Source organism: Streptomyces xingningensis (genome assembly GCF_054957865.1).
Genome location: NZ_JBDJPF010000014.1, coordinates 56,260 through 110,631 on the forward strand (window position 1 = coordinate 56,260; position 54,372 = coordinate 110,631).

The 54,372-nt window shown below is 71.2% G+C and carries 52 protein-coding genes, 1 pseudogene and 1 riboswitch; of the genes and pseudogenes, 26 read left to right on the forward strand and 27 right to left on the reverse strand.

Translation table 11 applies throughout. The features are described from left to right. Positions 1–88 precede the first annotated feature (88 nt). The 16 genes from ABCR83_RS10295 to ABCR83_RS10370 form a co-directional block, all read right to left on the reverse strand. Positions 89–556: a single-stranded DNA-binding protein gene (locus ABCR83_RS10295; protein ID WP_462694576.1), complete on the reverse strand. Its 468-nt coding sequence runs from the start codon at positions 554–556 to the stop codon at positions 89–91. Between the two features lie 3 nt (positions 557–559). Further along, positions 560–763: a hypothetical protein gene (locus tag ABCR83_RS10300; protein WP_462694577.1), complete on the reverse strand. Its 204-nt coding sequence runs from the start codon at positions 761–763 to the stop codon at positions 560–562. A 5-nt stretch (positions 764–768) separates the two neighbouring features. Further along, the gene (locus ABCR83_RS10305; RefSeq protein WP_462694578.1) at positions 769–1,293 is read right to left on the reverse strand and encodes a hypothetical protein; all 525 of its coding nucleotides are present in this window, start codon (positions 1,291–1,293) and stop codon (positions 769–771) included. Positions 1,294–1,421: 128 nt separating this feature from the next. Further along, on the reverse strand, positions 1,422–1,694 hold the full coding sequence (locus tag ABCR83_RS10310; RefSeq protein ID WP_462694579.1) for a hypothetical protein: 273 nt from the start codon (positions 1,692–1,694) through the stop codon (positions 1,422–1,424). Then, positions 1,691–2,311 carry a hypothetical protein gene (locus ABCR83_RS10315; protein WP_462694580.1) on the reverse strand — a complete coding sequence of 207 codons (621 nt, stop codon included), beginning with the start codon at positions 2,309–2,311 and terminating at the stop codon, positions 1,691–1,693. Before ABCR83_RS10315 ends, ABCR83_RS10310 begins: the two co-directional genes overlap by 4 nt. Before the next feature lie 14 nt (positions 2,312–2,325). Further along, positions 2,326–2,520: a hypothetical protein gene (locus ABCR83_RS10320; protein ID WP_462694581.1), complete on the reverse strand. Its 195-nt coding sequence runs from the start codon at positions 2,518–2,520 to the stop codon at positions 2,326–2,328. Then, positions 2,517–2,642: a hypothetical protein gene (locus ABCR83_RS10325; RefSeq protein WP_462694582.1), complete on the reverse strand. Its 126-nt coding sequence runs from the start codon at positions 2,640–2,642 to the stop codon at positions 2,517–2,519. The genes ABCR83_RS10320 and ABCR83_RS10325 overlap by 4 nt, the downstream gene beginning before the upstream one ends. Next, positions 2,642–2,884 (reverse strand): hypothetical protein, encoded by a 243-nt coding sequence (locus tag ABCR83_RS10330; RefSeq protein ID WP_462694583.1) that lies wholly within the window; start codon positions 2,882–2,884, stop codon positions 2,642–2,644. The genes ABCR83_RS10325 and ABCR83_RS10330 overlap by 1 nt, the downstream gene beginning before the upstream one ends. Before the next feature lie 149 nt (positions 2,885–3,033). Further along, positions 3,034–5,235 (reverse strand): P-loop NTPase family protein, encoded by a 2,202-nt coding sequence (locus ABCR83_RS10335; protein WP_462694584.1) that lies wholly within the window; start codon positions 5,233–5,235, stop codon positions 3,034–3,036. Between the two features lie 279 nt (positions 5,236–5,514). Further along, on the reverse strand, positions 5,515–5,805 hold the full coding sequence (locus tag ABCR83_RS10340; protein WP_462694585.1) for a hypothetical protein: 291 nt from the start codon (positions 5,803–5,805) through the stop codon (positions 5,515–5,517). 81 nt (positions 5,806–5,886) lie between these two features. Then, complete coding sequence (locus tag ABCR83_RS10345) at positions 5,887–6,123, reverse strand: hypothetical protein (RefSeq protein ID WP_462694586.1); 237 nt, start codon at positions 6,121–6,123, stop codon at positions 5,887–5,889. A 93-nt stretch (positions 6,124–6,216) separates the two neighbouring features. Further along, positions 6,217–7,137 carry a DUF2637 domain-containing protein gene (locus ABCR83_RS10350; protein ID WP_462694587.1) on the reverse strand — a complete coding sequence of 307 codons (921 nt, stop codon included), beginning with the start codon at positions 7,135–7,137 and terminating at the stop codon, positions 6,217–6,219. Continuing rightward, positions 7,134–7,769: a hypothetical protein gene (locus ABCR83_RS10355; protein WP_462694588.1), complete on the reverse strand. Its 636-nt coding sequence runs from the start codon at positions 7,767–7,769 to the stop codon at positions 7,134–7,136. The genes ABCR83_RS10350 and ABCR83_RS10355 overlap by 4 nt, the downstream gene beginning before the upstream one ends. Then, the gene (locus tag ABCR83_RS10360) at positions 7,766–8,404 is read right to left on the reverse strand and encodes a GGDEF domain-containing protein (protein WP_462694589.1); all 639 of its coding nucleotides are present in this window, start codon (positions 8,402–8,404) and stop codon (positions 7,766–7,768) included. The genes ABCR83_RS10355 and ABCR83_RS10360 overlap by 4 nt, the downstream gene beginning before the upstream one ends. Then, positions 8,404–8,868: a hypothetical protein gene (locus ABCR83_RS10365; RefSeq protein ID WP_462694590.1), complete on the reverse strand. Its 465-nt coding sequence runs from the start codon at positions 8,866–8,868 to the stop codon at positions 8,404–8,406. The genes ABCR83_RS10360 and ABCR83_RS10365 overlap by 1 nt, the downstream gene beginning before the upstream one ends. After that, the gene (locus ABCR83_RS10370; RefSeq protein WP_462694591.1) at positions 8,865–9,293 is read right to left on the reverse strand and encodes a WhiB family transcriptional regulator; all 429 of its coding nucleotides are present in this window, start codon (positions 9,291–9,293) and stop codon (positions 8,865–8,867) included. The genes ABCR83_RS10365 and ABCR83_RS10370 overlap by 4 nt, the downstream gene beginning before the upstream one ends. A gap of 873 nt (positions 9,294–10,166) precedes the next feature. On the opposite strand from ABCR83_RS10370, the gene ABCR83_RS10375 reads away from it, so the two are divergent. The 8 genes from ABCR83_RS10375 (at position 10,167) to ABCR83_RS10410 (ending at position 18,937) form a co-directional block, all read left to right on the forward strand. After that, positions 10,167–10,517: a winged helix-turn-helix domain-containing protein gene (locus ABCR83_RS10375; protein ID WP_462694592.1), complete on the forward strand. Its 351-nt coding sequence runs from the start codon at positions 10,167–10,169 to the stop codon at positions 10,515–10,517. 221 nt (positions 10,518–10,738) lie between these two features. Next, positions 10,739–12,163 carry a helix-turn-helix domain-containing protein gene (locus tag ABCR83_RS10380; RefSeq protein WP_462694593.1) on the forward strand — a complete coding sequence of 475 codons (1,425 nt, stop codon included), beginning with the start codon at positions 10,739–10,741 and terminating at the stop codon, positions 12,161–12,163. A gap of 43 nt (positions 12,164–12,206) precedes the next feature. Continuing rightward, positions 12,207–12,890 carry a RibD family protein gene (locus ABCR83_RS10385; protein WP_462694594.1) on the forward strand — a complete coding sequence of 228 codons (684 nt, stop codon included), beginning with the start codon at positions 12,207–12,209 and terminating at the stop codon, positions 12,888–12,890. Then, entirely contained in the window at positions 12,887–13,336 is a 450-nt protein-coding gene (locus ABCR83_RS10390) for a deaminase (protein ID WP_462694595.1), read from the forward strand. The genes ABCR83_RS10385 and ABCR83_RS10390 overlap by 4 nt, the downstream gene beginning before the upstream one ends. 605 nt (positions 13,337–13,941) lie before the next feature. Continuing rightward, a complete protein-coding gene (rlmN, locus tag ABCR83_RS10395; RefSeq protein WP_462694596.1) occupies positions 13,942–15,048 on the forward strand; it encodes a dual-specificity RNA methyltransferase RlmN in 1,107 nt (368 codons plus the stop codon). A gap of 31 nt (positions 15,049–15,079) precedes the next feature. After that, positions 15,080–15,185, forward strand: a riboswitch (TPP riboswitch). Further along, a complete protein-coding gene (locus tag ABCR83_RS10400; protein WP_462694597.1) occupies positions 15,181–16,260 on the forward strand; it encodes a thiamine ABC transporter substrate-binding protein in 1,080 nt (359 codons plus the stop codon). (Overlaps the previous riboswitch by 5 nt.) A 38-nt stretch (positions 16,261–16,298) precedes the next feature. Further along, a complete protein-coding gene (locus tag ABCR83_RS10405; protein WP_462694631.1) occupies positions 16,299–17,912 on the forward strand; it encodes an ABC transporter permease in 1,614 nt (537 codons plus the stop codon). Next, complete coding sequence (locus ABCR83_RS10410) at positions 17,912–18,937, forward strand: ABC transporter ATP-binding protein (protein ID WP_462694598.1); 1,026 nt, start codon at positions 17,912–17,914, stop codon at positions 18,935–18,937. Before ABCR83_RS10405 ends, ABCR83_RS10410 begins: the two co-directional genes overlap by 1 nt. A gap of 38 nt (positions 18,938–18,975) precedes the next feature. Here ABCR83_RS10410 and ABCR83_RS10415 read toward each other — a convergent pair whose 3' ends face one another. The 5 genes from ABCR83_RS10415 to ABCR83_RS10435 form a co-directional block, all read right to left on the reverse strand. Next, a complete protein-coding gene (locus ABCR83_RS10415; protein ID WP_462694599.1) occupies positions 18,976–19,902 on the reverse strand; it encodes a hypothetical protein in 927 nt (308 codons plus the stop codon). A 161-nt stretch (positions 19,903–20,063) separates the two neighbouring features. Further along, positions 20,064–21,284, reverse strand: coding sequence for a hypothetical protein (locus tag ABCR83_RS10420; protein WP_462694600.1), 1,221 nt, complete (start codon positions 21,282–21,284; stop codon positions 20,064–20,066). Beyond that, positions 21,266–22,003: an ABC transporter ATP-binding protein gene (locus tag ABCR83_RS10425; RefSeq protein ID WP_462694601.1), complete on the reverse strand. Its 738-nt coding sequence runs from the start codon at positions 22,001–22,003 to the stop codon at positions 21,266–21,268. Before ABCR83_RS10425 ends, ABCR83_RS10420 begins: the two co-directional genes overlap by 19 nt. Before the next feature lie 164 nt (positions 22,004–22,167). Next, positions 22,168–23,802 carry a thiamine pyrophosphate-binding protein gene (locus tag ABCR83_RS10430; RefSeq protein ID WP_462694602.1) on the reverse strand — a complete coding sequence of 545 codons (1,635 nt, stop codon included), beginning with the start codon at positions 23,800–23,802 and terminating at the stop codon, positions 22,168–22,170. Positions 23,803–23,961: 159 nt separating this feature from the next. Further along, positions 23,962–25,407 carry a sodium:solute symporter family protein gene (locus ABCR83_RS10435; RefSeq protein ID WP_462694603.1) on the reverse strand — a complete coding sequence of 482 codons (1,446 nt, stop codon included), beginning with the start codon at positions 25,405–25,407 and terminating at the stop codon, positions 23,962–23,964. 135 nt (positions 25,408–25,542) lie between these two features. On the opposite strand from ABCR83_RS10435, the gene ABCR83_RS10440 reads away from it, so the two are divergent. Then, complete coding sequence (locus tag ABCR83_RS10440) at positions 25,543–27,000, forward strand: PucR family transcriptional regulator (RefSeq protein ID WP_462694604.1); 1,458 nt, start codon at positions 25,543–25,545, stop codon at positions 26,998–27,000. A gap of 60 nt (positions 27,001–27,060) precedes the next feature. On the opposite strand, the gene ABCR83_RS10445 is transcribed toward ABCR83_RS10440, so the two are convergent. Next, positions 27,061–28,440 (reverse strand): aspartate aminotransferase family protein, encoded by a 1,380-nt coding sequence (locus ABCR83_RS10445; protein WP_462694605.1) that lies wholly within the window; start codon positions 28,438–28,440, stop codon positions 27,061–27,063. Next, a complete protein-coding gene (locus tag ABCR83_RS10450) occupies positions 28,425–28,928 on the reverse strand; it encodes an Lrp/AsnC family transcriptional regulator (RefSeq protein WP_462694606.1) in 504 nt (167 codons plus the stop codon). Before ABCR83_RS10450 ends, ABCR83_RS10445 begins: the two co-directional genes overlap by 16 nt. A 166-nt stretch (positions 28,929–29,094) precedes the next feature. Here ABCR83_RS10450 and ABCR83_RS10455 point away from each other — a divergent pair, with 166 nt between their 5' ends. The 3 genes from ABCR83_RS10455 (at position 29,095) to ABCR83_RS10465 (ending at position 32,545) form a co-directional block, all read left to right on the forward strand. Beyond that, the gene (locus tag ABCR83_RS10455; RefSeq protein WP_462694607.1) at positions 29,095–30,549 is read left to right on the forward strand and encodes a gamma-aminobutyraldehyde dehydrogenase; all 1,455 of its coding nucleotides are present in this window, start codon (positions 29,095–29,097) and stop codon (positions 30,547–30,549) included. A 104-nt stretch (positions 30,550–30,653) separates the two neighbouring features. Continuing rightward, positions 30,654–31,250 (forward strand): Uma2 family endonuclease, encoded by a 597-nt coding sequence (locus ABCR83_RS10460; protein WP_462694608.1) that lies wholly within the window; start codon positions 30,654–30,656, stop codon positions 31,248–31,250. 107 nt (positions 31,251–31,357) lie between these two features. Then, positions 31,358–32,545, forward strand: coding sequence for a polyamine ABC transporter substrate-binding protein (locus tag ABCR83_RS10465; RefSeq protein WP_462694609.1), 1,188 nt, complete (start codon positions 31,358–31,360; stop codon positions 32,543–32,545). A gap of 9 nt (positions 32,546–32,554) precedes the next feature. On the opposite strand, the gene ABCR83_RS10470 is transcribed toward ABCR83_RS10465, so the two are convergent. Beyond that, on the reverse strand, positions 32,555–33,277 hold the full coding sequence (locus tag ABCR83_RS10470) for a glycerophosphodiester phosphodiesterase (RefSeq protein WP_462694610.1): 723 nt from the start codon (positions 33,275–33,277) through the stop codon (positions 32,555–32,557). Positions 33,278–33,300: 23 nt separating this feature from the next. Further along, a complete protein-coding gene (locus tag ABCR83_RS10475; RefSeq protein WP_462694611.1) occupies positions 33,301–34,329 on the reverse strand; it encodes an adenosine deaminase in 1,029 nt (342 codons plus the stop codon). 128 nt (positions 34,330–34,457) lie between these two features. On the opposite strand from ABCR83_RS10475, the gene ABCR83_RS10480 reads away from it, so the two are divergent. The 7 genes from ABCR83_RS10480 to ABCR83_RS10510 all read left to right on the forward strand — a co-directional run bounded on the left by ABCR83_RS10480 (position 34,458) and on the right by ABCR83_RS10510 (position 40,830). After that, entirely contained in the window at positions 34,458–35,171 is a 714-nt protein-coding gene (locus ABCR83_RS10480) for a DUF4190 domain-containing protein (RefSeq protein WP_462694612.1), read from the forward strand. Positions 35,172–35,264: 93 nt separating this feature from the next. Continuing rightward, positions 35,265–35,690 carry a DUF4190 domain-containing protein gene (locus tag ABCR83_RS10485; protein ID WP_462694613.1) on the forward strand — a complete coding sequence of 142 codons (426 nt, stop codon included), beginning with the start codon at positions 35,265–35,267 and terminating at the stop codon, positions 35,688–35,690. 266 nt (positions 35,691–35,956) lie between these two features. Further along, a complete protein-coding gene (locus tag ABCR83_RS10490) occupies positions 35,957–37,132 on the forward strand; it encodes an ABC transporter ATP-binding protein (protein WP_462694614.1) in 1,176 nt (391 codons plus the stop codon). Beyond that, positions 37,129–38,043, forward strand: a complete 915-nt coding sequence (locus ABCR83_RS10495) for an ABC transporter permease (protein ID WP_462694615.1) — start codon at positions 37,129–37,131, stop codon at positions 38,041–38,043. The genes ABCR83_RS10490 and ABCR83_RS10495 overlap by 4 nt, the downstream gene beginning before the upstream one ends. After that, a complete protein-coding gene (locus tag ABCR83_RS10500) occupies positions 38,043–38,828 on the forward strand; it encodes an ABC transporter permease (protein ID WP_462694616.1) in 786 nt (261 codons plus the stop codon). The genes ABCR83_RS10495 and ABCR83_RS10500 overlap by 1 nt, the downstream gene beginning before the upstream one ends. 4 nt (positions 38,829–38,832) lie before the next feature. Beyond that, the gene (locus ABCR83_RS10505) at positions 38,833–40,275 is read left to right on the forward strand and encodes an NAD(P)/FAD-dependent oxidoreductase (RefSeq protein ID WP_462694617.1); all 1,443 of its coding nucleotides are present in this window, start codon (positions 38,833–38,835) and stop codon (positions 40,273–40,275) included. Between the two features lie 96 nt (positions 40,276–40,371). Beyond that, on the forward strand, positions 40,372–40,830 hold the full coding sequence (locus ABCR83_RS10510) for a hypothetical protein (protein WP_462694618.1): 459 nt from the start codon (positions 40,372–40,374) through the stop codon (positions 40,828–40,830). On the opposite strand, the gene ABCR83_RS10515 is transcribed toward ABCR83_RS10510, so the two are convergent. Next, complete coding sequence (locus tag ABCR83_RS10515; protein WP_462694619.1) at positions 40,760–41,632, reverse strand: phosphatase PAP2 family protein; 873 nt, start codon at positions 41,630–41,632, stop codon at positions 40,760–40,762. The two genes, ABCR83_RS10510 and ABCR83_RS10515, sit on opposite strands and share 71 nt — an antisense overlap. Positions 41,633–41,801: 169 nt before the next feature. Continuing rightward, positions 41,802–43,151, reverse strand: a complete 1,350-nt coding sequence (gene gabT / locus ABCR83_RS10520; RefSeq protein WP_462694620.1) for a 4-aminobutyrate--2-oxoglutarate transaminase — start codon at positions 43,149–43,151, stop codon at positions 41,802–41,804. A gap of 269 nt (positions 43,152–43,420) precedes the next feature. Here gabT and ABCR83_RS10525 point away from each other — a divergent pair, with 269 nt between their 5' ends. The 7 genes and pseudogenes from ABCR83_RS10525 to ABCR83_RS10555 all read left to right on the forward strand — a co-directional run. Next, a complete protein-coding gene (locus ABCR83_RS10525) occupies positions 43,421–45,994 on the forward strand; it encodes an ATP/GTP-binding protein (RefSeq protein WP_462694621.1) in 2,574 nt (857 codons plus the stop codon). A gap of 91 nt (positions 45,995–46,085) precedes the next feature. Next, complete coding sequence (locus tag ABCR83_RS10530; RefSeq protein ID WP_462694622.1) at positions 46,086–47,741, forward strand: PucR family transcriptional regulator; 1,656 nt, start codon at positions 46,086–46,088, stop codon at positions 47,739–47,741. A 131-nt stretch (positions 47,742–47,872) separates the two neighbouring features. After that, positions 47,873–49,318: an aldehyde dehydrogenase family protein gene (locus tag ABCR83_RS10535; protein WP_462694623.1), complete on the forward strand. Its 1,446-nt coding sequence runs from the start codon at positions 47,873–47,875 to the stop codon at positions 49,316–49,318. A 155-nt stretch (positions 49,319–49,473) separates the two neighbouring features. After that, the gene (locus ABCR83_RS10540; RefSeq protein WP_462694624.1) at positions 49,474–51,408 is read left to right on the forward strand and encodes an acyl-CoA dehydrogenase family protein; all 1,935 of its coding nucleotides are present in this window, start codon (positions 49,474–49,476) and stop codon (positions 51,406–51,408) included. Between the two features lie 77 nt (positions 51,409–51,485). Then, the gene (dxr, locus tag ABCR83_RS10545) at positions 51,486–52,757 is read left to right on the forward strand and encodes a 1-deoxy-D-xylulose-5-phosphate reductoisomerase (RefSeq protein WP_462694625.1); all 1,272 of its coding nucleotides are present in this window, start codon (positions 51,486–51,488) and stop codon (positions 52,755–52,757) included. After that, positions 52,754–54,055 carry a M50 family metallopeptidase gene (locus tag ABCR83_RS10550; RefSeq protein WP_462694626.1) on the forward strand — a complete coding sequence of 434 codons (1,302 nt, stop codon included), beginning with the start codon at positions 52,754–52,756 and terminating at the stop codon, positions 54,053–54,055. Before dxr ends, ABCR83_RS10550 begins: the two co-directional genes overlap by 4 nt. 188 nt (positions 54,056–54,243) lie before the next feature. Continuing rightward, positions 54,244–54,372: pseudogene (locus tag ABCR83_RS10555) on the forward strand (flavodoxin-dependent (E)-4-hydroxy-3-methylbut-2-enyl-diphosphate synthase); the annotation flags it as partial.

Below are 54,372 nucleotides of genomic sequence, written 5' to 3' on the forward strand. Positions count from 1 at the left end.
ATGCTGGTAGTTCTCCTGTTTCTTTGGAGGGACTGGAGAAACCGGGCGGGCGCAGGCTTGTGGTGAGACGGCGCCCGCCCGGGCGTATCTAGAACGGTGGCTCGTCGCTGTCCTGCGTGTCTCCGACCGTGGTCCTGGTGGGGGCGGTGGGGGACCATGGGTCGAGGGCCGGGCCGGAGGTGATGCCGTTGCGCTGGACGCGTTCGACCTTGGCGGTGGCGAACCGTAGTGAGGGGCCGATGTCGTCGATTTCCAGGGTGAGCATGGAGCGGTTCTCACCTTGGGGGGTTTGCCAGTTGTGCTGGCGTATGTGGCCGGAGGCGATGACGCGGGTGCCCTTGGGGAGGCTTGCGGCGATGTGCTCGGCCAGCTGGCGCCAGGCGGTGCAGCGGAAGAAGGCGGGTGTTCCGTCTTTCCACTGGGTGGTCTGGCGGTCGTAGGTGCGCGGGGTGGAGGCGATGGTGAACTTGGCCAGGGCCTGGCCGGTGTTGGTGTACTTCAGCTCGGGGTCGGCGGTCAGGTTGCCGACAACGGTGAGCGGGGTTTCCCCGGACATGGCTCACTCTCCTTCGTGGTGGCTGCGGGCGTGGTGGTCGATGAGCTGGCGGATGAGTCCGGGGGAATTCGCGGTCCCGGCGTAGCCGCCGAAGGGGTCCCAGGCGTGCCACCAGTACGAGGTGATGCGGGAGTGGTGTTCGGCGACGTAGACGAGCTGGTAGCCGCGCAGCTGTGCGGCGTGCAGGGGCTCGGTGGTGGGGGACATCGCTGTCAGTTCCTTTCGGTCCTGTGCCAGGTCGCGTATTCCTGGCGGACGTAGCCGCGTGGGTGGCGGATGCTGTCGGGGTGGTCCGGGGTGTACGGGCTGTTGCTGTGGCGGCGGGGGCCGGGGTCCGCGGCCCGGTCGATGTCGAGCAGACGGCGGGCCGCCTCCAGCGCCGCCCCGGGGGCGTCGGTGCCGATACCGGCGGCCTCGTCGTCCAGGGCGATGCGGTCCAGCACGGCGGCCTTGCGCAGCCAGAACTCACGGTCCACGGCGGTGCTGTGGGGGTGCGTGCGGGCCCGGTCGGCGGTCCAGCCGATCTCACTGGTGATGCCCGGCGCCTTGGCGTAGGCGAACCAGGGAGCGGGCCAGGGGGCCATCCGCTCACGGTGTTCGGCGGTCACGTGCAGCCGCACCCTGTCCGGAGTACGGGCGGGGCGACGACGCGCCGCGCCAGTGGTGAACGTCTCGGACAGGGCACGGGTGATCCGGTCGGCGTCGTCCGGCCGGCAGGTGATGCGGATCTCGAACATGGCTTTCCCTTCGATGGGTTGGGGGCTACTCGCAGACGCAGTAGGGGCGTTCGCCGGAGCCGTTGGCGCCGCACTGGCAGCAGTGCGGACAGGGGTAGTCGTCGGTGGGCGTGCACAGTTCGCAGGGGTTAGAACGGCGGTTCGTCGCTGTAGCCGGTGGGCTGGCGGCGCCATCGCTGGGGCAGCCTGGGCAGCGGCAGCAGGACCCACCGCAGGTCCTCGCTCCAGCAGCCGCAGGGCTCCCAGTCGCTCCCGGCGTACTCGCCGGTCTCGTCGCCGTAGGGGTACTCGATGCCGCCGCAGTCGCGGCAGCCGGGGCGGGGCGTGTCAGTCAGGATCAGTGCCGGGCGGGGCCGGGTCGCGCGCTGGACGCGCAGCCGGGGCCGGAGGCGGCGGCTCATAGGGACTTCCTTTCGGCGGCGGGCAGTTCGGGCAGTCCGGCCCGGGTGAGCTGGACGGGGTCGAAGCCGGGCAGCGCGGCCCGGGTGGTCAGTGCGGCAGCGAGCGCCTGGGCGTACTGGGCGCCCTCGCGGGCCACTTCGATCTGCGCCCCGGCCCGCAGGGCCTCCACGCGCTCGATGTGGGCGTGTTCCTCGCGCCGCACGTTCATGTGGCGGTCATGGGCGAGGGTTTCGCGGCGGTCGGTGCGCCAGGTGCGGGCGGTCAGGGCGTAGGCGATGGCGGTGGTCAGGGCCCACAGGAGCAGGGGCAGGGGCAGGCCGTCGGCGTACCCGGCGACCCCGGCGAGGGCGAGGGTCCCGGAGGTGGCGAACGCGGTCCCGGCGATCACGGAGTCTCCGGACAGGCCGAGGGAGGCGGCCGCTCCGGCCCCGGCGGCGGCGAGCGAGAGGGCGGTCATCAGCACGGCGTCGCCGACGGAATGCTGGGCGCCGTTGGCGTTCCAGATGCGAGCCAGGACCAGCACGGTTGAGGTGGCCAGGGCGGGGGCTGCCTTGGGCAGTACGGCGGCCAGCTGGTGGCTGCGGGCGGGCGGTCCGGTGGCGGGCGGTGGGTTCATGGCAAGTCCCTTGGTCAGGGGTGGAGGTTGGCCAGGGCGGTGGCGGCGGAGGTGCACAGGTCGTGGATGGGCTTGTAGGCGCCGGTTCCGGCGGTGAAGAAGCCGAGGAGGAAGACGACCAGGGCGCCGCCGAGGCCGATGGCGCGGGAGCGCAGGAGGAAGAACGCGGCGATGCCCAGGAGGAGGACGGCGGAGAAGGTGAGGTTCACGGGGACTCCGTTGCGGTGGTGTGCGGCGGGGTGGCGGGCCCGGTCTCGTGCGCGCCGGGGCAGCCGCTGACGGCCAGGCCGAGCAGGACCGCGGCGAGCGCGAGGTACAGCAGGCGCCGCATCAGCGGGTGCCGTCGTGGTGGATGCGGGAGGCGCGGTTGTAGAGGTGGCGGCCGAGGCGGATGCGGCGGCCGGTGCCGTCGCAGCGGCGGCAGTGGCGGCCGCGCTTGGGGCGGCCCTGGCGGTTGGTGAGCATCTTGAAGCCCCAGCCGCGGCACTTGCGGCAGGGCCCGAACGGCGAGGCAGCACACAATCCGATGTAACCGAACGTGACGACGAGAAGGAAGGCGGTAGCAGCGGGCATGGGGGTCTCAGAGCCCCTTCCAGGGCGGTTTCCGGGGTTTTCGCTGGTGGGGTGCTATGCGCTAGATCGCAGATGAGCACCAATGTGGAGTGCTAGCGGGGGTGCTACCGGTAGCAGGCGCACCCGCTACCGGTAGCACCGCCCAACGGCTATGCCGCACCCGGCTTTTCGTCACGCTCCGCAATTGCCTTCATGAGATCGGCGCGGACGATGCCGCGCCGCGTGGTGCGCTCTCCCTCGTCCGTGGTTCCGGCCTGACCCGCGACCTTGATCCCGTACGGCTTGAGCGCGGCCGTGACGGTCACGCCCTCCCACCCGCCGTAGACCTCCGGCCGCAGCTCCGCGAGGCGGGCGCCGATCCGCTCGTTCCACACCCGCTCTTCACCGGCCGGCACCACGCTGGCGATGTCGGCCAGCAGGTCGTACACCGGTCCGCGGGCCTTCTGGTCGTCCTCGCCGAGCGCGAAGCCGGACAGGGCGCCCTCGGCTTTGCGCAGCGCGAGTGCCTTCTGCGCGATGGCGTGGGTGGCCGGGTCGTCCAGGTAGGCGGTGCGCACCACGACCGGCATGGGGGTGGCGCCTGCGAGGTAGCCGTTACCGGCGTCGATCTCGGCGCGGAACTGGGTCGCGCGCAGGCCGTTCTTGTAGGCGCTGGTGCCCAGGATCATGTCGTTCTCGACCTGGCCTGCGACCTTGAGGCAGAAGCGGATGGAAACATTGCCGCTGATGCCGGTGGGCAGGGAGTCCTTGTCCGGCCGCTGGGTCGCCAGGACCAGGGTCACACCCAGGGCCCGGCCGAGCTTGATGACGAACTCGGCGTCCTCGCCTGCCTGTTTGCCGTACTTGGAGTGAGCGAAAAGGTTCTGGCACTCGTCGAAGACCGCGAGCAGCGGCCAGAGCTTCAGAGAGCGCTTGTTGGCGATCTCCCGGGTGATGCGCTTGTCCGGGCACAGATCCCGGGGGAGTTTCTTGATGGCCGCGGCCCGGCGCATGACCTCCTCGCGCAGCAGGGCCAGGGAGTCTGCGGCGTACTTGACGGACTCGTCATCGATGCCGGAGACGAACCGGTGGGACACGCAGGCCAGGGAGTCGAGGTCTCCGGTGCCCTTGTTCTCGTGCAGCCACAGCTCCGCGCTCGGGTCCAGGGCTGCGCCGCAGGCCAGCACCCGTACTGCGCTGGTCTTGCCCTGTCCGGGCAGGGAGCCGATGAGGACGTTGTGCTGGATGAGCGGCACGGACTGGGCGCGGCCGCGGGGGTCGATGCCGAACGGGTTGCGTTTGAAGACGTCGTGTCGGCGGGCGTCGGCCAGCGCCCACTTGACGTTGCCGGTCTTGGACAGGTCCCGGTCCCCCACCCACAGGATCAGGCGTCCCTCGTGCTCGTTGGGGTCGGCGTCCGGCCAGACACAGCCCAGCGGGCGGCGCAGGCCGGAAGCGAGCCGGGCGCGCCGGTCTGCCACGTCGGACACTGTCACGCCCAGGGGCAGGTCGATGTCGGCACGCCAGCCCGGGCCTTCGCGGGTGATGGGGGCGGCGAACTTGATCCCGTCCTGGCCTTTGGCCACCGCTGTGCTGATCTGTCCGATGCCGATGGAGGCCATGGCCTTGATGACGATGTCGCTGGTCAGCTTCGGCGCCTTCGCTATCTCCACCGCCCGGGCGATGACCGGGGCGTCCGACCGGCCGCCCGCCGACCCGAACGCCAGCAGCAGAGCGCTGACGGACACGGCCTGGAGCCAGCCCGGAGCCAGCACATACAGCGCCAGCGCCGCCCCGACTCCGATCAGCAGAGCCAGAGTTGCGGTCAGGGTCCGCAGGCGTACCCGGCCGTCACGCTGACGTGACAGGCGCAGGTACTCGCCCGCGTCCTCACGTCGTACAGCGGCCAGCCGGACAGGCTCACCCTCGGCGTCGGCCATCCACCGCATCGTGCCGCCGACGAACCGGGCCGCCCCGAGCGGGGCTTGCAGGGCGAGGCGAGTGGCGTAGAGGGGGGAGCGCATGGCGTGGTAGGCCAGCGTGTGGCCGTAGTACCGGCCCACCCACCCCGCGGCCGTCTTCAGTTCCGCCGACGACTTCAGCCAGGCCGGGACGACCGGGTGCAGCCGCGCACCCCGGATCCGCTCCATAAAACCCGGGCCGACCGGCGCCGGACCGTCCACCATCACCGGCGGAGCCACATCGGCCTGCCCGTCACCCGTTCCGGCAGGCTCGGTTTCGGGCTCAGGCTCGGTGGACTGGGTGCGTGCGGTGCGGGCCTTGTCCAGGTCCACCACCTCCGCGGCAGGGCCGGGATTCATCTCGGCCTCCAGCCGGTTGAACAGCTCGTTCTCGTCTTCTCCGTGATTCACTGACGATTCCTTCCACAGGGTTGGAGGGGTGAGCGGGCCCGGCCGTCGCTGTAGGAGGTGGGCGGCCGGGCCTGTTGGCTGTACTGGAGACCGGCATCCAAGGGGCTGCGAGAACTGCTCGGAGCTCCTCGGGGTGGTCAGTCGGCCCAGGTCATGTGCCGGTCGTGGGCGTTGCACTCGCACGCGCAGGAGTGGGAGCGCTCGCACGGGCAGGGCTCGCAGCAGTGGTGGACACCGCAGTCCCTGCACCGCCAGCGTCGGCATTCCTCGCACGCGTCGTCATGCATACGTCGTCCTCAAGGCCGGGGTCTGGGTGGGGCGGGGCAGGGCGCGGCATGTTTCGGCGTGTGTCTGGGCCCAGTTGGCGGCCTGGCGGGTGGCCGAGCCGCGGTTCGGGCGGTCGCCGTAGGTCGGGATGTCGCTGCATTCCCAGGACGCGTTGGGGCATCCGGCGCAGGTGGCGATGACGCAGGTCGGGTACTCGGTCAGGTCGACGGTGGCCCCGGCGAGGGTGAGGTAGCGGGCGATGACACTCTCGGGCCAGGCGGTCTTGGCGGTGTCGATGGTCACGATGAACACTCCCTGTCGGTGAGTGCACGGCCCGGCCGTCGCTGTAGGAGGCGGGCAGCCGGGTCCGGCGTGGTGGTGGTGTCAGAGCTGGTCGGGCTCCAGGGCGAAGAACAGGATGCTGATCGGCGTTCCGTACTCGTCCGTGAGCTGGTCCATCAGGTGGTTGAAGCAGGTGGTGCGCGTGTACCGGGATCCGGTGGGGACGCTCAGGACGCCGGAGCGGCTGTTGAGCAGCCCGTCGCGGGTCTGCACGGTGGTGATGTAGTGGAAGTCCGTGGTCTGCTGACCGGCCGTCGTGCCCGTCGTCTGTGTGGCCATCGTTCGGTCTCCTTGATCGGATCGGATGCGGGTTTCAGGTGGCGCGCTGTTCCTCGGGGCAGGCGCATGCCGTGCGCCTGCCGGGGTGGGGTGTCACTGGGGTGGGGTGCTCACCAGGTGCAGTCCCTGCCGGTTGGTGGCGAGGCGTTCTTCGACGGCCTTGATGCGCTTGCGGCCCCAGCCTTCGGAGAAGCCGAACTCCCGGGCCAGCGCGGCCGGTCCGATGGGTGTTCCGGCGTCGAGGGACTGGGCGTACGCCTCTTCCGCACGCTGGCGCGTACGCTCCAGCTCCGCCTCCTCGTACGCCCGGTCACCGGTACTGACAGCTGCCGTACGGGAGGTCCGTACGGCGGGCGTACGCGACGTCTTGTGCGGGGTGGGCGTACGGGGTGTGACCTGCGCGTACGGTGCCGGATCGGGGGTGGGCGTACGGGGGCCTGTACGCCCGGGAACCGGCGTGCTCGCATCCCGTACGGGGCCGGATGTGTCCGGGTGTACGGGGTGCGTACGCTCCAGGGCCACCGTGACCGCACCGACGGCCTGTACGCCCTCCGGGCCGACCGCGGTCATCTCCGGTGCGGGCGAGGCCGGTTCGGGTCGGTGGTGGAGGATCTTGGCCACCAGGTCCGAGCCGAAGAAGATCGAGCCGACCGGCAGGGAGGTGGCCAGCAGGACCAGGCACCAGTTGGCCGGCGCCCAGTCGGACAGCCGGTGCTGCGCCGCCTGGTGCAGGACGGGCACCAGGCCGTGGACGTAATTCAGGACCAGGGAGGCCACCGTGTACCCGGCCAGTACCCGCAGCGCGAACGCCCGGTCCCGGCCGGTCAGGACGAGGGTGGCGACCAGGGCCAGGGCCATCAGCCCGTCCACCACGAACGGGTAGAGCAAGGCCGCCACCGTGTCCGCGCCGACGGTCCGGGCTACGTCCCGCTGGGCGTTCCACGACACTCGGAATGCCATGCCGACCACACCGACCAGCGCGGCCACGAGGAGGGCTTTGGCCGTGCGGTTCACGCCGCCACCTCCGTACCGTCCTCGTACGGGACGGCGATGTGGGTCAAGTCGGCGTACCGGGCGGCCTGTCGGCCGGTGAGGTGGCCGTGCCCGTCGAGGGCGGCGGCCAGGCGCAGCACCCGGTCCCACAGCGGGGTCAGTGCCGCGTCCGCCGCGGTCTGTGCCGTGGCGTAGTCCAGGGCGCCGGGCGTGCGGCCACCGAAGACGACCGTGCGCCCGGCCGCGGTGCGCACGGCGTCGACGACGAGCCGGCGGTCGTCACGGGCGCCGCGTTCGGTGGCCCAGGCCCGTTCGACGGTCCACAGTCCCTTCTCGTGCATCCAGCGGTCCTGGGCGCGTTCTCCGGCGGCGCACATGGCGATGTACTGCGGGCACGGCACGCTCCACCGGCCGCCGTTGCGGACCCACGCCCCCGGGCCGTCTCCCCGTCCGAGGTCATCACTGATGTGCATCTCGGTGAGGGGGATGCCGATGGCCATGCTGAGCACGGCGTGCCCGGCTTCGTGGACGGCGGTGGCGAGGCGCAGGGTCGCGCTGTCGAACCGCCAGACCTTGTAGGTGTCGGTCCAGCCCCGGGGTTCGGGGTGGCGGGTGTAGAGCGGGCGGTCGGAGTTCAGGTGCCAGGTGCTCATCGCACACCTCCTCCCGAGGTGCCGCGCCGCCCGGTCCGGCGGCCGTTGGCCGACGTCATGGACGGGATCGGACCGGTGGCCAACTGCCAGCCGCCGCCCAGGCGTTTGGCCGCGTACATGGCCTCGTCCGCCCGCCGCAACGCCCGCCCCAGCTCCGGGTGCGGCAGGCACTCCTCCCGGTACGCACCGACCGACGCCCCCACCCGGAGCTGGTGACGGCGGTACGGCACGGGCGCGCACAGAGCCGCGTGCAGACAGGTCAGCGCAGACGGCAGGTCACCGGGCGCGGTGACGGCGGCGGCGAACTCGTCCCCGCCCAGCCGCGCCACCACCCCGCCACGGCCCTCGGCCCAGACGGCCAGCCGCGCCGCCGTCGTGGCCAGCACCGCATCCCCCGCCCCATGGCCATGATGGTCGTTGAGGACCTTGAAACGGTCGAGGTCCACCAGGACCACCACCGTGCCCGGGGCCCGCAGCATCCGGCGGGCCCGCGCCTGGAAAGCATCCCGGCCGGGAAGGCCGGTCAGCGGGTCGCGCCGCGCACGGTCGAGGCGCCGGCGCAACCACACCGCGTGCAGCGACCACCCGGCCCCCACCGGCACCGCCGCAGCCACCGCCGGAAGAAACGCACTCATCACGCCACCTCCCCCATCCCCTCGCACAGGACGGGAGCGGGCCGGGCATAGTCGTCGCGCACCAGATCGGGATCGAGATCGAGGAACTGGTGCCGCTGCTCGGCGAGTTCAACGCCGGGCTGCGCCGCCCGCAGATCCTCCAGCACCTGCTGAAGTGGCGGCCGCTCCGGCAGCAGCGGGGCGAAACCCACGAGCTTGACGGCGGCACCGCTGTACGCGCTGTAGGCGACCAGCATCATGCAAGTGGGGATGGTGCTGTACTCCACCGCATCGACGGGGATGCCCAACGCAGTCCGCCATGCCTCGAAGTGGCCCAGGTCGTCATGGACAGAGATGTCCAGACGGTCAGGGAACACGTCGTCGATGGCGAAGCAGGCGGCAGGCAGGCCCGGGAACACCGCGCCGATCTGTGCGAGCGCGCCCAGCGGCGCGCGTTGTGCGGCCAGGATCACGGGCCCGGTCATGCTGCCACCGCCCCCGCTGCACCACGCACACGCCGCCGACGATTGCGCGCGGCATTGGCCAACCGGCACGCCGCACAGGCGACTTCGCCCCGGCGCTGGTGCTGCTGGTAGCCGCGGCGCGTACCGCACTCAACCGGCCGCCGCGCATTGTTGACGTCGGTGTTGCGGTCACGCCGGGAGATCGCATACCGCTCCCGGGGGTCCTTGCCGCCCCAGATACCGAACCGTGTGTACACCTTGGCGTCGCCCTCCGACGCCAACGCGACGGCCAGGCACACCTCCCGCACCGGGCACTGCGCGCACAGGCCCTTGGCCAGCGCGGCGGCCTCGTGGTCTTCTGGATCAGGAAAGAAGACCTCCGGCTCAACCGCCGCGCACAGCGCACCAGTCAAGCCCGGGTGCGGCGCAGGCTCGAACGCCAGCACCGTCCCAGCGGGACGCGCGGCCACATGAGGCGACCGCCTACCCGCGATGGCAGACATAGCCATCACCACTCCTGTTTGTTTGGAGGGACTGGAAGCCGAAGCAGCCGCAGGCGTGTGGTGAGACGGCAGCTGCTTCGGAACGCCGGCCGCAGTCTCGGTGAGAGGCGGCCGCCGGGGGTGGAACGAGGGGAGAGTCCCGGCGCTCCCCACCGCCCCCGGTCATCACGTGCCGGGGGCGCCTGGGCAACACAGGGCTGCAAGACACGCGCGGGAGTCAGCCAGAGGCTCTGGGGCTGCCGCGCGAGGGTTATCCGACTCGATGGGCCTTGCAGCCGTACCGGTCCCGTACGGCGTGCACCCAGGTACATCGTTGGAACACAACAACCTCCTGGAGGAGGAACCGATAGGGGGCTTCCCCGGCCGGCCGTCGCCACGGCCCACCGGTCCCGAGCCCCGGGTGTCGGGGGCGCCATCGTCGCTGCTCTGGCGCCACAGCAGGGCGGTGCGTGCCGGGTAGCACCCCGAAGGGGTTGACCCAGAGCCAGCACGTGGAACAACCGCCGACGCCGTAACCCGGGCGCCCGCGGGGACAGGGAGTCTCACCCTGTTCAGAGTTCACTGTTGAGTTCTCAAGGAACAGACGCTGCCTTTGTCCCCCTGTCGCGGGGGTCTCCGGGCGCTAAAACTGCAGGTCAAGCAGGACTTAGCAGGAGTTCGCCACCTCCGTTAGGAGGCTTTGATTTCTCTGCCTCAGAGTGCACTGTGAGGCAGAGTTCCCGCAACCCCCTGGCAGAGATTGGCCGCTCAGGCTTGGCCCTACCTGCGCCGCTTGGGCACTATGAGGCAGAGACCAAGACGAGCTGTGGGGTGTAGATGGTCGAGTGGACCGGCGTACCGGCCTACCAGCAGGTGGCGGAAGAACTTCGAAAGCGGATCGCTAGCAACGAGTTCGCGGCGACGGGGAAGCTGCCATCGCTGGCAGCACTCCAGGAGACTTACGGCGTGACCGTAACCGTGGCCCGAGACGCGATTCGCAAGCTCAAGACGGACGGTCTGGCCGTGAGCCACCAAGGCAAGGGGGCTTTTCTGACCTCCGGCTCCACGGATCGCGCCAGACAGGCCGGACCGGAAGGGGCCATTGCCGAGTTGCGTGACGAGGTCGCACAACTTCGGCTCGAAGTAGGCGAGTTGCGTGAGCGCGTGGCGGTGCTGGAGGGTCGGTGAATCCTTGCCCTCCACGGGAAGGCGCAACAGCCCTTCCCCCAGTCGCCGACTCTGTACTGCGATCACGGCCCCTCCTTTCGCTCGTTATCGACACGGCGCTTCCGGCCGATCGATAGGTTCAGATCTCCCGTGCATCGGTTGTAACGGCGGGGCGAGTCCCGCCAACAGATCCGCGATGTGGCCGCCACGTGGTGGTCACGTGGGCCTCATAGGAGGACGGAATGGGGCAGCGTCCGAACGACCTGACGCCGCATGTAAGTCCGTGGCACTTCCTCGGGGCGACGATGCGCGACTGGCGCACTCAAGGCCCTCACGGCTACTTATCGCTGGGCAAGCTCAGCAAGAGGATCACCTATAACACCAGCTACATGGCCCGAGCAGAGAGAGGCGATCAGGCTCCTTCCGCACCACTGGTCGAGGCGTACGACAAGGCGCTTGGGGCGGGGGGATCGTTAGTCCGGCTTCACGCCATGCTCCTTGAAGGCGTCAGCCTCGACTCCCTGCCAACGCAGCATGTGGCCAATCCGAGGGCCCATGTGGCCAACCACCCTGTGGCCCTGGCTGGCGAAACGGATCTCCAGGCACCGTCAGAGGAGGGGATGACCATCCCCGTACGCACCGATGACGGAAGGATCATCTTCGTGTCACTCTCACGCCGTGCACTGATAGGCGTACTCGGGGCAGGTGCAGCGCTGGCTGCCGCTTCCGAACTCCCGGCCACTGGTGCACCCCGCCGATCCAGCCTGGTCACATCGGGAACGGACCCGATCGAGCACCTGGAAACAACGCGGCGGGTGCTCATCGACAACGACAACCTATTCGGCCCGCACCGGGTGATTCCTCTGGTCCAACAGCAGATCACCGCCATCAAGGAACTGCGGAATGGCCGGCAGGGCGCAGACAAACGGCGGCTCATCCAGCTGCACACCCAGTACTCGGAACTCTGCGGCTGGCTGTACCAGGACCTTGGAGACTTCCGTGCCGCCCAGCACTGGACGCATGAAGCGCTGGAGGCGTCGCACATGTCCGGCGACCCCGAACTAACCACCTACAGCCTCGCGCGGCGCAGTCAGCTGGCTGGTGACATGGGTGACCCGATCGAAGCCGTGGACGTAGCCGAGGCCGCCGAAGACCTTGCCGAGCCGCACAGCCGTCTTGCTGCCGTGGCCGCTACCTACGGAGCTCACGGCCATGCTCTGCGCAATGAAGCGGCGGCGTGCCAGAGGGCCTACGACCACGCCTTGGAGCTGCACGCCACCATGGATCCGAATCCCGCCTCCCCCTGGGGGGTATGGCTGGACGCCGCGTACATCGAGGTCCAGCGTGCCCAGAGCCTGGCAGTGATGGGCGAGCACCACCGGGCAGCCGAGGGTTTCCGCAACGCAATCAGCCGGCTGCCATCGGGGTACCACAGGGATCGCGGTGTCTATCTGTCACGCGAAGCCGTCGCACTCGCCAACGCAGGCGAGGCCGAACAAGCCTCCATTGTTGGGCTTCAGGCACTGAGCATCGGAGTCGAGACGGGATCCGCGCGTATCACCCGAGGGCTGACCCAACTCGACGGCATGCTGACCAAGTGGCGTACGGTCCCCAGCGTGATCGAGTACAAGGAAGCCATGGACGAAGCCGTGCTTCGGCAGGCATGAAGGTCACCTCCGCCCCCTACCGCACCCACCAAGGAGATCTGTCATGTCCCGCCCGTATGTCCTGCTGAGCGTCGCTACCTCGGTCGACGGCCACATCGACGACACAAGCCCTGAACGACTCCTCCTGAGCAACAGCGCCGACTTCGACCGTGTAGACCAGGTGCGAGCGGAGTCCGACGCCATCCTCATCGGCGCAGGCACCATGCGCGCCGATAACCCGCGCCTGTTGGTCAACAGCGAAGCGCGCCGAGCTGCGCGCGTCGCCGCGGGGAAGCCGGAATTCCCGCTGAAGGTCACCGTCTCCGCCAGCGGAGATCTCGATCCGGACCTGAAGTTCTGGCATCACGGCGGTGAGAAGCTTGCGTACACCACCGCCACTGGTGAGGAAGGGCTCCGTCGCCGCCTCACCGGCCTCGCTGATGTGGTCTCTACTGGCGCCGAAATCGACTTCGGCACGATTCTGGACGACCTTGGAAAACGTGGCGTCGAACGCCTCATGGTCGAGGGCGGCGGTCAGATCCACACTGCGTTCCTCTCGCAAGGGTTCGCCGACGAAATCCACCTTGCCATCGCTCCCCTGGTGGTCGGCGACGCCAAGGCGCCTCGCTTCCTCAACCCGGCCAGCTACCCGGGCGGTTCGACACATCGCATGCACTTGGCCGAGGCTCGAACGATCGGTGATGTGGTGCTCTTGCGCTACCTGCCCAAGCAGGGGAGCCGTGCATGAGCCTTGCTGACGACCACTTCTGGATGGGGAAGGCGATCGAGCTCTCCCACCACTGCCCACCGTCTGAGGGCGCCTACTCCGTGGGGGCCGTCATCGTGGACGAGCAGGGCGTAGAGATCTCTCGGGGTTACTCCCGTGAGACGGATCCGCACGTCCACGCCGAAGAAGCAGCACTTGCCAAACTGGCATCCGGTACGAGGCTCATCGGTGCCACCCTCTACAGCACCCTGGAACCCTGCTCCCAACGCAGATCACGGCCTCTTACCTGTAGTCAACTCATCCTCCGTTCGGGGCTTCGGCGCGTCGTCATTGCCTGGCGGGAGCCGGCCCTCTTCGTCGCTGATTGCGTTGGAGTTGAGTCCCTCACGGCAGCCGGAGTGAGCGTTGTGGAACTCCCCGACCTGGCCGACCAAGCTCGTGCGGTTAACGCCCACTTGCTGGGTTGAGGGGCGCGCGGGCGGTCTCGGTTCTGATCTCGTTCTTCGCGCGACTGCCCACGTATGGTGTCCCAGCTGTCCGACTGTCCGGTTAGGGCCCTGACCTGCACAAACAGGTGGGACAGCGAGATTCTCCAGTGTCCCACCTGTCCGACCTGAGTACAGGGCCGCCTTCGTCGGGGGCGCAACAGCTGGTGGTGACCCTCCGCCCCTCACCGATCGTGTGAGGGGTGTGGCTGAGCGCACGATGGGCGCCCCAGGGGCGTCGGACGAAGGCCGGCCTTCTCGTTCTTCGCTCCTGGGGCCGCCACGGCCGCGCAGAGTGCTGGGCCCGCCGATAGCGACTCGGGTTGAAGGGGCAGACGGCGTCGACGGGCCGGTTTTCGGGACTTCCCCAGCCGGGTCGCTATCCGCTAGCAGCCTGGTCAAGCGGTGTGGGGGCCGCTATCGATAGCGGGTCGGGCTGCTAGTGATAGCGGCCCCCACGGGCCCTCCCTGGGCCGCCTGTGGGCCGTCCGAGGAGGGCCAAGGGCGACCAATGACGACCGCCAACGACGGTCCCGCCCCGCAGCAGGCCCAGGTCACACAGAGCGATCTGCGACACTGGATGGACCATGCCTAAGCCCGGAGAACTCACTTTTGTCGCCCCCCGCGGAGCCAAGAAGCCCCCGCGACACCTTGCCGATCTCAGCCCCGCCGAGCGCCGTGAGGCGGTGGCCGCGATAGGCGAGAAGCCGTTCCGGGCCAAGCAGCTGTCCCAGCACTACTTCGCCCGCTATGCGCACGACCCGGCGGCCTGGACCGACATCCCGGCCGCGGCCCGTGCGAAGCTCGCCGGTGAGCTGCTGCCCGAGCTGATGAGCGTGGTGCGGCACGTCTCGTGCGACGACGACACCACCCGCAAGACCCTCTGGCGGCTGCACGACGGCAAGCTGGTCGAGTCCGTCCTGATGCGCTACCCGGACCGGGTCACCATGTGCATCAGCTCACAGGCGGGCTGCGGCATGAACTGCCCGTTCTGCGCCACCGGCCAGGCAGGCCTGGACCGCAACCTCTCGACGGCCGAGATCGTGCACCAGATCGTCGACGGCATGCGCGCCCTGCGCGACGGCGAGGTGCCGGGAGGGACCGCGCGGCTGTCCAACATCGTCTTCATGGGCATGGGCGAGCCGCTCGCCAACTACCAGCGGGTGGTGGGCGCCATCCGCCGGCTCACCGACCCCGAGCCGGACGGCCTCGGGATCTCCCAGCGCGGCATCACGGTCTCCACGGTGGGCCTCGTCCCCGCGATGCACCGCTTCGCGGACGAGGGTTTCAAGTGCCGTCTGGCGGTCTCGCTGCACGCGCCGGACGACGAGCTGCGCGACACCCTGGTCCCGGTCAACACCCGTTGGAAGGTCCGCGAAGTCCTGGACGCCGCCTGGGAGTACGCGGAGAAGTCCGGCCGCCGGATCTCCATCGAGTACGCCCTGATCCGCGACATCAACGATCAGGCGTGGCGCGGTGACCTGCTCGGCCGCCTCCTCAAGAGCAGGCGGGTGCACGTCAATCTCATCCCGCTCAATCCCACTCCGGGATCCAAGTGGACGGCCTCCCGGCCCGAGGACGAGCGGGCGTTCGTCGCGGCGATCGCCGCGCACGGCGTGCCCGTGACCGTACGGGACACCCGCGGCCAGGAGATCGACGGGGCCTGCGGACAGCTGGCCGCCACCGAGCGCTGATACTGTCCAGCTGCATCACTCGTACAAATGAACAATCCGACAGGGGAGCGCATACAGCGCTGAGAGTGCGGAACGGCCCGCAGACCCTCGGACCTGATCCGGTTAGCACCGGCGTAGGGAGTCAGCTCGACCATGAACACCAATCTCCGGCGTGCCCTGGGCGCGGCCGTCGTCGCCGCGCTGGGCCTGCCGGTGCTCGCCGCCTGCGGGAGCTCCGGCGAATCCGACGGCGGCAAGACCGTCACCCTTGTCTCGCACGACTCCTTCGTGGCCTCGGACGGGGTGCTCAAGGAGTTCACCGAGGAGACCGGCTACACCGTGAAGGTGCTCAAGAGCGGTGACGCGGGCCGGGCCGTCAACCAGGCGATCCTCTCCAAGAGCCACCCGCAGGGCGATGTGTTCTTCGGCGTCGACAACACCCTGCTCTCCCGGGCGCTCGACCACGGCCTCTTCACGCCGTACCAGGCCAAGGGCCTGGACCGGGTCCCCAAGGACCTCCAACTCGATGCCGCCGAGCACCGGGTGACGCCCATCGACACCGGCGACATCTGCGTCAACTACGACCGCGCCTATTTCGCGGACCACAAGCTGGCCCCGCCGCAGACCTTCGACGACCTGGTCCGGCCGGAGTACAAGAACCTCCTGGTCACCGAGAACTCCGCCACCTCCTCCCCGGGCCTGGCCTTCCAGCTCGCCACCATCGCCAAGTACGGCGACGCGGGCTGGCCGGACTACTGGAAGAAGCTCAAGTCCAATGGGGTGGAGGTCGTCGACGGCTGGGAGCAGGCCTACAACGACCGCTTCTCCGGCTCCGCGGCCGGGAAGAAGGCCAAGGGCGACAAGCCGCTGGTGGTCTCCTACGCCTCCAGCCCGCCCGCCGAGGTGCTCGGCCTGAAGCAGCAGCCCACCCAGGCGCCGACCGGCGTCGCGACCGGGACCTGCTTCCGGCAGACCGAGTTCGCCGGGCTGCTGAAGGGCGCCAAGAACACCAAGGGCGGCCAGGCGCTGATCGACTTCCTGCTGGGCAAGAAGTTCCAGGAGGACATGCCGCTGCAGATGTTCGTCAAGCCGGCCGCCCGGGACGCCCGGCTGCCCGAGGTGTTCACCAGGTACGGCGCAAAGGTCGCGAACCCCTGGACACTGGCCCCGGAGAAGATCGCCGAGAACCGTGACCAGTGGGTCAAGGCATGGTCCTCGCTCGTCCTCAAGTGACGCGGGACGGCCGGAAGACGGCGGTGCGGCTCGGCCTGATGGCCGTGCCGCTCGCCTTCTTCGCGGTCTTCTTCGCCTACCCGGTCGCCGCGATCGTCTCGCGGGGGCTCAAGGCGGACGGGCGGTGGCAGCTCGGCCGGATCGGTGAGGTGGTCACCGATCCGCGCATCGGGGACGTCCTGTGGTTCACCACCTGGCAGGCGGCCGCCTCCACCGCGCTGACGCTCGCCCTCGCGCTCCCCGGCGCCTATGTCTTCGCACGCTTCGACTTCCCCGGCAAGCGGCTGTTGCGGGCGGTGGTCACCGTCCCGTTCGTGCTGCCGACCGTCGTCGTCGGCTCGGCCTTCCTGGCACTGCTGGGACGCGGCGGACTGCTGGACGAGACGCTGGGCGTGCGGCTGGACACCACGGTCTGGGCGATCCTGCTCGCCCATGTCTTCTTCAACTACGCCGTGGTGGTACGGACCGTCGGCGGCCTGTGGGCGCAGCTCGACCCACGCCAGGAGGAGGCCGCCCGGGTGCTGGGCGCCGGAAGGTTCGCCGCCTGGCGCCGGGTGACGCTGCCCGCGCTGGCCCCCGCGGTGGCCGCCGCCGCCCTGATGGTCTTCCTGTTCACCTTCACCTCCTTCGGCGTCATCCAGATCCTCGGCGGCCCGCGCTACGCCACCCTGGAGGTGGAGATCTACCAGCAGACCGCGCAGCTGCTCGACCTGCCCACGGCCGCGGTGCTCACGCTGGTGCAGTTCGCGGCGGTGGCCGCGCTCCTCGGGGTGCATGCGTGGACCGTGCGGCGCCGTGAGTCCACGCTGCGGCTGGTCGACGCCGCGCACACCTCCCGCCGCCCGCAGGGCCCGGCGCAGTGGGCGCTGCTCTGGTCGGTGCTGGCCATGGTCGCGCTGCTGCTCCTGTTGCCGCTGGCGGTGCTGGTACTGCGCTCCTTCGACGGACCGGACGGCTATGGCCCGGCCTTCTACCGCGCGCTGGCCTCGGCCGGCGACAACGGCGGCACGTTCGTCGTCGCCCCGCTGGAGGCCATCGGCAATTCGCTGGCCTATGGTCTGGCCGCCACCGTCATCGCGCTGCTGGTCGGCGGCCTCGCCGCGGCGGCGCTCGGCAGACGTGAGGGGCGGCTGGTACGGGGCTTCGACGCGCTGCTGATGCTGCCGCTGGGCACCTCCGCGGTGACCGTCGGCTTCGGCTTCCTGATCGCCCTGGACGAGCCCCCGCTGGACCTGCGGACGTCCTGGATCCTGGTCCCGCTGGCCCAGGCGCTGGTGGGCGTGCCCTTTGTGGTGCGGACCATGCTGCCGGTGCTGCGCGCGGTGGACGCACGGCTGCGGGAGGCGGCCGCGGTGCTCGGGGCCTCGCCGCTGCGGGCGTGGCGCGAGGTGGATCTGCCGATGGTCGGGCGGGCGCTGGCGGTGGCGGCGGGATTCGCGTTCGCCGTGTCGCTGGGCGAGTTCGGGGCGACCGTGTTCATCGCCCGCCCCGACCACCCGACGCTGCCGGTCGCCGTGGCGCGGCTGCTGGGCCGGCCCGGCGAGCTCAACTACGGGCAGGCGATGGCCCTCAGCACGGTTCTGATGCTGGTGTGCGCGGTGGCGCTGCTGGTGCTGGAGCGCATCCGCACCGACCGTACGGGAGAGTTCTGATGTCTCTGCTCACGCTGGACGGCATAGGCGTCCGCCTCGGTGGGCGCGCGGTGCTGGACACGGTGGACCTCGAGGTCGCCGAGCACGAGACGGTGTGTGTGCTCGGACCGAGCGGCAGCGGCAAGTCCACGCTGCTGCGGGTGGTCGCCGGGCTGCAACGGGCCGATGCCGGGCGGGTGTTGCTGGCGGGCGAGGACCAGAGCGCGGTGCCCGTCCACCGGCGCGGGGTGGGGCTGATGTTCCAGGACCATCAGCTCTTCCCGCAGCGGGACGTGGCCGGAAACGTCGCCTTCGGGCTGCGCATGCAGGGGGCCGGGCGGGCCGAGGCGGAACGCATGGTCGCCGAACTGCTCGAGCTGGTGGGCCTGCCGGGTGCCCAGCGGCGGTCGGTCGCCGCGTTGTCCGGTGGCGAGCAGCAGCGGGTCGCGCTGGCCCGGGCGCTCGCCCCCGGGCCGCGGCTGCTGATGCTGGACGAGCCGCTGGGCCAGCTCGACCGGAGCCTGCGCGAGCGCCTGGTGGTGGAACTGCGCGCGCTCTTCGGCCGGTTGGGCACGACGGTGCTGGCGGTTACGCACGACCAGGGTGAGGCGTTCGCGCTCGCGGACCGGGTCGTGGTGATGCGTGACGGCCGTATCGCGCAGGCCGGCACGCCACTTGAGGTCTGGCAGCGGCCCGCCTCCGAGTTCGTGGCCCGATTCCTCGGCTTCGACAACGTGGTCGAGGCGACGGTGACCGGCGAGCGTGCGGACACGGTGTGGGGGAAGCTGCCGGTGCCGCCCGGGACGCCGGAGGGCGAGTGCCGGATGCTGGTGCGGCCCGGTGGGGTGCGGGTGGTTCCGGCGGCGGAAGGGATGCCGTGCGAGGTGGTCGGCCGGACGTTCCGGGGTGACCAGGTGACGGTGCGGCTGCGGCCTTGCGACGGGCCGGAGTTGGCGGCGGCGTGCGCGTTGGGGGCGGCGCCGGAGGTGGGTTCTCGGGTGGGGGTCGCGTTTCATGTGGACGATGTGGTGGTGCTGGGCGGGTAGGTAGGTACCCCGGTCCCGCCCGCCCGGCGTCTGAGCCCTCAGCTCGCGGTCGTCGCCTCGAGTTGCTTCTCCGCCGGCGCCGGCGCGGCCGCGTGGCCCTCCGGTTCGCCGAACCAGGCGACGGCCACCGCTCCCGCGACGGCCAGCAGGAAGCCGAGGATGGCCACCCAGGCGAAGCCGGCCCGGGAGTGGTCGCCGAGCCAGAGCACGCCGATGATGCCCGGCAGCACCGTCTCGCCGACGACCAGGGCGGCCGTGGCGCCGTTGACCGAGCCGATCTGCAGGGCGACCGTGTGCAGGTACATCCCGACGCCGCCCGAGACGAGGATCGCGTAGAGCGCCGGGTCGGCGATCAGGGTGGGCAGGTCGAAGGGATCGATGCCGTCGAGGATGCGGACGCCCACGCCGATCGCGCCGAAGCCCAGGCCGGACAGCAGACCGGCCAGGATCGCGGCCTTGGAGCCCAGCAGGCGCACGGCCACCGTGCCGCCGCCCATCAGCACCACCGAGATGCCGAGCAGCCACCAGTGGGTGGACATCGCCGTCTTCCCGTGGCCCTCGCTGCCGGCCGCCGTCGCCAGCAGCACCAGCGCCGCGCAGACCACGGCTATGGAGGCCCACTCCGGGCGCTTGAGCCGGATGCCCAGCAGCTTGATGCTCAGCAGGGCGGTGACGATCAGGTTGGCACTGATCACCGTCTGGGAGAGGAAGAGCGGCAGCATCCGGGCGGCCAGCGCGCCCAGCCCGAAGCCAATGAAGTCCAGCACCGTGCCGACCATGAACTCCCAGGTCACCGCGGCCTTCGCGGTGGAGGACAGGCTGGGGCCGCCATGCTGGGTGACTCCGGTCGTGGAGGCCGCCGCGGCCTCCTCACGGGCCGATTTCCGCGATCCCACGGCTTGCAGGACCGATCCCGTGCCGTAACAGGCCGAGGCCGCGACAGCCGTCAGAAGGCCGATGATCACCAATAGCTCCGTTCGCCTGACTGCGTCATTCCGGGGGACGACCCCCGGGCCCCGGGAACCGTCGTGCTCCTGAAGCAGACGTGGTTTTAGGCCGCGGAGTTGCCTTGAGTCAAGAACTGGTCAAGTGATGTTCGCCCGGGCGAGAGTTCACCGGGCCCGGGTCACCTCATCAGCGGCAGCGCGCTGAGCTCCGCGATCACCCAGGTCAGCGGGGCCAGCACGGCCAGCAGGACGCCCGCGCGCACGGCGGCCGCGCCGCGCAGCAGGGCGGCGGGGATGCCCAGGCGCAGCAGGGCCGAGGTGGTCTCGGAACGGATCTGCCGGGCGTCCAGCGCGGTGGTGATCACGGTGGCGGTGGCACAGGCCATGACGACGGCCGCGCCCAGCCCGGTGAGCGGGCCGAAGGGCCGGGAGGCCGAGCGCTCCCAGGCCGCGCCGTACAGCTCGACGGCGGCGAGGACGCCCGAGGCGACCGCGCACAGCACACCGAGCGGCCGCCCGATGCGGCCCGCGGTGTCCTGCAGCATGCGCCCGGCCAGCATCCGCACCGGGCCGGGCCGCCCGGCCGCCAGCAGCACCCCGCACCAGTGGGTCAGCCCGGGGCCCGCCAGCACCAGGCCGAGGGAGGCGAGCAGCCAGCCGCCGAGCAGCCCGGGGGAGGCGCCGCCGTGCTGGCCGGGCAGGGTGAGCAGGGCCTCCGGCTCGGGGGCGGGCGCATGGCCGACGTACGCCTCCAGGGCGAGGCCCGTGGCGATGACCGCGATGCCCCAGGGCAGGCCCGCATAGGCGGGCCTGGGCTGCCGCGGCGCGGTCACCGGCGCGGCAGCGGGGGAGTCCTCACCGGCCTCTGCCGGGGCGGTTCTCCTCGCCCTCTCCCGCGGGCGCAAGGCGATGGCGCACAGGCCGGCGGCCGCGGTCGGCAGCAGGCCGAGCAGCGTCAGGGCCGCGCCCCACGGCAGTGCCTCGCCGCCGTCCAGCAGCCGGGCCGCGGAACCGCTCAGCGGGGTGCTGCCGAGGTCGCCGCGAAGCTCCAGGTAGACCAGCAGCGCGGCCACGCTGCCGAACGCGCAGCAGACGGCCGTCGAGGCGGCCGCGAGCAGGGAGAGCCGCACCGGGCCGAAACCGGCCGCGTCGAGACCGTCCCGCGGCCGGGTGGCGGGGTCCGTACGGGCCACCGCCAGCGCGAACTGTGCCGCGGCCGCGAACGGGACCGCGCACCACAGCAGCCGGACGAACGAAGCCCGGGACTGCTCCGGGTGCGCCACGGCGTACCCCAGCGAGCACAGCAGCAGGAAGCCGACACCCGCCGCCGCGACGGCGACCAGCAGCCGTCGCAGCAGGACGAGCGGATGCGCACCGCGCGCTAGGCGGAGACTGAGCACGCGGCCCTGCCCTCTCCACCGGGCGCGTCGGGCGCGGGGATGGCGCCGCCCCGGCGGCCGTCGACCAGGCCGACCGTACGGTCCGCCAGGGCCGCGCACTCGTCGTCGAGCGTGGCGAGGATCACCGTGATCTGGTGCGAGCGGGCGGCCGTGGTCAGGGTGCGCAGCACCTGGGCGCGGTCGGCGCTGTGCAGGGGGGCGGCCGGGTCGTCCGCGAAGATCACGGTCGGTTCGCCGGCCAGGGCGCGCGCCACCGCGATCCGCTGGCACTGTGCGCGCAGCAGTGCGCCGGGGCGTTTGCGGGCGCAGTCGCCGACGTCCAGGCGTTCCAGCCATTCGTGGGCGGTCTGCCGGGCGGCCCGGTGGCCCACTCCGCGCGCCAGCAGCGGCAGGGCGGCGTTCTCCCAGGCGGTCAGCTCCGGAACCAGATGCGGGGTGCTGTCGATCCAGCCGAACCGCTCGCGGCGCAGCCGTTCGCGCGCCGAGCGGGACAGGGTGTGCACGGGTGCGCTGTTGAACCACACTTCGCCGGGGTCCGGCATCAGCTGCCCGGACAGGCATTTGAGGAGTGTGGTCTTCCCCGAGCCGCGCGGTCCGGTGACGGCGAGGATCTCGCCCTCCCGGACACCGACGGAGACGCCCGCTAGGGCGGGGGAACCGTTGTAGGAGTAGTGCAGGCCACGTGCCCAGAGCACGTCGTTGTCCGGCGGGGCCACCATATCGAGCACACCTCGGGTCGCTGGAGGGTCCGTTCCCCTGTCCGGGTGAACGAACCGGAGGCCATTGGGTCACTGGCACCGTACGGAACCGGGATCCTAGCCCCGGCCCAGGCTCGACGCGTGAGTGACCCACTTTCCTCCCATCGGGCTCATCCGCCGAGGGGTTACAGATGGGTGGGGGCGAACATGCGCAGCACGGCCGGGAGTACGACGACCGAGGGGCCGGGCGTGGCGAGCGCGGTGGCCAGATCCTTGCGCAGCCGCTCCGGGGTGCTGAGGCGGGCCGGGACGCCGAAGGACTCGGCGAGCGCGACAAAGTCGGGACGGGCCAGCTCGGTCGCGGTCGCCTCGCCGAAGGCGTCGGTCATGTACTCGCGCAGGATGCCGTAGCCGCCGTCGTCGACTATCAGCCAGGTGACCGGCAGCCCGTACTGGCGGGCGGTGGCGAGTTCGGCGATCGAGTACATCGCGCCGCCGTCCCCGGAGACGGCCAGCACCGGACGGGTGCGGTCCGCCGCGGCGGCACCCAGGGCGGCCGGGAAGCCATAGCCGAGGCCGCCCGCGCCCTGCGCGGAGTGGAAGGCGCCGCCGCGCGGGTCGAACGCCGACCAGGCCCAGTAGCCCAGGATCGTCATGTCCCAGAAGCTGGCGGCATCGTCCGGCAGGGCGGCCCGGACGTCCGCCAGTACCCGCTGCTCCAGCTCCAGCGGCTGGGCGGCGATCCGGCCGCGCACCCGCTCCAGCAGCGCCCGGGCCGCCTCGGCGCCCGCGCCCGCCGGGCGGCGGGAGACCGCGGAGGCCAGCGCGTCAAGGGCGAGCGCGGCATCCGCGTGGATGCCCAGGGCCGGGTGGGCCGTGAACGCCGACTCCAGCTTGCCCAGGTCCGCCTCGATCTGGACGACCCGGCCGCGGGGCCGGAAGGTGTGGTAGTTGGAGGACAGTTCGCCGAGGCCGGACCCGGCGACCAGCAGGACGTCGGCGGCCTCCAGGAAGTCGGTGCTGTGCCGGTCCTCCAGCCAGGACTGCAGCGACAGCGGGTGCTCCCAGGGGAAGGCGCCCTTGCCGCCGAAGGTGGTGGCCACCGGCGCGTCCAGCCGCTCCGCCAGCGCCAGCAGCGCGCGCTGCGCCCCGGCCCGTACCACCCCGCCGCCCGCGAGGATCACCGGGCGCCGGGCCGCGGCCAACGCCGCCGCGGCCTCCTCGATCAGCTCCGGCCGGGGTGGCAGCGGGCGCGGGTGCGCGTCGAGAGAGCGCACCGGGGGCACCCCGACCGGGGCCAACAGGATGTCCTGCGGGATCTCCACCCATACCGGTCCGGCCGGGGCCGCCAGCGCGGAGCGCCAGGCCTCGGCGAGCGCGGACGGGATCTGCGCGGCGGTGCGGACGGTGTGCACGCTCTTGACCACATCGCGGAACGAGGCCTGCTGGTCGCGGAGTTCATGCAGATAGCCCTTGCGGCCGCCGCCCAGCCCGGCGACCGGGATCTGGCTGGAGATGCCGAGCACCGGCGCGGAGGCCGCCGCCGATTCCTGCAGCGCGGCGAGCGTCATCAGCGCGCCCGGTCCGGTCGACACCAGCAGCGGCGTGACCCCGCCGGTCACCCGCGCATGGGCGTCGGCGGCGAAGCCGGCGTTGTTCTCGACCCGCAGCCCGACATAGTCGAGCGCGGACCGCCGCAGGGCGTCGAAGAGGCCGAGCGCATGCTGGCCGGGCAGCCCGAAGACGGTGCGAGCGCCCAGGGCGGCGAGCGATTCCAGGACCAGATCGCCGCCGGTGCGGGGGCGCTGCGCGGTGCTCATGGGGTGGGGTGCCTTTCTCGTTGGGTTGGGCGGTGCCCCGGGCACCGAGCGCTCCGCCGGAAGTGCGGTTCGGTCGCTGCGGGCCGTCCATGGCTGGTCGCGCAGTTCCCCGCGCCCCTTACGGGGCCGCGATACCGCACCGGACTTCGGCGAGCCCGCTCAGGCGCCGGACGGGCTGAGGCGGGTGTCCTCGCCGGCCAGGCGGCGCTGCCAGGTGGCCAGCACCACCGCGTCGGTCGGCCTGGTGGCCAGGCTGACGACGACATACGCCACCAGCGACGCCAACAGCCCGTACAGAATCGGCTCGTTGGCCAGCACACCGAGCCAGCTCATCAGGGCGACCACCGTGACACCCCCCGCACCGACCGCGGCAAGGGCACCGGAACCCGTCCCGCGCCGCCACAGCAACCCGCCGACCACCGGCACCAACAGCCCCCCGACCAGCAGGTCGTACGCCACGGTCAGCGCCTCGACCACGCTGTTCAGCGAGATCGCTATGCCGACCACGGCCACGCCCATCAGGACGATGAAGATGCGGTTGCCGTGGATCTCGTCGCGTTCCGCGCGCTGTGTGCGGCCCCGCACCCGTGCCCAGATGTCGTTGTTGGCCACCGTCGCGCAGGCGATCAGGGCCCCGGAGGAGGTCGACATCACGGCCGACAGCGCGGCCGCCAGCACCAGTCCCTTCACCCCCACCGGCAGTGCGTCCCGCACGATCGTCGCGAAGGCGTCGTCCGGGCTGCCCAGGTCGGGGTAGAGCACCCGGGCCGCGGTGCCGATGACCGCGCCGCCGAGCGCGTAGAGCAGGCAGTACGTACCGGCCGCCGTGCCGCCGAACCGGGCCACCTTGTCGTCGCGCGCGGTGAAGACGCGCTGCCAGATGTCCTGGCCGATGAGCATGCCGAAGGAGTAGATCAGCACATAGGTGAAGACCGTCTGGCCGCCGATGCTCATGGGGGAGAAGAACCCGCCCGGCAGCTCCGCCTTCATCTTGGCGAAGCCGCCCGCTTTGACCACCGCGACCGGCAGCAGGATCAGCAGCACGCCGATCGTCTTGACCACGAACTGCACCATGTCGGTGAGCGTGATCGACCACATGCCGCCGAGCGTCGAGTAGCAGACCACGATGGCCCCGCCCAGGATGATGGAGACCACCCGGTCCAGGCCGAAGACGACGTCGAAGACCGTGGCGTAGGCGATGGTGGAGGTGACCGCCAGCATCAGGGTGTAGGCCCACATCACCACGCCGGAGATCAGCCCGGCGGAGCCGCCGTAGCGCAGATCGAGCATCTGGCTGACCGTGTACACCTTCAGCCGGGTGATCCGGGCGGAGAAGAAGACGCTCAGCGCCAGCAGTCCCAGGCCGATGGTGAAGACCATCCAGGCGCCGGACAGGCCGTGCTGGTAACCCAGGCCCACCCCGCCGATGGTGGAGGCGCCGCCCAGCACGATCGCGGCCATGGTGCCGGAGTACAGGCCGGGGCCCAGCCGGCGGCCCGCGACCAGGAATTCGCCCGCGGTGGTGGAGCGGCGCATGCCCCACCAGCCCATGGCGAGCATGCCCGCGAGATAGAGGACGATCACCGCGTAGTCGACAAAGGACATGGCGCTCCTCAGGCCGAGGGTGGGGGTCCGATGGGGTTGCCGTGACCCTAGGTGTCCCGTGAAGCGTTCGTGAAGTGTACGTTTCCTCCATCTGTCGGTCATGTGACAGACAAATCATCCATTGGGGGATGTGAGATGCGCGAGATCCTTCCGCCCGTCGATCCGGTCCCGCTGTCCGTGCTCCTCGACCATCCGGACCTCGGGCTGCGGCAGCTCGCGGGACCCCGCGCGGACATCGGCGTCTATGCCGTGCACACCAGCGAGATGGCCGATCCGGTGCCCTATCTGCTCGGCGGCGAGCTGCTGTTGAGCGCGGGCGTCGGGGCCCCGGAGCGGGACGACGAGGCCTACTGGGAGCGCTATGCCGCCCGTACCGTCCAGGCGGGCGCGGCGGCGCTCGGCTTCGGGGTGGCGCCGGTGTACGAAGCCGTCCCGGCCGCGCTGCCGGCGGCCTGCGAACGGCACGGTCTGCGGCTGATCGAGGTGCCGGAGGGGACGCCCTTCACCGCCGTCGCCCGTGCCATGTGGCAGGCCGCCGCGGAGGCCCGCCACCGCTCCCTGCGCCGGCTCGCCGAGGCCCAGCAGGCGCTGGCCACCGCCGCGGCCCGGCCGCGTCCGGTGCCCGCCGTCCTGGAGCGGCTGGCCGCACAGCTCGGCGGCTGGGTGGTGCTCCACGCCCCGGACGGCACCGAGTCCCGGGCGGTGGGCCCGCGGCCGCCCGAGCCGATGCGCGAGGCCCTGGCGGAGCTGGCCGCCCGGGTGCGGGGCGGGCCGGCGTCGGCGGTGCGGGTCACGGACGGGCTGAGCCTGTGCGCCTACCGGCTCGGCGGCGAGGAGCCACTGGTCCTCGGGGTGTGCGTGCCGCGCCGCGACGCGGCGGACGACGCGATCGCGGGCGTCGCCGTGGTCCTGCTGACCCTGCTCACCGCCGCCCGCCCGGCCTCGGGCGCCACGGAGCGCTCGACGGCGCTGGTGCGCCTGCTGCTGGGTGCCCAACCGCAGGACGTGACCGGGCTGTTGGCGGATGCGCCGCTGTGGACCGTGGTGCACGGGCGGCGCAAGGGGCGCCGCCCGCCCGGTGACCCGCTCGCGGAGGGCGCCCTGGCGGCCGGGCTGGGCAGCTCGCTGATCGACCTCGAGGGGGACGAGCTGCGGGCGCTGGTCCCGGGCGGAGAGGAGCTGCGGGCGCAGCCCGGCTGGACCCTGGGGGCCGGTGCGCCGGTCCCCGCGGCGGAGCTGGCGCGCGGCGCGGCGGAGGCGGCCAGGGCGCTGCGGCGGGCGCTCGCCGAGCGGGTGCCGCTGGTGCGGCACCGGGCGGACGGCGGGGAGGGGCTGGCGTCGCTGGTGGACGAGGCCGGGGCGCGGGCGCTGGCCCGGCGCCGGCTGGCGCCGCTGCAGGGGCAGTCGGCGCTGCTGGAGACCGTGCGTGCCTGGCTTTCCCTGCACGGCAGTTGGGACCGTACGGCGGTGGCGCTGGGCGTGCACCGCAATACGGTCCGGCAGCGCATCGCGCGGGCCGAGGCGCTGCTGGGCGTGGACCTGGGCGATACCGATGTGCGGATGGAGCTGTGGTTTGCCCTCAAGTGGCGGTGAAACGGCCGTGGTCCACCCGGGGGCGGGTGGAGCACGGCCGTTTCTCCGGGGGGTGGCGGCTCAGATCTTCGTCCAGGCCTCGGTGAGCACGCCGCGGACGATCTGCTCGATCTCGTCGAAGGTGGACCGGTCGGAGATCAGCGGCGGGGCGAGCTGGATGACCGGGTCGCCGCGGTCGTCGGCCCGGCAGTAGAGCCCGTTCTCGAAGAGCTTCTTGGAGACGAAGCCATAGAGCAGCCGCTCGCACTCCTCGGGGGTGAAGGACTCCTTGGTGGCCTTGTCCTTGACCAGCTCGATGCCGTAGAAGAAGCCGTTGCCGCGCACATCTCCGACGATCGGCAGGTCGTTGAGCCCGGAGAGGGTGCCGAGGAACGCGGACTCGTTGTCGAGCACATGCTGGTTGAGGCCCTCGCGCTCGAAGAGGTCGAGGTTGGCCAGCGCCACCGCCGCCGACACCGGATGGCCGCCGAAGGTGTAGCCGTGCAGGAAGGTGTTGCCGCCCTTGAAGAACGGCTCGGCGATCCGGTCCGAGACGACCGCGGCACCGATCGGGGAGTAGCCGGAGGTCATGCCCTTGGCACAGGTGATGATGTCCGGGATGTAGTCGAACTTGTCACAGGCGAACATGGTGCCGAGCCGGCCGAAGGCACAGATGACCTCGTCCGAGACCAGCAGCACATCGTAGGTGTCGCAGATCTCGCGCACGCGCCGGAAGTATCCGGGCGGCGGCGGGAAGCAGCCGCCCGCGTTCTGCACGGGCTCCAGGAAGACGGCGGCCACGGTGTCCGGGCCCTCGAAGAGGATCTGCTGCTCGATCTGGTCGGCGGCCCAGCGGCCGAACGCCTCCGGGTCGTCCCCGAAGACGGGCGCCCGGTAGGCGTTGGTGTTGGGCACCTTGTGGGCGCCGGGGACCAGGGGCTCGAACGGGGCCTTGAGGGCGGGGAGTCCGGTGATGGACAGGGCGCCCTGCGGGGTGCCGTGATAGGCGAGCGCCCGCGAAATGACCTTGTACTTGCCGTGGTTGCCGGTGAGCTTGTGGTACTGCTTCGCCAGCTTCCACGCGGTCTCCACGGCCTCGCCGCCACCGGTGGTGAAAAAGACCTTGTTGAGGTCGCCGGGCGCGTAGTGGGCCAGCCGCTCGGCCAGTTCGACGGCCTTGGGGTGGGCGTAGCTCCACACCGGGAAGAAGGCCAGTTCCTGCGCCTGTTTGTGGGCCGCCTCGGCCAGCTCGGCCCGGCCGTGCCCGGCCTGGACCACGAACAGCCCGGCCAGGCCGTCGAGGTAGCGCTTGCCCCGGTCGTCGAATATGTACGTGCCCTCGCCGCGCACAATGGTGGGCACGGGCGCGTTCTCGTACGACGACATCCGGGTGAAGTGCATCCACAGGTGGTCGTACGCGGTCTGGGAGTGGTCCTTGCTCACGGCTATCGGGTTCCCCATGTATAAGTCTGCTTGCGGAGCTTGAGGTAGACGAAGCTCTCGGTGGAGCGCACCCCCGGCAGGGTCCGGATGCGCTTGTTGATGGTGTCGAGCAGGTGGTCGTCGTCCTCACAGACGATCTCGATGAGGAGATCGAACGAGCCGGCGGTCACCACCACGTACTCCACCTCGTCCATCGCGGTCAGGGCGTCGGCGACCGGGTCGAGGTCGCCCTCGACATTGATGCCGACCATCGCCTGCCGCCGCAGACCCACGGTGAGCGGGTCGGTGACGGCGACGATCTGCATCACGCCCTGGTCGAGCAGCTTCTGCACGCGCTGTCGGACGGCTGCCTCGGACAGCCCGACGGCCTTGCCGATCGCCGCGTACGGACGGCGTCCGTCCTCCTGGAGCTGCTCGATGATCGCCAGGGAGACGGCGTCGATCGCAGCTGCGCCGGCGGCGCCCTTCGGGTCTGTGTTACGAGTGGCCACGAGCCCACTGTGCATGAGGAGTACGACCGATGGCAAGCCTTAGGCTGACGCATTTCGTTGCTGAACGGCGAAAATTTCACTGATTCCGTTGTTACCCGGCGGTGGGTATATCGAAAGCGTCGATCTCCTGGCTAGGCTGGGCGTCTCACACACCGGACATCTCACAGGAGAGGTGCATACCGTGACCACCGAGCTGCGCCGCTTGCGCAACTACATCGACGGAGAGTTCCGGGACGCCGCCGACGGGCGGACCACCGAGGTGGTCAATCCGGCGACGGGCGAGGCCTATGCCACCGCCCCGCTGTCCGGTGCCGCCGACGTCGACGCCGCCATGGCGGCGGCCCGGACCGCCTTCCCCTACTGGCGCGACCTGGTGCCGGCCGAGCGGCAGAAAGTCCTGCTGAAGATCGCCGACGCCTTCGAGGCGCGGGCCGAGGAGCTGATCGCCGCCGAGTCGGAGAACACCGGCAAGCCGCTCGGGCTCACCCGCACCGAAGAGGTCCCGCCGATGGTGGACCAGGTCCGCTTCTTCGCGGGTGCCGCCCGGATGCTCGAGGGCCGCTCGGCGGGCGAGTACATGGACGGCATGACCTCCATCGTCCGCCGCGAGCCGGTCGGCGTCTGCGCGCAGGTGGCGCCGTGGAACTACCCGATGATGATGGCGGTGTGGAAGTTCGCCCCGGCGCTGGCCGCGGGCAACACCGTCGTCCTCAAGCCGTCCGACACCACCCCCGCGTCCACCGTCCTGATCGCCGAGATCATCGGCGGGGTGCTGGCCGAACTGGGCCACCCGCAGGGCGTGTTCAACGTCATCTGCGGCGACCGTGACACCGGCCGCCTGATGGTCGAGCACCAGGTGCCCGCCATGGTCTCCGTCACCGGTTCGGTACGCGCCGGCACCCAGGTGGCCGCCTCCGCGGCCGACGGCCTCAAGCGCGTCCATCTGGAGCTCGGCGGCAAGGCCCCGGTCGTCGTCTTCGAGGACGCCGACATCGCCAAGGCGGTCGAGGGGATCTCCGTCGCCGGCTACTTCAACGCGGGCCAGGACTGTACGGCCGCGACCCGGGTGCTGGTGCACAAGTCGATCCACGACGAGTTTGTGACCGCCCTCGCCAAGGCCGCCGCCGACACCAGGACCGGCCGGCCGGACGACGAGGACGTGCTGTACGGGCCGCTGAACAACGCCAACCAGCTGCAGCAGGTCACCGGCTTCATCGAGCGGCTGCCCGCGCACGCCAGGGTCGAGGCCGGCGGCCACCGGGTCGGCGAGAAGGGCTACTTCTACGCCCCGACCGTCGTCTCCGGCCTCCGCCAGGACGACGAGATCATCCAGCGCGAGGTCTTCGGCCCGGTCATCACCGTCCAGTCCTTCGCGGACGAGGACCAGGCCGTCGGCTACGCCAACGGCGTGGAGTACGCGCTGGCCTCCTCGGTATGGACCAAGGACCACGCCCGCGCCATGCGGATGTCCAAGAAGCTGGACTTCGGCTGTGTGTGGATCAACACCCACATCCCGATCGTCGCCGAGATGCCGCACGGCGGCTTCAAGAAGTCGGGGTACGGCAAGGACCTGTCGGCGTACGGGTTCGAGGACTACACACGGATCAAGCATGTGATGACCTCGCTGGGTGACTGACGTCATAGCGGGTGGCGCGGGTCCTGGGAGTGTCCCGGGGCCCGCGCTTATCGTTGAGCCGTGCGGCTGCGCGTACGTACGCGCGGGAGGGGAGGAGCGGCACGATGACCGTCGTACTGACCGACAGGATCGAGATGGCCGACAGCGATCACAGTGACCAGTCCGAGCTTGACAGGCTGTTCGAGGTGCTGGAGCGGATCACCCCCGAGGGCTTCAAGGCCGAAATCGTCGAGGGGGCCATCTTCATGACACCGCAGCGCACGACGCACTACGACATCATCCGGGCGGTCACGCGGCAGTTGGAGAAACACCTGGGCGAAGACATCCGAACCACCTCGGATGTGCGTATCGACTTCCCTGGTCATGAGAACGGTTTCTGCCCTGATCTGGCGAAGATGGTCGAAGGCGCGGAACGCGATGATGAGGGCCAGTGGTTGTGCCGTGATGTCGAGTTCATCATGGAGGTCATCTCCCGTGGGACAGCACGCAACGACTACGGCGAGAAGAAGCGGGCGTACGCCGAAGCCGGAGTCGGCATCTACCTGATCGTCGATCCCTACAAGCGGCAGTGCCACGTCTTCACCGACCCCAAGGATGACGAGTACCGCAGTTCACGCAAACTCGACTTCGGCGAACCGGTCGACCTCACCGACACGGTCCTCGGGCTCACCCTCTCCACGGAGAAATTCCCCCACGACTGACACCGCCCGATATCATCGACCGCCCCGGCAACGCGTCGGGCATCGCGGCCCTCTTTCGGACACCCCGTACCTTGTCCCGGAAGATCAGCCCCCGCCATCCTGCCGGAATGCGAGAGAAGCCCGTGACGTCCCTGCCCCGCCGGTCTCTGCTGCGCGCGCTGGGCGCGAGCGCCGGGGTGGCCGCACTGGCCGGGTGCGGAGTTCCGGCCGCGTATATCGCCCCCGGTGACCGTGCTGCGAAGGATCGTTCCGCCGCCGACCGGCGGCTGGTCTTCGCCAACTGGCCGCTCTACATCGACGTTGACGAGCACCATGCCCAACGTCGGCCCACGCTCGACGACTTCCAGAAGCAGAGCGGCATCTCGGTGAAGTACACCGAGGAGATCAACGACAACGACGAGTTCTTCGGGAAGATCAGCCCCGCCCTGATGAACCACCAGGACACCGGCCGGGACCTCATCGTGGTCAGCGACTGGATGTGCTCGCGCTATGTCCGCCTCGGCTGGGTCCAGAAGATGGACCGGTCCAAGCAGCCCCATGTCGACCGCAATCTCGATCCGCTGCTGCGCAAGCCCTCCTTCGACCCCGGCCGGTTGCACAGCGTGCCCTGGCAGTCCGGCATCACCGGCATCGCCTACCACCGCAAGAAGCTCGGCCGCGAGATCCGGCACACCTCGGACCTCTGGAAGTCCGACCTGCGTGGCAGGGTCACCCTGCTGGCCGGGCTGGACGAGGCGTTCGCCCTGCTGATGCAGGGCAATGGCGCGGACGTCACCCGCTGGACCGCCGACGACTTCCACAGGATGACCGACCAGCTGCGCCGCCTGGTGGCGCGGCGGCATATCCGCCGCTTCACCGGCAACGACTACATCAAGGAGCTGTCCTCCGGGGACGTGCTGGCCTGCCAGGCCTACTCCGGCGACATCATCCAGCTGCAGGCCGACAATCCGGACATCGAGTTCGTGGTCCCGGAGGAGGGCGCGGAGCTGTGGGCCGAGAGCCTGATGATCCCGGATCTGGCCCGGCACAAGCGCAATGCCGAGCAGCTCGTCGACCACTACTACCGACCCGAGGTCGCGGCCCGGCTCGCCGCCTCGGTCAACTATGTCTGCCCGGTGCCCGCGGCGCGCGAGGTGCTGGCCTCGTCCAAGGACAAGGAGCTGGCCGGGCTGGCGGAGAATCCCCTGGTCTTCCCCAGTGACGAGATGCGCAGGCGGCTGGTGACCGCGCGGGACATGACGGCCCGGGAGCGGCCCGGCTTCGAGAAGGAGTGGAACGAGATCGTCGGGCTATGAGGGGCGTTCTCACCGGCTCGCGGACAGCAGGGCGCACAGCGTGCCCACCCGGTTGGTGGTGATCGAGTCGACGCCCGCGCACAGCAGCCGCCGCATGGAGCGCCGGGTGTCCGCCGTCCATGCGGACACCCGCAGCCCGTCCGCGTGATGGTGGGCGACCAGCTCCGGAGTCACCAGGCCGAAGCGGTAGTTGAGCCAGTGCGGGCGTACCGCGGCGAGCAGCGCCGGGCGGGGCGGGGCCAGGGTGGTCCAGGTGAGCGCGATCTCGGCGTCCGGATCGGCCCGGCGGACCTCGAGCATCGAGGGCGCGGCCCCGCAGTAGTAGACCTGCTCGGTGGCGCCGGCGGAGTGCACCGCGGCGACCGCCGCGGCCGCGGCGGAGGGGTCCGGCAGGTCGATGAACAGCCGCCCGGGGCCTCCCCCGGCTACCGCCGGGGGGACCCCCACGGCGAGCGCTTCCCGCAGGGTGGGCACTCCGCCGCCGGTCGCCCGGGCGACCTCCTCGGCCGGGAGCGCGGCGAGCGGACGGTCGACTCCCCACAGCCGCGCCAGCGTTGCGTCGTGCAACAGCACGGGCACGCCGTCGCGGGTGAGCCGGACATCGATCTCCACCGCGCCCGCCCCGGCCCGCCAGGCCGAGCGGATCGAGGGCAGGGTGTTCTCCCGGTGGGCATAGGGGTCGCCACGGTGGGCGACGGCGGTGCAGTGCTTTCCCGCAGTGAGCGCGCGCATGGGGCCATTGTGGCGGGTGCGGATCAGGGGCGGGCCTGCCAGTTGGCGGTGTAGGCGTCGATCTCGGCGGTCAGCGCCGCTTTGCCCGGCGCGTCCAGGAAGGAGGCCGCCACGGCGTTCTTGGCGAGGTCGGCGACGCCCCGTGCGTCCAGGCCGAGCAGCCGGGCCGCGACCGCGTACTCGGTGTTGAGGTCGGTGCCGAACATGGGCGGGTCGTCGCTGTTGATGGTGACCAGCACTCCCGCGGCGACCATCTCTTTGACCGGGTGCTTCTCGATGTCCGCCACGGCCCGGGTGGCCAGGTTGGAGGTCGGGCAGACCTCCAGCGGGATGCGCCGCTCGGCCAGGTGGGCCAGCAGCTCGGGGTCCTGCGCGGCGCTGGTGCCATGGCCGATGCGCTCGGCGCGCAGGTCGGTCAGGGCATCCCAGATCGTCTGCGGGCCGGTGGTCTCCCCGGCGTGCGGGACGCTGTGCAGCCCGGCGGCGATGGCCCGGTCGAAGTAGGGCTTGAACTGCGGCCGGGGAACCCCGATTTCGGGTCCGCCGAGCCCGAACGAGATCAGCCCCTCCGGCCCCAGGTCACAGGCGATCCGGGCGGTCTCCTCGGCGGCCGCCAGCCCCGCCTCGCCGGGGATGTCGAAGCACCAGCGCAGCTCCACGCCCAGCTCGGTGGCGGCCCCCTTGCGGGCGTCCTCGATGGCCTCGACGAAGGCCGCGTCCGGGATGCCGCGCTTGGTCGAGCTGTAGGGGGTGACGGTCAGTTCGGCGTAGCGGATGTTCTGCCGGGCCATGTCGCGCGCGACCTCATAGGTCAGCAGCCGGACGTCCTCGGCGTCCCGGATGAGGTCGACCACGGAGAGATAGACCTCGACGAAGTGGGCAAAGTCGCGGAAGGTGAAGAAGTCCGCCAGCGCCTCGGGGTCGGTGGGCACCGGGGAGTCGGGGTGCCGGGCGGCCAGCTCGGCGACGATGCGCGGCGAGGCGGACCCGACATGGTGGACATGCAGTTCCGCCTTGGGGAGTCCGGCGATGAACGGGTCGAGGGCGGACAAGCGGGCCTCCAGGGGTTGTTTGATCGATGCGACGGATCGGGCGGAGCCAGTCCCGATCATCGTATGTACGGTAGGGCCGGCGCCAGGGGCGAGGCTTTAGCATGGCGGCAGAGTCGAGGGAGAGTGTCATGTCCGACCCGGAGAACGCGCAGTCGGAGCCGCAGGCCCGCGATCCCTGGGCTCCGCCGGAGCGGCGGGTGTCGCTCGGCAAGCCCGATCCCCGGCCGCAGCCGGCGCCGCCCGCCCAGACCCCGGCGATGCCGGTCCACCAGGCGTATCGGCTGCCGACCGCTCCCGTGCCGCCGGGCGCCGCACAGCCGCCGGGCGGTGTGCCTCCCGTGCCCCCGGCACCGACCGGCCCCGGCACCCCGAGCGCCTACCAGGGCGACCCCTATGGCGGCGGGCCCGGTTTCCCGCCGCCGCTCTATCCGCAGGGCCCGTATGGCTATCCGGGCGGCCCCTATGGCCCGGGCGGCTGGCAGGCACCCGCCGCGCCCAACAACGGCTTTGGCATAGCCGCCCTGGTGCTGGGCATAGTGGGCCTCGTCCTGTCGTGGACGATGCTGTTCGGCGTGGTGCTGGGCGTGCTGGCGATCGTCTTCGGCGCGATAGGGCGGGGCAAGGGGACCAAGGGCGAGGCCACCAACCGCGGGCAGGCGCTCGCCGGACTGATCCTCGGCGGGGTGGCGGTCGTCGCCTCGGTACTGATGTTCATCGCGGTCGTCCACTATCACGACCATGGCACCGACGATCCGCAGAACGACGACCCCGACGCCACCTACGGGGCCTATCTGCCGGCGCCGCCCGGACCCGCGCCGCTGGTCTTCGACGCCAGGCACTGACGCGCCGCCACCACTGACAGCAGAACTTGGCGGTGCGAGCCGGGACTTCCCCATACCATTGCCCGTCGCATATCCAATGGAGGGGAACAGGCTTTGTCCGACTACAACCAGAATCCTTATGGTTCGCCCCCGCCGCCGCAGCAGCCGCCTTCGGCGGGCTATGGCTACCCGGGCCCCAACAGCCCGTACCAGGGCGGCTATCCAGCGGCACCGCCGGTGCAGCCCTACCCCGTCGGCCCCTACGGGATGGGCGCGCAGCCCCGCAACGGCCTGGGCACCGCAGGCATGGTCTGCGGGATCATCGGCGCGGTGTTCAGCTGGATCTATTTCCTGGCATTCCTCACGATCGTTCTCGGGATTCTCGGGATCATCTTCGGGGGCGTCGGCCGGGCGAGGGTGACGAGGGGAGAAGCGACCAACCGGGGTGCGGCGACCGCGGGCATCGTGCTCGGGATCGTGGCACTGGCCCTTCCGATCCTGTTGATCATTCTGGTTGCGAGCGCGGTGACTTCCCTCTGACATCGACTCTCTGACATCGGCGATTTGACGGCCACAAGGTTACCGATTCCGTCGCGGAGTGAATACTCGGCGACGGAATCTCTTGTTGTGGGCTGCTCCCTCTGCCAAGATCGGCGATCACATCCCGTTGGAGCAACACCCGCCCCAGGGCGGCGCGGTCGGCGGAGGAGTGTGCGATGAGACGCCGGAACAGCCCGTACGCGGCCACTCGCGGCCATATGCCACTGTTGTGTGCTCCACACCCCCACACCTCTGGATCCACACCCATGACAGAACCCGCCCCGAGCGGCAGCGGTACCAGTGGTACCGATGTACGCCTGACCGGGATCGGCAAGCGCTATGGCACCTTCACCGCGGTCCATCCGCTCGACCTCACCGTCCCCGCGGGATCCTTCTTCGCCCTGCTCGGGGCCTCCGGCTGCGGCAAGACCACCACCCTGCGCATGATCGCCGGACTGGAGACCCCCAGCACCGGCACCGTCGAGCTGGGCGGCACCGACGTCACCGCGCTGCCCCCGTACAAGCGGCCGGTCAACACCGTCTTCCAGAGCTATGCGCTCTTCCCGCACCTGGACATCCACGAGAACGTCGCCTTCGGCCTGCGCCGCCGCGGCATCAAGTCCGTCAAGAAGCAGGTCGGCGAGATGCTCGACCTCGTCCAGCTCGGCGACTTCGCCCGCCGCAAGCCCCATGAGCTCTCCGGCGGACAGCAACAGCGCGTCGCCGTCGCCCGCGCGCTCATCAACCACCCGCGGGTGCTGCTCCTGGACGAGCCGCTCGGCGCCCTGGACCTCAAGCTCCGCCGCCGGATGCAACTGGAGCTCAAGCGCATCCAGACCGAGGTGGGCATCACCTTCATCCACGTCACCCACGACCAGGAAGAGGCCATGACGATGGCCGACACGGTCGCCGTGATGAACGCCGGCCGGGTCGAGCAACTCGGCGCCCCCGCCGACCTCTACGAGACCCCGCGCACCACCTTCGCCGCCAACTTCCTGGGCACCTCCAACCTCATCGCCGCCGACGTCCTCGAAGCCTCCGGAGACACCATCGTGCTGCGCGCCGCCGACACCACACTCACTCTCCCGGCCGCCCGGTGTACCGCCACCGCCCGCGCCGGCGGCCGGCTCCTGGCCGGCATACGCCCCGAGAAGATCACCCTCACCCACGCCGAGGACGCGGACACCATCCCCGAGGGCCGCAACCGCGTCCACGGCCGGATAGCCGACGCCGGCTTCACCGGCGTCTCCACCCAGTACCTGGTCGACAGCCCGGTGGCCGCCGGGCTCTCCGTCTACCGGCAGAACATCGAGCGCGACTCCCGCCTGGTCCCCGGCGCCGAGGTCGTTCTGCACTGGAACCCGGGCCATGGCTTCGGACTGGACGCCGCCCAGCGCATCGAGGACGGCACGGACGTCGGCCCGGGACGGGGCCCCTCATGACGACCGTCACCGACGCGCCCCCCTCGGCGGCCCCCTCGGCAACTGTCCGGCGCAGGCGGCTGGTCCCCTACTGGCTGCTGCTCCCCGGCATCCTCTGGCTGCTGGTCTTCTTCGCCGCGCCCCTGGTCTACCAGGCGTCCACCTCGGTGCAGACCGGATCGCTCGAGGAGGGCTTCCGGATCACCTGGCACTTCGCCACCTACTGGGACGCCCTGACCCAGTACTACCCGCAGTTCCTGCGCTCGGTGGGCTACGCCGCCATCGCCACGGTGCTCTGCCTGCTGCTGGGCTACCCGCTCGCCTACCTGATCGCCGTCAAGTCCGGCCGCTGGCGCCACCTGTTGATGATCCTGGTCATCGCGCCGTTCTTCACCAGCTTCCTGATCCGCACCCTCGCCTGGAAGACGATCCTCTCCGACGGCGGCCCGGTGGTCTCCGCACTGGACTCGTTGCACATCCTCGGCCTCACCGACGCCCTGGGCATCACCGAGGGCCACCGGCTGCTGGCCACCCCGCTCGCCGTCGTCTGCGGCCTCACCTACAACTTCCTGCCCTTTATGATCCTGCCGCTCTACACCTCGCTCGAACGCATCGACGGCAGGCTCCACGAGGCGGCCGGCGACCTCTACGCCCGGCCGCTGACCACCTTCCGCAAGGTGACCTTCCCGCTGTCCATGCCGGGGGTGGTGGCCGGCACGCTGCTCACCTTCATCCCCGCCACCGGCGACTACATCAACGCCGAACTGCTCGGCTCCCCGGACCAGAAGATGATCGGCAACGTCATCCAGTCCCAGTTCCTGCGCGTCCTGGACTACCCCACCGCCGCCGCCCTGTCCTTCCTGCTGATGGCCGCCATCCTGGCCATGGTCACCGTCCACATCCGCAAGTCCGGGACGGAGGAGCTCGTCTGATGCGCCGACTCCGACGCAAGCTGGTGGTGATCGCGGGCCTGCTGACGCTGGGCTATCTGCTGCTCCCCAACGTCATCGTGACCGTCTTCTCCTTCAACAAGCCCAACGGCCGCTTCAACTACGAGTGGCAGCGCTTCTCCACCGATGCCTGGACCCACCCCTGCGACGTCGCCGACCTGTGCGGCTCGCTCTCGCTCAGCCTGCGGATCGCCTTCTTCGCCACCCTCGGCGCCACCGTGCTGGGCACCCTGATCGCCTTCGCCCTCGCCCGCCACCGCTTCCGGGCCCGTTCCCCGGTCAGCACTCTGATCTTCCTCCCGATGGCCATGCCCGAAGTCGTGATGGCCGCCTCGCTGGCGACGCTCTTCCTCAACATGGGCGTCAGCTTCGGCTTCTGGACCATCCTGGTCGCCCACATCACCTTCTGCCTGAGCTTTGTGGTCACCGCCGTCAAGGCCCGGGTGATGAGCATGGACCCCCGGCTGGAACAGGCCGCCCAGGACCTCTACGCCACCCCGCTGCAGACCTTCCTGCGGGTGACGCTCCCCATCGCCGCCCCCGGCATCGCCGCGGGAGCGCTGCTGTCCTTCGCGCTCTCCTTCGACGACTTCATCATCACCAACTTCAACGCCGGCTCCACTGTGACCTTCCCCATGTTCGTATGGGGAGCGGCACAACGGGGCACACCCGTTCAAATCAATGTCATGGGAACCGCGATGTTCGCCATCGCCGTGCTGTGCGTGCTCGTCGGCCAGCTGGCCGGACGGAGACGAAGAAGGAGCTGAGACCATGGCCGCCGGTGCCATGCGTTCTGTTTCCGGGGGGCACCCCCGGACCACCCCTGTCCAAGCACTGTCCGACACCCACCTGCGCCCCTACTGGCTCGACGACCCCGCCCGGCCCGAGGCCCGTCCCGCCCTCGTCGGCGACGAGCACTGCGATCTGCTGGTCGTCGGCGGCGGCTACTCCGGCCTGTGGACCGCGCTCAACGCCAAGGAACGCGACCCCGGCCGCGATGTCGTCCTCATCGAGAGCGAGGAATGCGGCTGGGCCGCCTCCGGCCGCAACGGCGGCTTCTGCGCCGCCTCCCTCACCCATGGCCTCGGCAACGGCCTGGCCCGCTGGCCCGGTGAACTCCCCCTCCTGGAGAAGCTCGGCCTGCGCAACCTCGACGGCATCGAGGCCGCCCTCGCCCGCCATGGCATCGACTGCGACTTCGAACGCACCGGTGAGATCGACATTGCCACCGCGCCGCACCAGGCCGAGGAACTGCGCGAGACCGCCGAGGAGCTCGCCGCCCTCGGCTTCGCCGGCCATGAGCTCCTGGACCGCGACGCCCTGCGTGCCGAGGTCGACTCCCCGACCTTCCTGGCCGGCCTGTGGAACCGCGAGGGCGTGGCCATGCTGCACCCCGCCAAGCTCGTCTGGGGCCTGCGCCGGGCCTGCCTCGAGGCGGGCGTGCGCATCTACGAGCACACCCCCGGCACCGAACTCTCCTCCCGCGGCACCGGCATCGCCGTCCGCACCCCCTACGGCCGGGTCTTCGCCCGGCACGCCGCACTGGGCACCAACGCCTTTCCCTCACTGGTCAAGCGGCTGCGCCCGTATATTGCGCCGGTCTACGACCATGCGCTGACGACCGAGCCGCTCAGCGACGAGCAGCTGGCGGCCATCGGCTGGCGGCGACGGCAGGGGCTCAGCGACAGCGCCAACCACTTCCACTACTTCCGGCTCACGGCCGACCGGCGCATCCTGTGGGGCGGTTACGACATCGTCTACCACTACGGCGGCGAGGTCCGGGCCGAGTACGACCATCACCCGGCCACCTACCAGAAGCTCGCCGAGCACTTCTTCCGCTGCTTCCCGCAGCTCGAGGGCGTGCGCTTCTCCCATGCCTGGGGCGGCGCCATCGACACCTGCTCCCGCTTCTCGGCCTTCTTCGGCACGGCGCACGGCGGCCGGGTCGCCTATGCCCTCGGCTACACCGGCCTCGGCGTCGGCGCCTCCCGCTTCGGCGCGGAGGTGATGCTCGACCTGCTCGCCGGGGAACGCACCGAGCGCACCGAGCTGGAGATGGTCCGCAGCAAGCCCCTGCCCTTCCCGCCCGAACCGGTGCGGTCGGTGGGCATCGGCCTCACCCAGTGGTCGATGACCCGCGCCGACGAGAACGGCGGCCGCCGCAACCTCTGGCTCAAGGCCATGGACAAGGTCGGCCTCGGCTTTGACAGCTGACGGTCCGGCGGTCCGGCAAAGCCGCGTCATGATGCGCGTCCCACCGCCTCTTCATCCGTGCACGCAACAGCGGCGGACACGGACGGAGGAACGGTCATGGGTCACGGCATGGGGCCGAGGAGCGCGGTGGAGTGGCTGGCATCGGCCGCGCCCGACCCCGGAGCGTGCCGGTGGGAGTGGGAGCGCGGCCCGCTGGGGGTGACGCTGCTGCCGGCCGGCCGGGTGTGGGACGTCCTCTTCCTGCCCGGTGGGCTCGGCCATGCCACGCTGGGCGTGCTGACCCGGCTCACCGGCCGGCCCGGCCCCGTACTCACGGACGCCCAGGGCGCCAGGACGGCCTTCCTGGTGCCCCCGGGCACTGCCGTCCACTGGGTGGCCACCGGGGTACGGGCCGCCGGTCACGGCACCTGGCTCGCGGTTCCCCATCCGGGGCGGGCCGTCGTCGGGCTCCGCTGGCTGGTGGCGCCCGACGGCTCCGGGACGCTCACCGATCCGGCGCTGCTGGAGCAGGCGATGCACCAGGCCGCCGCGTTCCCGGACCGGGAGCGGGGCTGAGCACCCGGGCCAGGCACCACAACACCACGGCGGCCAGACACCAGGCACCGAGCACATCCAACGGCCAGTGGTAGCCGCGCCGGACGAGCCCGATGCCGACGCCCGCGTTGAGCAGGACACAGCCGAGCGTCACCGGCAGCCGGGGCCGGGGGAGCAGCAACAGCAACACCGCACCGTAGGCGACCGCCGCCGTGGCGGCATGGCCGGACGGGAAGAAGCCGTCATGCGGGCCGGCCCCCATGGCGGGCGGGCCGGGGCGGGCGATCCACGCCTTGAGCGGGACGATCAGCGCGGGCACCAGCGCCATGGCGAGCGCGGCGGCCACCGGGCGCAGCCGGTGGCCCGGTGCCCGGGGGCGGAGCATGGCCCACAGCACGGCGGCGGCCAGCACCGGCAGTGCCACCGCCGCATTGCCGAGGTCGGCGAGGAACCCGGCGACGGGGGAGGGGACGGCCGAGCCCGCGACCGTCCGGCCCAGCCGCTCGTCCAGGGTGCGCAGTGGACCGTGCGCGGCCACCTGCCAGGCGATCAGGGCGAACAACGCGGCGCACAGCGCGGGGAGGGCGGCGGCCCGGAGGCGGGCGGTCGGCGACCCCGGAACAGGGGGGGTGGTTCCGGGGCCGCCGTGCTGACCGGTGTGCCGCGCGCCCCGGGGGGTATGGGGCGGGCGGCCGTCCGATCGGTGAGGATGCCCGGAGCACAGGGCTCCGATGGTGTGCACAAAGGCACGACCGGGCCGGCGCTGGGGACCGACCGGCTCGGGGCTGCCCGCGGTTCCCTGCGGGCCGGGTGTTGCGCTCATCCGAAAAAACCGTACGGCAGTGCGGACGTTGCCGATAGCCGGATCACCCCTCCACCACCCGCCCCGCACAGGTTCTTCACGCACGCATGGGCGATCGCGGCCGGTCGTGATCCCCGTCGGCCGGATACCACCGGCCGGCGTCCACCGTCCGACGCCCACCGCCCGCCGCTCAGACGCGGGCCAGGGCGGCCTCGATGATGTCCAGGCCCTCGTTGAGCAGGTCCTCGCCGATGACCAGCGGAGGCAGGAAGCGCAACACATTGCCGTAGGTACCGCAGGTGAGCACCAGCAGCCCCTCGGCATGGCAGGCCTTGGCGAGCGCCCCGGCGGCGGCCGGGCTGGGGGTCTTGGTACCGGGCTCCACCAGTTCGATCGCGATCATCGCGCCCCGGCCGCGGATGTCGCCAATGATGTCCGACTTCTCCTGCATCGCGGTCAAACGGCCCTTCATGACCTCCTCGATGCGCCTGGCCTTGGCGTTGAGATCCAGCTCGCGCATGGTCTCGATCGAGCCGAGCGCCGCCGCACAGGCCACCGGATTGCCGCCATAGGTGCCGCCGAGGCCGCCCGGGTGCGCCGCGTCCATGATCTCCGCGCGGCCGGTGACGGCGGCGAGCGGCAGACCGCCCGCGATGCCCTTGGCCGTGGTGATCAGGTCCGGGACGATGCCCTCGTCCTCGCAGGCGAACCACTGCCCGGTGCGGCAGAAGCCGGACTGGATCTCGTCCGCGACGAAGACGATGCCGCTGTCCTTGGCGAACTGTGCGATGCGCGGCAGGAAGCCCTTGGCGGGCTCGATGAAGCCGCCCTCGCCCAGCACCGGCTCGATGATGATCGCCGCGACGTTGTCCGCCCCGACCTGCTTGGTGATCATGTCGATGGCCTGGGCCGCGGCCTCCTCCGCGCAGTTCTCCGGGCCGGTGGGCCAGCGATAGCCATAGGCCACCGGCACCCGGTAGACCTCGGGGGCGAACGGCCCGAAGCCGTGCTTGTACGGCATGTTCTTGGCGGTGAGCGCCATCGTCAGGTTGGTCCGGCCGTGGTAGCCGTGGTCGAAGACCACGACCGCCTGCCGTCCGGTGTGGGCGCGGGCGATCTTCACCGCGTTCTCCACCGCCTCCGCACCCGAGTTGAACAGCGCCGACTTCTTGGCGTGATCGCCCGGGGTCAGCTCGGCGAGCTGCTCACAGACCTCCACATAGCCCTCGTACGGGGTCACCATGAAACAGGTGTGGGTGAAGTCGGCGAGCTGCGCGGCCGCCCGGCGCACCACGGCCTCCGCGCTGGAGCCCACCGAGGTCACCGCGATGCCCGAGCCGAAGTCGATCAGCGAGTTGCCGTCCACGTCCTCGATCACACCGCCGCCCGCGCGCACGGTGAACACCGGCAGCACCGAGCCCACGCCACCGGCCACGGTGGCGGTGCGGCGAGCCTGGAGCTCCAGCGACTTGGGGCCGGGGATCGCGGTGACGACGCGGCGCTCCTGGGGGAGGGACGGGCCTCCGGTCAGTTCGGTCATGAGGGGCTCCAGGGGGTGCGGGGTCGGGCGGGGGGTTGTTTTGGTCGCAGGCTAGGGGCGCGGGCCGGGCCCGGGCATGTTCCGTTCGGGAGAAGTGCGCGCGTCGCCTTGTCCGTACCGGACATAGCCGAGCCGTGGATGCCCGGCGTGATGGCCTGCCGCGATCGTTCTTCGTGCGAGCCGGGGACGCTGAACTCCCGCTGTGAAGACACTAGATTGAGGCGCGGAGCGAAGCACGCGGACCTTCTGGTCGGGGCGAGGAGCGGCGGATGGACACCGAGGGCACGTACGGGGCGCGGGGTGCGGCGGGTATGCCGGATGCGCAGGACGTGCCGGGCGCGCCGGATGTGCCGCGCCCCCGGGCCGTGCCGGTGCACCCGGTCATGGGGGCGGTGGAGGCGCCGGGGCCCACCGATGCCGGTCCCGGCCAGGCGGTGGCCGAAGGCCCACCGCCGCCCTTCGTGGCCTGGCTGCGCGCCTCGCGCACCATGTCCCGGCCGGGCATCTGGGCCTACGAACACCGGCCCAGGCCGCCGGAGGAGCCGGGGCGGGTTCCTGGGCGGCAGTTGGTGAGTGGGGCGGTTATTGCGTTTTTGTGCGGGTGGCTGTTCTGGTCGTTGCTGTCCAATGGGTTCCTTGGGCCGTATTGGACCTGGCCTTTGCGGGCGATGATTCCCGACTCGTGGGACAAGGACAGCGAGGAGTACATCATTGCGTCGTATGTGTACTTCGTTCTTGTTCTGAGCGTGCTGGCTGCGCTCTTCGGCCGGATCGGCAGGTGGCCCGAGCTCTGGCGTCGATATCTCGGGCCTGCCGGGCGTTGGTTCGTGAGTCGATTGCTAGAACCGGTTAAGCGTGCCTCCGCGCCAGTTCAGCAGGCTTTCGTGAGTCAATACCCCCGATTCTTCACCCCCGTAGTCCCGCAACAGATTCCAGCACCGCAGCTCATCGCTCGCGCTGTGCTCACCTTCGTCGGCGTCTTGGTGGTAACGCCTCTACTTCTGAGTGGAACCCTCGGCAAGGTCTGGGTATGGCCACTGCTCCAACTCACCCCCGAGTCCTGGCGGGAGTCGGCTACATCATGGCTCTATGCCTCGTACACCTACTACATCCTCTTCACCCTCGCCCTCCTGGCCCTGGCCCGCCGCCTGGGCCACTGGCGCGAACTCCTCCGCCGCTACGGCGGAACCGACACCGGCACAGCCGGCCAAAACCATCAGCGCCCCACCCCCAACTCCCCGGACCCCGCCCCCTCCACCCCCCAGGAGGACCCCGCCCAGTGGCCCCACCTCCGCACTCTGGGCGCCCACGACGCGGCCGACCGCCTCGCCGCGGACGCCTGGGCGGGGCTGATGAACGATGTCGACCACGCCCGCATCGAGCGCGCCTGGCAGTCCGTACGGGCCCAGCCCGCCCGGCTGGCCGCCTTCACCGACACCGTGCTGCGGCACGGGGCCGCCGCCTGTGCCCACCCGTCCGGCGCCCGCGATCTGCCCGTCCGCTCGGCCCGCCATGACCTGGTCACCTCCCAGGTCCGTATCGGCACCGCCGCCGACGAGGAGCGCAACCCCTATGCGCACCGCGGCGTCGGCTGTGCCCTCGACCCGGCGCTGCTCGGCACCTCGGTGCTCGCGGTCGGACCTCCGGGGTGCGGCAAGACGGACCGGCTGGTGCGGCCCGTGCTGGAGTCGCTGTGCCTGCAGGCGCTCGCCGGGCGGGCGGCGGTGGTCGCGGTCGGGGCGGCGGGGGCGGGGCTCGCGCCCGACGAGGCCTTCGACGTGGTGGTCAAGATCGGACGGCCGGACTCGGCGTACGACCTCGACCTGTACGGCGGCACCGACGACCCCGACGAGGCCGCGGCCATCCTCGCCGAGGGCCTGGTCGGTGATGTGACCGCCACCCTCCCCGGCGGCGACGGCCGCCGGGCCGCGACCGCGCTGGCCCAGCTCCTCGGCCCCTACCACGCGGCCCATGGCCGCTTCCCCGGCGTGCCCGAACTCCGGGAGCTGCTCGACGGCTCGGCCGCCGCCCTCGGCACACTGCGCGCAGCGCTCGAGGCCGCCGGGCAGGACGCCCACCTCCGCGAACTCGACGCCCGGGAACGGCAGTCACAGCGCCCCGGCGATCCCGGGCCGCTGCTCGCCGACCGGCTCGCGCTCCTCGACCGGCCCGCCTTCGCGCGCTTCTTCAGCACCACCGACCCGGGCCGCACCTTCTCCCTCCGCACCCTCGAGCACCCGCTGCGGGTCCGGATCGACCTGCCCGAGCGCGGCCACGCCGAGGCGTCCCGGCTGCTGGCACGGCTGGTCCTGGCGCAGTTCACGGAGTGCGTGGCCGGCCGGGCCGACCGTTCGCTGTTCGCCTGCCTGGTGCTGGACGACGCCACCCACACCATCACCCCCGACGCCGTACGCGGCCTCGGCCGGCTGCGCTCCGCCAATGCCGGCGCCGTGCTGGTGCTCCGTACGCTCGATGACGTACCCGAAACTCTGCGCACCCCCTTGCTCGGCTCGGTCGGCTGCCGAATGGCGTTCTCCGGGGTGACCACCTGGGACGGTGCCCGTTTCGCGGAGGTGTGGGGCAAGGAGTGGGTCGAGACCCGCGTTGTCACCGACCGGCAGATCATCGCCCATGAGCCGTTCACCCGCGCCCTGCACATCGTGCGCCAGCTGGTGACCGGCCGGGCGGCCACCGCCCAGTCGGTGACGGTCCGCAGGGTGGAGCGGGAGCGCTGGTCCGCCTCGGAGCTGGCGCACGGGGTGCCGGCCGGGCACGCGGTGCTGTCCGTGACCTCGGTGCGGGAGGGGAGCGCACCGCCGGTCCTGATCGACCTCCTCAAGTGATCGCCCGCCGGTCGCCCCGGTGAGGGACAATCGGTCACAGCCGTTCACCCGGGACGGCGCCGTCACCGCCGATGCCCCGCCCGAAGGTGCCATGCCCCCGACGCTCGCCTCGCTCGTCCACCACTCCGCGCTCAAGCTCACCGTGCTCGCGGGCGGGGACCGGCTGGACACCCCGGTCCGCTGGGCCCACGTCAGCGAGCTGGCCGACCCCGGCCCCTGGCTGGACGGCGGCGAGCTGCTGCTGATCACCGCGCTGAAGATCGACGCGGCGGATCCCGGGGAGATGCGGGCCTATGTGCGCAGGCTGGCGCGGGCCGGGGTGGTCGGGCTCGGCTTCGCCGTCGGCGTCAACTACGAACAGGTGCCCACCGCGCTCGTCCGGGCCGCCGAGGCGGAAGGGCTGCCGCTGCTGGAGGTGCCCCGGCGCACCCCGTTCATCGCCATCAGCAAGGCCGTCTCGGCGGCCATCGCCGCCGACCAGTACCGCGCGGTGACGGCGGGGTTCGAGGCCCAGCGCGAGCTGACCCGGGCCGCGCTCGGCGCGGACGGGCCCGTGGCCCTGCTCGCCCGGCTCGCCGCGCACCTCGGCGGCTGGACCGCGCTCTACGACGCCTCCGGCGCGGTGGTCGCCGCCGCGCCCGACTGGGCCGCCCGCCGCGCCGCCCGCCTGGGCGCCGATGTCGAACGGCTGCGGGCCCGGCCCGCCCCCGCGAGCGCGGTCGTCGGCCCCGCGGAGGAGGGCGCCGACCGCGTCGAGCTGCAGTCCCTGGGCTCGGGCCGCCGGTCCCGGGGGGTGCTCGCCGTCGGCACCGGTGCGCCACTGGGCACCGCCGAGCGCTATGCCGTGCACTCGGCGATCGCGCTGCTCACCCTGACGACCGAGCGGTCCCGCGCCCTGCAGGACGCGGAGCAGCGGCTGGGGACGGCGGTGCTGCGGATGCTGCTGGCCGGTGAGCCGGACCATGCGCGGGCGGTGGCCGGGGAGTTGTACGGCTCGCTGCTCGACGCGCCCTGCCGGCTGCTCCTCGCGGAGGCCCTGCCGGCCGCCGCCGAGCAGGAGGCCGGGGACCCGCTCGCCGCGCTGGCCGACACCGTGGAGACCGCCGCCGGCCGGGCCGCCGAGCCGGTGCTGATCGTCCCGGACGGTGCCCGGCTGGTCGTCCTCGCCGCCGACGGCGGCGCGGCCGTCGCGGCGTGCGCGGCCCTCGCCGAGACCCCGGGCGAGGACGGGCCGGAGCTGGCGCTGGGCCTGTCCGCCCCGGCCGGTCCCGCCGCCGCGGCGAGCGCCTACCGCCAGGCCGAGCAGGCCCTTTCGGTGGCCCGCCGCCGTGGCCGGATGCTGGTCGAGCACGAGGAGGTGGCCGCCGGTTCGGTGCTGCCGCTGCTCGCCGACGATGCGGTGCGGGCCTTCGCGGACGGGCTGCTGCGAGCACTCCACGAGCACGACGCGACCGGGCGCGGCGACCTGGTCGCCTCGCTGCGGGCCTGGCTCTCGCGCCATGGCCAGTGGGACGCGGCCGCCGCGGACCTCGGCGTGCACCGGCACACGCTGCGCTACCGGATGCGCCGGGTCGAGGAGATCCTCGGCCGGTCGCTGGACGACCCGGACGTCCGCATGGAGCTGTGGCTGGCCCTCAAGGCCAGTGGCCAGGCCGGTGGTCAGGGCGCGTCTCATGGGTCGGCACAGGCCACGCCACGCCCGGCAGCGCGCCGCCCGGCCCGCACCGACCCACCAAGCGCGCCCTGACTCCCGCCCCACCCCGCCGCATTGGCACCCTGCACCACCACACTGCTCCGCCGCGGACAAACGCCCTCCGCCCACCCGGCCCCTACCGTGGGGGAGCCCACCATCACACCACCACCGAAAGGGCCGGGACTGTGACCGCTCCCCACGCGTTCTGGCTGGCCGGCCGAGAGGCCGCCGGCGAGGAGACCTTCGACGTCACGAACTCCTGGGACGGCCGGCTCGTCGGCACCGTGAGCGTGCCCACCGAGGCGCAGGTCGAGGAGGCCGTCGCCGCCGCGCACGCGGTGCGCGAGGAGTTCGCGGCGACCCCCGCGCACCTCCGGGCCGCCGCCCTGGACCACGTGTCGAAGCGGCTGGCCGAGAACACCGAGAAGATCGCCGAGCTGATCTCCGCCGAGAACGGCAAGCCCATCAAGTGGGCGCGCGGTGAAGTCGGCCGCGCCGTCTCGGTGTTCCGCTTCGCCGCCGAGGAGGCCCGCCGGTTCAACGCCGGCGACGCCCAGCGCCTGGACACCGACCCGGGCGGCACCGGGCGCCTCGCCCTGACCCGCCGCTTCCCCCGCGGCAGCGTGCTGGGCATCGCGCCGTTCAACTTCCCGCTGAACCTGGCTGCGCACAAGGTCGCCCCGGCCATCGCGGTGGGCGCGCCGATCATCCTCAAGCCTGCCCCGGCGACCCCGATCTCCTCCCTGGTCCTGGGGGAACTGCTCGCCGAGACCGAGCTGCCCGCCGGTTCCTGGAGCGTGCTGCCCGTCCCCAACGACCGGATGCCCGCCCTGGTGCAGGACGAGCGGCTGCCGGTCATCTCCTTCACCGGCTCCGGCCCCGTCGGCTGGTCCATCCTCGACTCCGTCCCGCGCAAGCACATCACGCTCGAACTGGGCGGCAACGGCGCGGCCGTGGTGCTCGCCGACTGGTCCTCCGAGGCGGACCTCGACCGGGCGGCGCAGCGCATCGCGACGTTCTCCAACTACCAGGGCGGCCAGTCCTGCATCTCGGTGCAGCGGGTGATCGCCGACGCCTCGCTGTACGAGCGGCTGGTCCCCAAGGTCGTCGCGGCCGTCGAGGCCCAGGTGACGGGCGACCCGTCGGATGCGGCGACCGATGTCGGCCCGCTGGTGAGCGAGGACGCCGCCAAGCGCGTCGAGTCCTGGGTCGAGGAGGCCGTCGCGGCGGGCGCGAAGCTGCTCACCGGCGGCAAGCGGGACGGCGCGAGCTACGCCCCGACCGTGCTCGCCGAGGTGCCCGCCGGGGTGACCATCGCCGGTGAGGAGGTCTTCGGACCGGTCCTCACCCTCACCCGGGCCGAGGGCGAGGCCGCCGCCTTCGCCGCCGTCAACGACTCGCCGTACGGCCTGCAGGCGGGCGTCTTCACCCATGACCTGCAGAGCGCCTTCCGTGCCCACCGCGCGCTGGAGACCGGCGGCGTGATCATCGGCGATGTGCCGTCCTACCGCGCGGACCAGATGCCCTACGGCGGCGCCAAGCAGTCCGGCGTGGGCCGCGAGGGCGTGCGCTATGCGATGGACGACTACACCTACGAGCGGGTGCTGGTTCTCACCGGCCTGGATCTCTAGGCGAGTTGGGCGAGCGGGGTGCTCCGGGACACCCCGCTCGCCACAACCTTGCGCGGGGTCTGGTAGACGCCGTACGGATCGGGTACATACGGACGAGTAGCACCGGTCGGTAGCGACCGGGACAACCGCCCCGACTCCAAGCGGCGAGGTGCCTCATGTCCGCACCATCCGTACGGCCGGTCTCCGAGCGCGAAGCCCGTCAGGTCGCGGAAGCGGCCCGCGAACAGGGCTGGCAGAAGCCCAGCTTCGCCAAGGAGCTCTTCCTCGGCAGGTTCCGGCTCGACCTCATCCACCCGTACCCGACGCCCGAGCCGGAAGACGTGCGGCGCGGCGAGGAGTTCCTCGGCAGGCTGCGCGAATTCTGCGAGACCCGGATCGACAGCGCCCGCATCGAGCGCGAGGCGCGCATCCCGGACGAGACGGTCAACGGGCTCAAGGAGCTCGGCGCCCTCGGCATGAAGATCGACACCGAGTACGGCGGCCTGGGCCTCACCCAGGTCTACTACAACAAGGCCCTCACCCTGGTCGGCTCCGTCAGCCCGGTCGTCGGCGCGCTGCTGTCCGCGCACCAGTCCATCGGCGTGCCCCAGCCGCTCAAGCTCTTCGGCACCCCGCAGCAGAAGGAGACCTTCCTGCCCCGCTGCGCCCGGACCGACATCTCGGCGTTCCTGCTCACCGAGCCGGACGTCGGCTCCGACCCGGCCCGGCTGGCCACCGGCGCGGTGCCCGACGGCGACGACTACATCCTGGACGGCGTCAAGCTGTGGACGACCAACGGCGTGGTCGCCGACCTGCTGGTGGTGATGGCCCGGGTGCCCAGGAGCGAGGGACACCGGGGCGGCATCACCGCCTTTGTGGTGGAGGCGGCGGCCGAGGGCGTCACGGTCGAGAACCGCAACGCCTTCATGGGCCTGCGCGGCATCGAGAACGGTGTCACCCGCTTCCACCAGGTGCGGGTGCCCGCGGCCAACCGGATCGGTCCGGAGGGCTCCGGGCTCAAGATCGCGCTGACCACGCTCAACACCGGCCGGCTGTCCATCCCCGCGATGTGCGTGGCCGGCGGCAAGTGGTGCCTGAAGATCGCCCGGGAGTGGTCCGGCGCCCGGGAGCAGTGGGGCAAGTCCATCGCCGAGCACGAGGCGGTCGGCTCAAAGATCTCCTTCATCGCCGCGACCACCTTCGCGCTGGAGGCCGTCCTCGACCTGTCCAGCCAGATGGCCGACGAGAACCGCAACGACATCCGCATCGAGGCGGCGCTGGCCAAGCTCTACGGCAGCGAGATGGCCTGGCTGATGTCCGACGAACTGGTGCAGATCCGCGGCGGCCGGGGCTATGAGAGCGCCGCCTCGCTCGCCGCCCGGGGCGAACGTGCCGTCCCCGCCGAGCAGATGCTGCGCGACTCCCGCATCAACCGCATCTTCGAGGGTTCCACCGAGATCATGCACCTGCTCATCGCCCGGGAGGCGGTCGACGCCCACCTGTCCGTCGCGGGCGACCTCATCGACCCGGAGAAGTCGCTGGGCGACAAGGCCAGGGCGGGGGCCAAGGCGGGCGGCTTCTACGCCCGCTGGCTGCCCAAGCTGGTCGCCGGGCCCGGTCAACTGCCGCTCTCCTACGCCGAGTTCCACCCCTCCGGGCACCGCGACCTGTCCGGCCATCTGCGCTATGCCGAGCGTTCGGCGCGCAAGCTGGCCCGCTCCACCTTCTACGCCATGTCCCGCTGGCAGGGCCGCCTGGAGACCAAGCAGGGCTTCCTCGGCCGGATCGTGGACATCGGCGCCGAGCTCTTCGCGATGAGCGCCGCCTGTGTACGGGCCGAGCGGCTGCGCGTCGAGGGCGAGCACGGCACCCAGGCGTATGAGCTCGCGGACGCCTTCTGCCGCCAGTCGCGGATCCGGGTCGAGGAGCTCTTCGGGCGGCTGTGGACCAACACCGACGCCCTTGATCGCAAGGTCGTCGGCGGAGTGCTGTCCGGCTCCTATCAGTGGCTGGAGAGCGGCATCCTGGATCCCAGCGGCGACGGCCCCTGGATCGCCGACGCCACCCCCGGTCCGTCCAAGGCTGACAACGTCCACCGGCCCATCCGCTGACCCGGCCGCACACCCGGTTCACCGGCCCACCGGGACACCCTGTCCGGTGCGGCCGGCGGTGCGGCAACAATAGGAGGATGACGGACTCCCTCGCTGACCCGCAGTTGCGCTACTCGGCCCCCTCCGCCCCGTCCGGCCGGCGCGCGGTCGTGATCCTCGGCTCGACCGGTTCGATCGGGACCCAGGCCATCGACCTGGTGCTCCGCAACCCCGAGCGCTTCACGGTGACCGCCCTGTCGGCCGCCGGCGGCCGGGTCGGGCTGCTCGCCGAGCAGGCGCACCGGCTGCGGGTGCGCGCCGTGGCCGTGGCGCAGGCGGACAAGGCGCCCGCGCTGCGCGAGGCGCTGGCCGAGCGCTACGGGCGCGAGCCGCTGCCCGAGATCCTGGCGGGGCCGGACGCGGCCACCGAGCTGGCCCGCAGCGAGTGTCACACCGTGCTCAACGGCATCACCGGCTCCATCGGTCTTGCCCCCACCCTGGCCGCGCTGGAGGCGGGCCGGACCCTGGCGCTGGCCAACAAGGAGTCGCTGATCGTCGGCGGTCCGCTGGTCAAGGCGCTGGCCGAGCCCGGGCAGATCATCCCGGTCGACTCCGAGCACGCCGCGCTCTTCCAGGCCCTGCTGGGCGGCACCCGCGCCGAAGTGCGCAAGCTGATCGTGACCGCCTCCGGCGGCCCCTTCCGCGGCCGCAGCAGGGCCGAGCTGGACTCCGTCACCCGGGAGGACGCCCTGGCCCACCCCACCTGGTCCATGGGCCCGGTGATCACCGTCAACTCGGCGACCCTGGTCAACAAGGGCCTGGAGGTCATCGAGGCGCACCTGCTCTACGACATCCCCTTCGACCGCATCGAGGTCGTCGTCCACCCGCAGTCCGCCGTGCACTCGATGGTGGAGTTCACCGACGGCTCCACGCTCGCCCAGGCCACCCCGCCCGATATGCGCGGCCCCATCGCCATCGGCCTCGGCTGGCCCGAGCGGGTGCCGGACGCGGCCCCCGCCTTCGACTGGTCCCGGGCCTCCACCTGGGAGTTCTTCCCGCTGGACACCGAGGCCTTCCCCTCGGTCGGGCTCGCCCGGCACGTCGGCGGCCTCGGTGGCACCGCGCCCGCCGTCTTCAACGCCGCCAATGAGGAGTGCGTCGATGCGTTCCTCTCCGGACACCTGGCGTTCAATGGCATCGTGGACACCGTCGCCGAGGTCGTGGCGGAGCACGGCACCCCCGCCGCGGGAACCCTCCTCACGGTCCCGGACGTCATGCAGGCGGAGACCTGGGCCCGCGCCCGGGCCCGCGAACTGGTGGCGGGTATCTCTTCCGGTACCGCCCACACGACCTCGGAGGCCCACGCATGACGGCACTGATGACGGTCCTCGGGATAGTCGTCTTCGTGGTGGGCCTGCTCTTCTCCATCGCCTGGCATGAGCTCGGCCACCTGTCGACCGCCAAGATGTTCGGCATCCGGGTGCCGCAGTACATGGTCGGCTTCGGGCCGACGCTGTTCTCCCGGAAGAAGGGCGACACCGAGTACGGCATCAAGGCCGTCCCGCTCGGCGGCTATATCCGCATGATCGGCATGTTCCCGCCCGGCGAGGACGGAAAGATCAGCGCCCGCTCCACCTCGCCCTGGCGCGGCATGATCGAGGACGCCCGCTCCGCGGCCTTCGAGGAGCTCCAGCCCGGCGACGAGTCCCGGCTCTTCTACACGCGCAAGCCGTGGAAGCGCGTGATCGTGATGTTCGCCGGGCCCTTTATGAACCTGGTGCTCGCCGTGGCGCTCTTCCTGGGCGTGCTGATGTCGTTCGGCATCAACACCCAGACCACCCAGGTGCACTCCGTCCAGGCCTGTGTGGTCAAGGCCTCGGCCGACACCGACACCTGCCCCAAGGACGCGCCCAAGTCCCCGGCCAACGCGGCCGGGCTGAAGGCCGGAGACAAGATCGTCGCCTTCAACGGCTCGTCCACCCCGGACTGGAAGACGATCTCCGAGGACATCCGCAAGACCACCGGCCCCGCCACCATCACCGTCGAGCGCGACGGCAAGCGCCTGGACCTGCACGCCAACCTCATCGAGAACCAGGTCCAGAAGTACGACAGCAGGGGCAACCCGATCAAGGGCCAGTATGTGACCGCCGGGTTCCTCGGCTTCGCACCCGCCACCGGGGTCGTCCAGCAGTCCTTCGGCCAGTCCGTGGACCGGATGGGCGACATGGTCCAGTCCGGCGTGGAATCGCTGGTGCAGCTGCCCGGCAAGATCCCCGACCTGTGGAACGCCGCCTTCGACGGCGGCAAGCGCAAGGCGGACTCCCCGATGGGCGTCGTCGGCGCGGCCCGGGTCGGCGGCGAGGTCTTCAACCTCGACATTCCGCCGTCCCAGCAGATCGCGCTGATGCTGTTCCTGGTCGCCGGGTTCAACCTCTCGCTGTTCCTGTTCAACATGCTGCCGCTGCTCCCGCTGGACGGCGGGCACATCGCCGGGGCGCTGTGGGAGTCCGTACGGCGCGCCTTCGCCAAGGTCTTCCGCCGGCCCGACCCGGGGCCGTTCGACGTGGCCAAGCTGATGCCCGTCGCCTATGTGGTCGCGGGGATCTTCGTCTGCTTCACGCTGCTGGTGCTGATCGCGGACGTGGTGAATCCGGTGCGGCTGACGTAGGGGCTGTCCGGGCCGAGGCGGAGCCTCGGGAACCACCTGTGGCGGCCGGACGCGGATGGTGTCCGGCCGCCGGTATACGGGTGGCCGTTGGGGCGGGATGTGCTTCGCAGGGACCACTTGCCGTAACCTCGGAGGCCGGAGCCCGCCGATCTCGGGACCATGAATCAGACCTTGGGGTTGCTCGCCAGATGACCGCGATTTCACTGGGAATGCCGTCCATTCCGACCAAGCTCGCCGACCGCCGGGTCAGCCGCAAGATCCAGGTCGGGTCGGTGGCGGTGGGTGGGGATGCTCCGGTGTCGGTGCAGTCGATGACG

Bases quoted from the DNA above. Each gene is read 5' to 3' on its own strand.
- ABCR83_RS10295 (WP_462694576.1), bottom strand. From the start codon at position 556: ATGTCCGGGGAAACCCCGCTCACCGTTGTCGGCAACCTGACCGCCGAC.
- ABCR83_RS10300 (WP_462694577.1), bottom strand. From the start codon at position 763: ATGTCCCCCACCACCGAGCCCCTGCACGCCGCACAGCTGCGCGGCTAC.
- ABCR83_RS10305 (WP_462694578.1), bottom strand. From the start codon at position 1,293: ATGTTCGAGATCCGCATCACCTGCCGGCCGGACGACGCCGACCGGATC.
- ABCR83_RS10310 (WP_462694579.1), bottom strand. From the start codon at position 1,694: ATGAGCCGCCGCCTCCGGCCCCGGCTGCGCGTCCAGCGCGCGACCCGG.
- ABCR83_RS10315 (WP_462694580.1), bottom strand. From the start codon at position 2,311: ATGAACCCACCGCCCGCCACCGGACCGCCCGCCCGCAGCCACCAGCTG.
- ABCR83_RS10325 (WP_462694582.1), bottom strand. From the start codon at position 2,642: ATGCGGCGCCTGCTGTACCTCGCGCTCGCCGCGGTCCTGCTCGGCCTG.
- ABCR83_RS10330 (WP_462694583.1), bottom strand. From the start codon at position 2,884: ATGCCCGCTGCTACCGCCTTCCTTCTCGTCGTCACGTTCGGTTACATC.
- ABCR83_RS10345 (WP_462694586.1), bottom strand. From the start codon at position 6,123: ATGGCCACACAGACGACGGGCACGACGGCCGGTCAGCAGACCACGGAC.
- ABCR83_RS10355 (WP_462694588.1), bottom strand. From the start codon at position 7,769: ATGAGCACCTGGCACCTGAACTCCGACCGCCCGCTCTACACCCGCCAC.
- ABCR83_RS10360 (WP_462694589.1), bottom strand. From the start codon at position 8,404: ATGAGTGCGTTTCTTCCGGCGGTGGCTGCGGCGGTGCCGGTGGGGGCC.
- ABCR83_RS10365 (WP_462694590.1), bottom strand. From the start codon at position 8,868: ATGACCGGGCCCGTGATCCTGGCCGCACAACGCGCGCCGCTGGGCGCG.
- ABCR83_RS10375 (WP_462694592.1), top strand. From the start codon at position 10,167: ATGGTCGAGTGGACCGGCGTACCGGCCTACCAGCAGGTGGCGGAAGAA.
- ABCR83_RS10380 (WP_462694593.1), top strand. From the start codon at position 10,739: ATGGGGCAGCGTCCGAACGACCTGACGCCGCATGTAAGTCCGTGGCAC.
- ABCR83_RS10385 (WP_462694594.1), top strand. From the start codon at position 12,207: ATGTCCCGCCCGTATGTCCTGCTGAGCGTCGCTACCTCGGTCGACGGC.
- ABCR83_RS10390 (WP_462694595.1), top strand. From the start codon at position 12,887: ATGAGCCTTGCTGACGACCACTTCTGGATGGGGAAGGCGATCGAGCTC.
- rlmN (WP_462694596.1), top strand. From the start codon at position 13,942: ATGCCTAAGCCCGGAGAACTCACTTTTGTCGCCCCCCGCGGAGCCAAG.
- ABCR83_RS10400 (WP_462694597.1), top strand. From the start codon at position 15,181: ATGAACACCAATCTCCGGCGTGCCCTGGGCGCGGCCGTCGTCGCCGCG.
- ABCR83_RS10405 (WP_462694631.1), top strand. From the start codon at position 16,299: ATGGCCGTGCCGCTCGCCTTCTTCGCGGTCTTCTTCGCCTACCCGGTC.
- ABCR83_RS10410 (WP_462694598.1), top strand. From the start codon at position 17,912: ATGTCTCTGCTCACGCTGGACGGCATAGGCGTCCGCCTCGGTGGGCGC.
- ABCR83_RS10425 (WP_462694601.1), bottom strand. From the start codon at position 22,003: ATGGTGGCCCCGCCGGACAACGACGTGCTCTGGGCACGTGGCCTGCAC.
- ABCR83_RS10430 (WP_462694602.1), bottom strand. From the start codon at position 23,802: ATGAGCACCGCGCAGCGCCCCCGCACCGGCGGCGATCTGGTCCTGGAA.
- ABCR83_RS10435 (WP_462694603.1), bottom strand. From the start codon at position 25,407: ATGTCCTTTGTCGACTACGCGGTGATCGTCCTCTATCTCGCGGGCATG.
- ABCR83_RS10440 (WP_462694604.1), top strand. From the start codon at position 25,543: ATGCGCGAGATCCTTCCGCCCGTCGATCCGGTCCCGCTGTCCGTGCTC.
- ABCR83_RS10445 (WP_462694605.1), bottom strand. From the start codon at position 28,440: ATGGGGAACCCGATAGCCGTGAGCAAGGACCACTCCCAGACCGCGTAC.
- ABCR83_RS10450 (WP_462694606.1), bottom strand. From the start codon at position 28,928: ATGCACAGTGGGCTCGTGGCCACTCGTAACACAGACCCGAAGGGCGCC.
- ABCR83_RS10460 (WP_462694608.1), top strand. From the start codon at position 30,654: ATGACCGTCGTACTGACCGACAGGATCGAGATGGCCGACAGCGATCAC.
- ABCR83_RS10465 (WP_462694609.1), top strand. From the start codon at position 31,358: ATGCGAGAGAAGCCCGTGACGTCCCTGCCCCGCCGGTCTCTGCTGCGC.
- ABCR83_RS10470 (WP_462694610.1), bottom strand. From the start codon at position 33,277: ATGCGCGCGCTCACTGCGGGAAAGCACTGCACCGCCGTCGCCCACCGT.
- ABCR83_RS10480 (WP_462694612.1), top strand. From the start codon at position 34,458: ATGTCCGACCCGGAGAACGCGCAGTCGGAGCCGCAGGCCCGCGATCCC.
- ABCR83_RS10490 (WP_462694614.1), top strand. From the start codon at position 35,957: ATGACAGAACCCGCCCCGAGCGGCAGCGGTACCAGTGGTACCGATGTA.
- ABCR83_RS10495 (WP_462694615.1), top strand. From the start codon at position 37,129: ATGACGACCGTCACCGACGCGCCCCCCTCGGCGGCCCCCTCGGCAACT.
- ABCR83_RS10500 (WP_462694616.1), top strand. From the start codon at position 38,043: ATGCGCCGACTCCGACGCAAGCTGGTGGTGATCGCGGGCCTGCTGACG.
- ABCR83_RS10505 (WP_462694617.1), top strand. From the start codon at position 38,833: ATGGCCGCCGGTGCCATGCGTTCTGTTTCCGGGGGGCACCCCCGGACC.
- ABCR83_RS10510 (WP_462694618.1), top strand. From the start codon at position 40,372: ATGGGTCACGGCATGGGGCCGAGGAGCGCGGTGGAGTGGCTGGCATCG.
- ABCR83_RS10515 (WP_462694619.1), bottom strand. From the start codon at position 41,632: ATGAGCGCAACACCCGGCCCGCAGGGAACCGCGGGCAGCCCCGAGCCG.
- gabT (WP_462694620.1), bottom strand. From the start codon at position 43,151: ATGACCGAACTGACCGGAGGCCCGTCCCTCCCCCAGGAGCGCCGCGTC.
- ABCR83_RS10525 (WP_462694621.1), top strand. From the start codon at position 43,421: ATGGACACCGAGGGCACGTACGGGGCGCGGGGTGCGGCGGGTATGCCG.
- ABCR83_RS10530 (WP_462694622.1), top strand. From the start codon at position 46,086: ATGCCCCCGACGCTCGCCTCGCTCGTCCACCACTCCGCGCTCAAGCTC.
- ABCR83_RS10540 (WP_462694624.1), top strand. From the start codon at position 49,474: ATGTCCGCACCATCCGTACGGCCGGTCTCCGAGCGCGAAGCCCGTCAG.
- dxr (WP_462694625.1), top strand. From the start codon at position 51,486: ATGACGGACTCCCTCGCTGACCCGCAGTTGCGCTACTCGGCCCCCTCC.
- ABCR83_RS10550 (WP_462694626.1), top strand. From the start codon at position 52,754: ATGACGGCACTGATGACGGTCCTCGGGATAGTCGTCTTCGTGGTGGGC.